General features: G+C 71.1%; 45 protein-coding genes (1 of these 45 running past the window's edge). 23 read left to right on the forward strand and 22 right to left on the reverse strand.

Features of this window, described 5'->3' with window-relative positions; all coding sequences use genetic code 11:
• Positions 1–37 precede the first annotated feature (37 nt).
• From ABT130_RS02455 to ABT130_RS02465, 3 genes are all read right to left on the reverse strand, one after another.
• The gene (locus ABT130_RS02455) at positions 38–433 is read right to left on the reverse strand and encodes a cupin domain-containing protein (protein WP_350912735.1); all 396 of its coding nucleotides are present in this window, start codon (positions 431–433) and stop codon (positions 38–40) included.
• A 9-nt stretch (positions 434–442) separates the two neighbouring features.
• The gene (locus ABT130_RS02460) at positions 443–2,068 is read right to left on the reverse strand and encodes a PucR family transcriptional regulator (RefSeq protein ID WP_350952182.1); all 1,626 of its coding nucleotides are present in this window, start codon (positions 2,066–2,068) and stop codon (positions 443–445) included.
• Between the two features lie 126 nt (positions 2,069–2,194).
• Complete coding sequence (locus ABT130_RS02465; RefSeq protein ID WP_350952184.1) at positions 2,195–2,974, reverse strand: TetR/AcrR family transcriptional regulator; 780 nt, start codon at positions 2,972–2,974, stop codon at positions 2,195–2,197.
• 54 nt (positions 2,975–3,028) lie between these two features.
• Between ABT130_RS02465 and ABT130_RS02470 the strand changes: the two genes are divergently transcribed.
• The 5 genes from ABT130_RS02470 to ABT130_RS02490 all read left to right on the forward strand — a co-directional run bounded on the left by ABT130_RS02470 (position 3,029) and on the right by ABT130_RS02490 (position 10,449).
• Positions 3,029–4,540 carry an MFS transporter gene (locus tag ABT130_RS02470; RefSeq protein WP_350952186.1) on the forward strand — a complete coding sequence of 504 codons (1,512 nt, stop codon included), beginning with the start codon at positions 3,029–3,031 and terminating at the stop codon, positions 4,538–4,540.
• Positions 4,541–4,706: 166 nt separating this feature from the next.
• Positions 4,707–6,005 carry an aspartate aminotransferase family protein gene (locus ABT130_RS02475; protein ID WP_350952188.1) on the forward strand — a complete coding sequence of 433 codons (1,299 nt, stop codon included), beginning with the start codon at positions 4,707–4,709 and terminating at the stop codon, positions 6,003–6,005.
• Complete coding sequence (locus tag ABT130_RS02480; RefSeq protein ID WP_350952190.1) at positions 6,002–7,507, forward strand: CoA-acylating methylmalonate-semialdehyde dehydrogenase; 1,506 nt, start codon at positions 6,002–6,004, stop codon at positions 7,505–7,507. The genes ABT130_RS02475 and ABT130_RS02480 overlap by 4 nt, the downstream gene beginning before the upstream one ends.
• Before the next feature lie 228 nt (positions 7,508–7,735).
• The gene (locus ABT130_RS02485; RefSeq protein WP_350952192.1) at positions 7,736–9,034 is read left to right on the forward strand and encodes a type 2 periplasmic-binding domain-containing protein; all 1,299 of its coding nucleotides are present in this window, start codon (positions 7,736–7,738) and stop codon (positions 9,032–9,034) included.
• Between the two features lie 188 nt (positions 9,035–9,222).
• Positions 9,223–10,449, forward strand: coding sequence for a saccharopine dehydrogenase family protein (locus tag ABT130_RS02490; protein ID WP_350952194.1), 1,227 nt, complete (start codon positions 9,223–9,225; stop codon positions 10,447–10,449).
• 24 nt (positions 10,450–10,473) lie between these two features.
• Here ABT130_RS02490 and ABT130_RS02495 read toward each other — a convergent pair whose 3' ends face one another.
• The 4 genes from ABT130_RS02495 to gabT all read right to left on the reverse strand — a co-directional run bounded on the left by ABT130_RS02495 (position 10,474) and on the right by gabT (position 14,152).
• Positions 10,474–11,727 (reverse strand): RNA polymerase sigma factor, encoded by a 1,254-nt coding sequence (locus ABT130_RS02495; protein ID WP_350952196.1) that lies wholly within the window; start codon positions 11,725–11,727, stop codon positions 10,474–10,476.
• Positions 11,724–12,077, reverse strand: a complete 354-nt coding sequence (locus ABT130_RS02500; RefSeq protein ID WP_350952366.1) for a YciI family protein — start codon at positions 12,075–12,077, stop codon at positions 11,724–11,726. Before ABT130_RS02500 ends, ABT130_RS02495 begins: the two co-directional genes overlap by 4 nt.
• A 234-nt stretch (positions 12,078–12,311) precedes the next feature.
• On the reverse strand, positions 12,312–12,554 hold the full coding sequence (locus tag ABT130_RS02505; RefSeq protein ID WP_350952198.1) for a hypothetical protein: 243 nt from the start codon (positions 12,552–12,554) through the stop codon (positions 12,312–12,314).
• 245 nt (positions 12,555–12,799) lie between these two features.
• Positions 12,800–14,152: a 4-aminobutyrate--2-oxoglutarate transaminase gene (gene gabT / locus ABT130_RS02510; RefSeq protein WP_350952200.1), complete on the reverse strand. Its 1,353-nt coding sequence runs from the start codon at positions 14,150–14,152 to the stop codon at positions 12,800–12,802.
• A gap of 90 nt (positions 14,153–14,242) precedes the next feature.
• Between gabT and ABT130_RS02515 the strand changes: the two genes are divergently transcribed.
• Positions 14,243–15,733: a PucR family transcriptional regulator gene (locus ABT130_RS02515; protein WP_350912758.1), complete on the forward strand. Its 1,491-nt coding sequence runs from the start codon at positions 14,243–14,245 to the stop codon at positions 15,731–15,733.
• 58 nt (positions 15,734–15,791) lie between these two features.
• On the opposite strand, the gene ABT130_RS02520 is transcribed toward ABT130_RS02515, so the two are convergent.
• On the reverse strand, positions 15,792–16,427 hold the full coding sequence (locus ABT130_RS02520; protein WP_350912759.1) for a TetR/AcrR family transcriptional regulator: 636 nt from the start codon (positions 16,425–16,427) through the stop codon (positions 15,792–15,794).
• A gap of 214 nt (positions 16,428–16,641) precedes the next feature.
• On the opposite strand from ABT130_RS02520, the gene ABT130_RS02525 reads away from it, so the two are divergent.
• A complete protein-coding gene (locus ABT130_RS02525) occupies positions 16,642–18,069 on the forward strand; it encodes an aldehyde dehydrogenase family protein (RefSeq protein ID WP_350912762.1) in 1,428 nt (475 codons plus the stop codon).
• Between the two features lie 146 nt (positions 18,070–18,215).
• Here ABT130_RS02525 and ABT130_RS02530 read toward each other — a convergent pair whose 3' ends face one another.
• Both ABT130_RS02530 and ABT130_RS02535 read right to left on the reverse strand, forming a co-directional pair.
• Positions 18,216–19,262, reverse strand: a complete 1,047-nt coding sequence (locus tag ABT130_RS02530; protein WP_350952202.1) for a trypsin-like serine peptidase — start codon at positions 19,260–19,262, stop codon at positions 18,216–18,218.
• Positions 19,263–19,340: 78 nt separating this feature from the next.
• Entirely contained in the window at positions 19,341–20,426 is a 1,086-nt protein-coding gene (locus ABT130_RS02535) for a trypsin-like serine peptidase (RefSeq protein ID WP_350952204.1), read from the reverse strand.
• Positions 20,427–20,619: 193 nt separating this feature from the next.
• Between ABT130_RS02535 and dxr the strand changes: the two genes are divergently transcribed.
• The 4 genes from dxr to ABT130_RS02555 all read left to right on the forward strand — a co-directional run bounded on the left by dxr (position 20,620) and on the right by ABT130_RS02555 (position 25,815).
• On the forward strand, positions 20,620–21,804 hold the full coding sequence (gene dxr, locus ABT130_RS02540) for a 1-deoxy-D-xylulose-5-phosphate reductoisomerase (protein ID WP_350912768.1): 1,185 nt from the start codon (positions 20,620–20,622) through the stop codon (positions 21,802–21,804).
• 35 nt (positions 21,805–21,839) lie between these two features.
• Entirely contained in the window at positions 21,840–23,006 is a 1,167-nt protein-coding gene (gene ispG, locus ABT130_RS02545; protein ID WP_350912770.1) for a flavodoxin-dependent (E)-4-hydroxy-3-methylbut-2-enyl-diphosphate synthase, read from the forward strand.
• 288 nt (positions 23,007–23,294) lie between these two features.
• Positions 23,295–24,905 (forward strand): alpha/beta hydrolase, encoded by a 1,611-nt coding sequence (locus tag ABT130_RS02550; protein ID WP_350952206.1) that lies wholly within the window; start codon positions 23,295–23,297, stop codon positions 24,903–24,905.
• Between the two features lie 67 nt (positions 24,906–24,972).
• The gene (locus ABT130_RS02555) at positions 24,973–25,815 is read left to right on the forward strand and encodes a GNAT family N-acetyltransferase (RefSeq protein WP_350952367.1); all 843 of its coding nucleotides are present in this window, start codon (positions 24,973–24,975) and stop codon (positions 25,813–25,815) included.
• Between the two features lie 136 nt (positions 25,816–25,951).
• Here the strand turns inward: ABT130_RS02555 and ABT130_RS02560 are convergent, their stop codons facing one another.
• The 5 genes from ABT130_RS02560 to ABT130_RS02580 all read right to left on the reverse strand — a co-directional run bounded on the left by ABT130_RS02560 (position 25,952) and on the right by ABT130_RS02580 (position 30,367).
• Positions 25,952–26,329 (reverse strand): DUF3037 domain-containing protein, encoded by a 378-nt coding sequence (locus ABT130_RS02560; protein WP_350912774.1) that lies wholly within the window; start codon positions 26,327–26,329, stop codon positions 25,952–25,954.
• Positions 26,326–27,150, reverse strand: coding sequence for a HipA family kinase (locus ABT130_RS02565; protein ID WP_350912776.1), 825 nt, complete (start codon positions 27,148–27,150; stop codon positions 26,326–26,328). Before ABT130_RS02565 ends, ABT130_RS02560 begins: the two co-directional genes overlap by 4 nt.
• A gap of 136 nt (positions 27,151–27,286) precedes the next feature.
• Complete coding sequence (locus ABT130_RS02570; RefSeq protein WP_350912778.1) at positions 27,287–28,168, reverse strand: TIGR03619 family F420-dependent LLM class oxidoreductase; 882 nt, start codon at positions 28,166–28,168, stop codon at positions 27,287–27,289.
• Positions 28,169–28,328: 160 nt separating this feature from the next.
• Positions 28,329–29,579, reverse strand: coding sequence for an LLM class flavin-dependent oxidoreductase (locus tag ABT130_RS02575; RefSeq protein WP_350952208.1), 1,251 nt, complete (start codon positions 29,577–29,579; stop codon positions 28,329–28,331).
• A complete protein-coding gene (locus tag ABT130_RS02580; protein WP_350912782.1) occupies positions 29,576–30,367 on the reverse strand; it encodes an alpha/beta fold hydrolase in 792 nt (263 codons plus the stop codon). The genes ABT130_RS02575 and ABT130_RS02580 overlap by 4 nt, the downstream gene beginning before the upstream one ends.
• 255 nt (positions 30,368–30,622) lie before the next feature.
• Between ABT130_RS02580 and ABT130_RS02585 the strand changes: the two genes are divergently transcribed.
• Positions 30,623–31,471, forward strand: a complete 849-nt coding sequence (locus tag ABT130_RS02585; protein WP_350952210.1) for an LLM class F420-dependent oxidoreductase — start codon at positions 30,623–30,625, stop codon at positions 31,469–31,471.
• 284 nt (positions 31,472–31,755) lie between these two features.
• Positions 31,756–33,804, forward strand: a complete 2,049-nt coding sequence (locus tag ABT130_RS02590; RefSeq protein ID WP_350952212.1) for a protein kinase domain-containing protein — start codon at positions 31,756–31,758, stop codon at positions 33,802–33,804.
• 93 nt (positions 33,805–33,897) lie between these two features.
• Here ABT130_RS02590 and ABT130_RS02595 read toward each other — a convergent pair whose 3' ends face one another.
• Positions 33,898–34,431: a TetR/AcrR family transcriptional regulator gene (locus ABT130_RS02595; RefSeq protein ID WP_350952214.1), complete on the reverse strand. Its 534-nt coding sequence runs from the start codon at positions 34,429–34,431 to the stop codon at positions 33,898–33,900.
• A gap of 126 nt (positions 34,432–34,557) precedes the next feature.
• On the opposite strand from ABT130_RS02595, the gene ABT130_RS02600 reads away from it, so the two are divergent.
• Positions 34,558–36,792: an MMPL family transporter gene (locus tag ABT130_RS02600; protein WP_350952216.1), complete on the forward strand. Its 2,235-nt coding sequence runs from the start codon at positions 34,558–34,560 to the stop codon at positions 36,790–36,792.
• Between the two features lie 41 nt (positions 36,793–36,833).
• On the opposite strand, the gene ABT130_RS02605 is transcribed toward ABT130_RS02600, so the two are convergent.
• A complete protein-coding gene (locus ABT130_RS02605; RefSeq protein ID WP_350912792.1) occupies positions 36,834–37,937 on the reverse strand; it encodes an alcohol dehydrogenase catalytic domain-containing protein in 1,104 nt (367 codons plus the stop codon).
• Positions 37,938–38,196: 259 nt separating this feature from the next.
• On the opposite strand from ABT130_RS02605, the gene ABT130_RS02610 reads away from it, so the two are divergent.
• The 7 genes from ABT130_RS02610 to ABT130_RS02640 all read left to right on the forward strand — a co-directional run bounded on the left by ABT130_RS02610 (position 38,197) and on the right by ABT130_RS02640 (position 48,463).
• On the forward strand, positions 38,197–39,453 hold the full coding sequence (locus ABT130_RS02610; protein WP_350952217.1) for an ABC transporter substrate-binding protein: 1,257 nt from the start codon (positions 38,197–38,199) through the stop codon (positions 39,451–39,453).
• A 230-nt stretch (positions 39,454–39,683) separates the two neighbouring features.
• Positions 39,684–42,410, forward strand: coding sequence for an ABC transporter permease subunit (locus ABT130_RS02615; RefSeq protein WP_350952219.1), 2,727 nt, complete (start codon positions 39,684–39,686; stop codon positions 42,408–42,410).
• A 1-nt stretch (position 42,411) separates the two neighbouring features.
• Complete coding sequence (locus ABT130_RS02620) at positions 42,412–43,179, forward strand: ABC transporter ATP-binding protein (protein ID WP_350912798.1); 768 nt, start codon at positions 42,412–42,414, stop codon at positions 43,177–43,179.
• 261 nt (positions 43,180–43,440) lie between these two features.
• Positions 43,441–45,174 (forward strand): trypsin-like peptidase domain-containing protein, encoded by a 1,734-nt coding sequence (locus ABT130_RS02625; protein ID WP_350952221.1) that lies wholly within the window; start codon positions 43,441–43,443, stop codon positions 45,172–45,174.
• A 238-nt stretch (positions 45,175–45,412) separates the two neighbouring features.
• Complete coding sequence (locus ABT130_RS02630; protein ID WP_350952223.1) at positions 45,413–46,567, forward strand: acyl-CoA dehydrogenase family protein; 1,155 nt, start codon at positions 45,413–45,415, stop codon at positions 46,565–46,567.
• Positions 46,564–47,562 carry an acyl-CoA dehydrogenase family protein gene (locus ABT130_RS02635; protein WP_350952225.1) on the forward strand — a complete coding sequence of 333 codons (999 nt, stop codon included), beginning with the start codon at positions 46,564–46,566 and terminating at the stop codon, positions 47,560–47,562. The genes ABT130_RS02630 and ABT130_RS02635 overlap by 4 nt, the downstream gene beginning before the upstream one ends.
• A gap of 79 nt (positions 47,563–47,641) precedes the next feature.
• The gene (locus ABT130_RS02640) at positions 47,642–48,463 is read left to right on the forward strand and encodes a TIGR03619 family F420-dependent LLM class oxidoreductase (protein WP_350912806.1); all 822 of its coding nucleotides are present in this window, start codon (positions 47,642–47,644) and stop codon (positions 48,461–48,463) included.
• A 13-nt stretch (positions 48,464–48,476) separates the two neighbouring features.
• Here ABT130_RS02640 and ABT130_RS02645 read toward each other — a convergent pair whose 3' ends face one another.
• A complete protein-coding gene (locus ABT130_RS02645) occupies positions 48,477–49,997 on the reverse strand; it encodes a CHAP domain-containing protein (RefSeq protein WP_350952227.1) in 1,521 nt (506 codons plus the stop codon).
• Positions 49,998–50,522: 525 nt separating this feature from the next.
• Between ABT130_RS02645 and ABT130_RS02650 the strand changes: the two genes are divergently transcribed.
• Positions 50,523–50,732, forward strand: coding sequence for a DUF5999 family protein (locus ABT130_RS02650; RefSeq protein ID WP_350912810.1), 210 nt, complete (start codon positions 50,523–50,525; stop codon positions 50,730–50,732).
• Positions 50,729–51,274, forward strand: coding sequence for an ATP-binding protein (locus ABT130_RS02655; protein WP_350952229.1), 546 nt, complete (start codon positions 50,729–50,731; stop codon positions 51,272–51,274). Before ABT130_RS02650 ends, ABT130_RS02655 begins: the two co-directional genes overlap by 4 nt.
• Before the next feature lie 163 nt (positions 51,275–51,437).
• On the opposite strand, the gene ABT130_RS02660 is transcribed toward ABT130_RS02655, so the two are convergent.
• The 4 genes from ABT130_RS02660 to ABT130_RS02675 form a co-directional block, all read right to left on the reverse strand.
• Positions 51,438–53,828 (reverse strand): ATP-binding protein, encoded by a 2,391-nt coding sequence (locus ABT130_RS02660; protein ID WP_350952231.1) that lies wholly within the window; start codon positions 53,826–53,828, stop codon positions 51,438–51,440.
• 138 nt (positions 53,829–53,966) lie between these two features.
• On the reverse strand, positions 53,967–54,716 hold the full coding sequence (locus ABT130_RS02665) for a glucose 1-dehydrogenase (RefSeq protein ID WP_343966456.1): 750 nt from the start codon (positions 54,714–54,716) through the stop codon (positions 53,967–53,969).
• 1 nt (position 54,717) lies between these two features.
• Complete coding sequence (locus ABT130_RS02670; protein ID WP_451935685.1) at positions 54,718–56,919, reverse strand: acetate--CoA ligase family protein; 2,202 nt, start codon at positions 56,917–56,919, stop codon at positions 54,718–54,720.
• A gap of 26 nt (positions 56,920–56,945) precedes the next feature.
• Positions 56,946–57,671, reverse strand: the final stretch of a protein-coding gene (locus ABT130_RS02675) for a class I adenylate-forming enzyme family protein (protein WP_350952235.1). Its footprint extends 864 nt past the window's final position; the window shows 726 of its 1,590 coding nt (coding positions 865–1,590); its start codon lies beyond the right edge, outside the window — the gene reads right to left on this strand; the stop codon is at positions 56,946–56,948.

Raw genomic sequence — 57,671 nt, forward strand, 5'->3', positions numbered from 1 at the left:
GAACCAAGGTTCCGTACGACCCACGACCGTGATCTGGTCAGCCCATGCAGTGATACACCTTGCGCAGGGTCTCGTGGACGATCCAGACGGTCTTGGCCCCCTCGGCGAGCAGGCAGACCGAGCCGGGGACGAGTTCGAGGGTGGTACCCCCGTCGACCTCCAGCGTGGCGCGGCCGGACAGGACCACGAACATCTCGTCACGTTCCACATCGGCCACGGTGCCCGGCGTGATCTCCCAGATGCCCCGGCTCTGCCCGCCATCCGGTGAGGACCACAGCTCGATGGACGAAACGCGCGGGGAACCCGCCAGGATCTGGTCGGGTTCCAGCTCGTCCGGTGAGAGCTGCACATCACCGGTGGGGACGGAGAACGCCCCGGCAGCGGCGGTCATCCGGGCCAGATCGGCGGGCTCTGGGATGAGAATGTCGGGCATGGGGACCTTTCAGGGGCGGGGATTGTCTCTCCGGAAGGACTCCAGCGCCAGCAGGGCGACATGGAGGGAGAGGCAGGACTCGACATCGTCCAGATCGGTGTCGAGGACGCGTTCCAACCTGTGGAGACGGTCGTAGAAGGCGGGGCGCGACAGATGCGCCCGCTGAGCGGCGAGGGCCTTGTTGCGGCCCGAGTTGAGATAGACCCGGAGGATCCTGGTGAGATCGCCGCCGCGTTGGGCGTCATGGGCGAGCAACGGGCCAAGCTCGCGTTCGGCGAAGGTCTGCAGCCGGGCGTCGTCACGCAGGAGGTGGAGCAGGCCCCGCAGACGGAGGTCGGGGAGCCGGTAGAAAGCGCGTCCGTCGGGCTGCCTGACGGCCACGTCGGCGACCTGCTCGGCCTCCAGGAAGCTTCGCCGCACGTCGCGGACCGACTCGACCACGGAACCCGCGGCGAGGACGAAGGGGGTCGTGAAGGCCGTGCGCAGGTGGTCGGCGAGTATGGTCAGCGCGGATTCGGGGAGGACGCGCGGTGGCAGGGGGAGCAGGACGCCGACCCGGTTCTGGTCCAGGGCGCCGATCAGGGCGGGAAGGCGGGCCTCTCGGCAGGCGGCGGCGGCCGCGTCGCCCAGTTCGGCGAGCTGGGCGAGTTGCTCCTGGCTGTCCATCGGCTTCTCCGCCGACTCGGCCAGGCGCAGCACCACGCTCATGAGCCTGCGACCGGTGAGCGGCACGCCGACCGCACGGGCGCGGGCCGCGGCCTCCTCGGGGTCGGCGTACGCGTGGGTCAGGATTCCGGTGATGATCGTGCCGTGTGCCTGACGCTCCAGTGACTCCTGGTGGCGTTCCAGCAGGCGGCCCAGGGCGAGGGTGGTCGCGGCGCGTTCGGCGAGCACGATGTCGTGCGGTCCTGGCTCGCCGTCACAGAGCAGGATCAGGCGGCCCCAGTCCTGGCCCCGGGCGCCGACCATGGTGACCAGCCAGCCTGAGGCCGCGTCGTAGGCGGTCCGCGGGTGGGGTGCCACCGAGCGGGAGCGCGTCTCCCAGCCGGCCAGTAGCGTGCCCGTGTCACGTCCGGCGGTGTCGCATGCCAGGACCTGGTGGGCGAGGTTCTCCAGCAGCGCGGGGCGTCCGGACAACCGGGTGACCTGGCCGAGCACCCTCGCGGGGGAGGCGCCCTCGACCGACAGCTCGGTGAAGACCTCGTGCAACTGCTTGGAGGCGCGGAGTTCCTCCAGCTGGATGTCGATGATCCGGGCGTGCACCGACTCGGTGATCTGCACGAACGGTGTCTCCATCGCCAGGGTCACCAGGGGCAGGCCGTGCACTTCGGCGGCGTTGATCACGGCACGGGGCAACTCTTTGATGAACTTGCGGCCCAGCTCCACGATCAGCCCCGACGCACCCACGGCGGCCAGCTCGGCGACATAGTCGGCGAGCTTGTCGGGGTCGTCGGGCAGGGCTATGCCGGTGGTGAGCACGAGCTCGCCTCCGCGTAGCAGGTGGGCGATATCGGTGACCTCGCCCACGTGCACCCAGCGCACCCGGCTGTCCAGTCGGTCAGCTCCCGCTACGACCTGTGGATTGCCCCGGCGAACGGTGTCCAGGGCGAGGACGTCGGCGACTGTAGGGAGCACACACAGAGAGTATCTGATCAGAATGTAAGTACGCGTGGTCCCCCTTTTACATGCTGTTTACCTGCCATCCGTGTACCTGCGGTATCGGGCCCGCGGTGTCGTCTTCACAGGGTTAGGAGGTGATCGCTAATGGATGCCCGGCCGCGGGGGCGGTGTCGCGCCGGGGTCCGCCGAGGCCGGTGCCGGTGCCGAGGCCGCGCGGTTCAGGCGGGCCTCCAGGCCGTCGAGGAGGCAGGTCAGGCCGAACTCGAAGTTGAGCGCCCTGGTGGTCTCGACGTCGATCTCCCTGAACTCGGCGTAGCGGGCGGCCAGTCCGGGGTGGCCTGCCGCGGCCTTCTCCACCGCCGGCTGGAGGGCCGCGTTCAGCTCGTTGGAGTCAAGGCCGGTCCGCTCCATCATGGTCCGCCAGGAGATTTCGGGCAGGGTGACCCCGGACACGTAGGCCATGAGCGTCGAGGCGGCGTAGTCCTGGTCGAGGCCACGGAACCCGGCGTGGTCGAAGGTGGTGACGAGCCGGGTCATCAGCAGTATCGCGTTGGGGCCGATACCGGGGATGGTCCCGATGAGGTTGGTCGCCCAGGGGTGCCTGAAGAGCACCTGGCGCATGCTGTACGCGAAGGAGGCGGCGGAGTTGCGCCAGGTGGTCTCCTGGACGTCCAGGACCGTCAGCTCGCCGTAGACCTCGTCGAGGACCAGCTCCAGCAGCTCGTCCTTGTTGGCCACGTGCCAGTAGATACTGGTGGCCCCCGAGCCGAGTCTGGCGCCCAGGCGGCGCATGCTCAGTGCGTCCAGCCCCTCGGCGTCGAGCAGTGCCATCGCCTCGCGCACGATCTGCGCGCGATCGAGCCCCGGACTCTTGGCGGTGCGCGGCTCGCGCGTCCAGACGGAGCTGAAGTGCTGTTTCACGCTCCAAGCATAAATCCGATAGTACACCGTGCGAGCTTGTCGTACAGTGTGCGAGTGGAATCGAACACTGTACGAGTCGAACGCGATCCGAGGCGCTGGTGGATCCTCGGAGTACTCTGTCTGAGCCTGCTGGTCCTGGTGGTGGACAACACGGTCCTGAATCTGGCCATCCCGGCGTTGATGGTCGACCTGGGAGCCACCCCCGCGGACATCCAATGGATCATCGATGCCTATGTCCTGGTCTTCGCCGGGTTGCTGCTCACCTCGGGCAGCCTGTCGGACCGTTATGGCCGTAAGCGTTTCCTGGTCATCGGCCTGCTGCTGTTCGGCGGTGCCTCGCTGATCGCCGTGCTGGTCACCGAGCCCTGGCAGCTGATCGGTGCCCGCGCGCTGATGGGCGTCGGCGGCTCCCTCCTGATGCCGAGCACCCTGTCGATCCTGATCACCGTCTTCGACGAGGAGGAGCGCCGCAAGGCGATCGCCGCGTGGAGCGCGGTGGCCATGGTCGGTGTGATCGCCGGTCCCACGCTGGGCGGTTTCCTGCTGGAACACTACTGGTGGGGATCGATCTTCCTGCTCAACGCGCCCGTCGCGATCGTCGCCGTCGTCGCGGCGGTGCTGCTGATGCCCGAGTCACGTGGTCCGGCGAGAAAACTCGACCCGCTCGGCGTGGTGCTGTCCACGGTCGGCATGAGCGCCCTGGTCTACGTGGTCATCTCCGCCCCGACGGCGGGCTGGACCTCGGTGGAGTCGCTGGTCGCCGCCGGTGTGGCGGTGGTCGCGCTGGGGGCGTTCGTGATCTGGGAGCTCAGGTTGGACCATCCGATGCTCCCGCTGGAGCTGTTTCGCAACCGGAACTTCAGCGGTGCCTCGTTCTCGATCGTGCTGATGTCGTTCGGCACGGGCGCGCTGCTGCTGATGCTGACCCAGTACCTGCAGTTCGTGCTGGGCTACGGTCCCATGCGAGCCGGTCTCGCGCTGCTGCCGTACGCCGTGGCCGCCGCGCTGTTCAACGGGGTCGGTGCCGGGCTGGGGCGGAAGGTCAGCAACCGGGTGCTGGTCGCCGTCGGCCTCGCCGTGATGGCGTCCGGCTTCGGGGTGCTCACCTTCATGACCGCCGACACCGGGTACGGCATGTTGATCTCCGGTCTCATGCTCATGGGGATCGGCGGCGGCCTGGCGGGTCCCGCGGCCTACGCGACGCTGATGGGCGCGGTGCCGCCCGCGCACGCCGGTGTCGGGTCGGCGCTCAACGACACGGTCCAGCAGGTCGGCATGGCGCTGAGCATCGCCGTGCTGGGCAGCGTGCTGGCCGGGGTTTACACCTCGTCGATGCCCGTGGACGCCCCGGCCGGCGCCAGGGAGTCGATCGGAGCGGCGCTGCGGCTGGGGGATCCGGGGGTGATCGAGACCGCGCGCGAGGCGTTCGTCTCCGCCATGTCGTTCGGCTCCTGGGTGGGAATCGCCTTCACGCTGGCCGCCGCCACGCTGGCGTTCCTGGTGCTGCGGCCCGCGCCCGTGGGCACGGCCGCCTCGGACGCCGACCTGGTGAAGACCGAGGGCTGAGGTTCTCCGGCGCGCCGGGCCGCCGGCCGATCCGCCCGGACGGATCGGCTGGGCGGATCGGCACGCCGGCATGGGCGTACCGACCTGACAGTGTGCTGGGTTTGGCGACTATATGCCGACATGTTGCCGGTATGAGGAGGGGGCCCCGAGCGGTGATACTCGATGTATGTCGGACCTCCTTGCGCGCCATCGCGCGGTAATGCCCAACTGGCTGGCTCTCTACTACGACGAGCCCATCGAGATCGTCTCAGGCAAGGGCAACCGGGTAGTCGACGCGTCGGGCAAGACCTACCTCGACTTCTTCGCGGGCATTCTGACCAACATGATCGGGTACGACGTGCCCGAGGTGCGGGAGGCCGTGGAGCGGCAGCTCGCCACCGGTGTCGTGCACACCTCCACGGTCTACCTGCTGCGCGGTCAGGTCGAGCTGGCCGAGAAGATCGCCAGGCTCTCCGGTATCCAGGACGCGAAGGTCTTCTTCACCAACTCCGGCACCGAGGCCAACGAGGCCGCGCTGCTGCTGGCGACCTACGCGCGCAAGTCCGACCAGGTGCTCGCCATGCGGCAGAGCTACCACGGCCGCTCCTTCGGCACGATCGGCGTCACGGGCAACCGTTCCTGGAAGAACAACTCGCTGTCGCCGCTGAACGTGCACTTCCTGCACGGAGCCGACCGGCACCTCGCCCAGTTCCGCGGCCTGTCCGACGCCGGCTACATCGAGGCCTGCGTCGACGACCTGCGCCACGTGCTCTCCACGGCCGTCTCCAACGACGTGGCGGCACTGATCGCCGAGCCGATCCAGGGCGTGGGCGGCTTCACCATGGCCCCCGACGGGCTGTTCGCCGCCTATCAGGAGGTCCTCGACTCCGAGGGGATCCTGTTCATCTCCGACGAGGTGCAGACCGGCTGGGGCCGTACCGGCTCGGCCTTCTTCGGCATCCAGAACCACGGTGTCACGCCCGACATGATGACCTTCGCCAAGGGGCTGGGCAACGGCTTCGCGGTGGGTGGCGTCGTCGCCCGGGGTGACCTGATGGACAACCTCCACGCCGTCGGGCTGGCCACCTTCGGCGGCAACCCGATCTCCATGGCCGCGGCCAACGCCACCCTGGACTACGTCCTCGACCACGACCTGCAGGCCGCCGCGGCCAGGACCGGCGCCCTGATCATCGACGGGCTCCGCGAGGCCGCGCCGCGCCTGCCGATCGTCGGCGACGTCCGCGGCAGGGGCCTGATGTTCGCCGTCGAGCTGGTCGACCCGGCGACGGGCGAACCCTCCCCGGCGCTCGCCAACCGGTTCATGGAGGAGAGCAGGAAGGCCGGCCTGCTGGCGGGCAAGGGCGGGTTGCGGGGCAACGTGCTCCGCATGGCCCCGCCGCTCACCCTGACCATGGAGGAGGCCGCCGAGGGCCTCGGAATCATCGTCGGTGTGCTCGAAACCGTCAACGCCGAGGTCGCCTCGTGAAGAACGTCACTCACTGGATCAACGGAGCCCTCGTCGAGGGCTCCGGCCGCACCTCCGAGATCTTCAACCCGGCGACCGGAGAGGTCACCGGGCAGGTCCAGCTGGCCTCGGTGGAGGAGGTGGACGCGGCCGTGGCCGCCGCCGTCGCGGCCTGGCCCGCCTGGCGGGACGCCTCGCTGGTCAAGCGCTCGCAGGTGCTGTTTCGTTTCCGCGAGCTGATGTACGCCCACCGCGACGAGCTGGCCCGGCTCATCTCGGCCGAGCACGGCAAGGTCCACTCCGACGCGCTCGGCGAGGTCGCCCGCGGCCTGGAGGTCGTGGAGTTCGCCTGCGGTATCCCGCACCTGCTCAAGGGCGGCTTCTCCGAGGGCGTCTCCACCCGGGTCGACTCCTACTCGATCCGGCAGCCGCTGGGCGTCGTCGCCGGGATCACCCCGTTCAACTTCCCGGCCATGGTGCCGATGTGGATGTTCCCGATCGCGATCGCCGCGGGCAACGCCTTCATCCTCAAACCGTCGGAGAAGGACCCCTCGGCCTCGCTGCTGATGGCCTCGCTGTGGAAGGAGGCCGGGCTGCCCGACGGCGTCTTCGGCGTCGTCCAGGGCGACAAGACGGCGGTGGACCGGCTGCTGGAGCACCCGCACGTGCGCGCGGTCTCGTTCGTCGGGTCCACGCCCATCGCCCGCTACGTCTATGAGAGCGCCACCCGTCACGGCAAGCGGGTCCAGGCGCTCGGCGGCGCCAAGAACCACATGCTGGTGCTGCCCGACGCCGACCTGGACCTGGTCGCCGACGCCGCGGTCTCGGCGGGTTTCGGCTCGGCCGGTGAGCGCTGCATGGCGATCTCCGTCGTGCTGGCCGTGGACCCGGTCGGCGACGAGCTGGTCGACAGGATCGTCTCCCGGGTCGCGGAGCTGACCGTCGGCCCCGGCGACGATCCCGCCGCGCAGATGGGGCCCCTGGTCACCGAGGCCCATCGCGACAAGGTCGCCTCCTATCTGGAGCTGGGCGTCGCCGAGGGGGCGAAGCTCGTCGTGGACGGCCGCCGGACCCCGGTCCTGGGCGGTGGGGCGGCCGAGGAGAGCCCTGGTTTCTGGCTGGGGCCCACGGTGCTCGACCATGTGCCCGCCGGCTCGCGGGTCCATACCGAGGAGATCTTCGGTCCGGTCCTGGCGATCGTGCGGGTCTCCTCCTATGAGGAGGGCCTGGAGCTGATCAACGGTGGTGAGTTCGGCAACGGTACCGCGGTCTTCACCAACGACGGCGGCGCGGCCCGGCGTTTCCAGAACGAGGTCGAGGTCGGCATGGTCGGTATCAACGTGCCGATCCCGGTGCCGATGGCCTTCTACAGCTTCGGTGGCTGGAAGTCCTCGCTCTTCGGTGACACCCATGTCCACGGGAGCGAGGGTGTGCACTTCTACACCCGGGGCAAGGTCGTCACCTCCCGCTGGCTCGACCCGAGCCACGGCGGCGTCAACCTCGGCTTCCCCACCAACGGCTAGTGGTCCCGCATCGGACATCGAGCGGGAGGTTCCCGGTAGGGAGCAGGCGCCCCGACCAGGGAGAAGGAGGCGCCCCACCCACTGGCCCCTGAACCGTGAGGCCCGCGTCCCTCCTGCCGGGACGCGGGCCTCACGTGTGCTCTGACACCTCTGCCACGGGGCGGGGCCCGCCCACGCCTGGCCGGTGGGAACCGGGCACACAACCCAACGGACCGCGGGAGGCCGAGGATGGCCGGTAGGCTCCCGGGCAGATCGGTGGCGACGTCGGGAGGAAACCTCGTGGGCCTCGTGGGCAGGGACAGGCTCCGTCGCGCGCGTCTCGGGGCAGTGCTGGGGGCGGGCGGCCTGGCGCTCGCCACCCTGGCCCAGGCGGGGGCCGCGAGCGCGGCCCAGCCGGTGCGGAGCTCCACGCCCGTCGCGGCGCCCGGCTCCGAGCCCGGAGCCACCTCCAGCCCGGCGCCGTCGGCGTCCATCGGCAAGGGCGAGGGCATGCTCCAGGTGCTCACGTTCCAGGGGTACGTCGAGTACGGCGCGGTCAGCTCGCGGGTCAACTGGCTGACACCCTTCGAGCGGGAGAGCGGCTGCGTCGTCAAGCTCGACCGGGTCAGGACGAGCGAGGAGATGGCCGCCAGGTTCGCCCGGGGCGGCTACGACGTGCTCTCGGCCGCCCCCGACCTGGCCGGTCTGCTGGTGGAGCAGGGGAAGGTCGCGCCGCTCGACACCGCGCTGGTCGCCGACTACCGGCGGATTCCCAAGCGCCTGCGCGAGCTGCCCGGTCTGCGTGAGGACGGCAAGGTCTACGGCATTCCCTACCTGTGGGGGGTGAACCGGGTGGTCCGCGAAGGGGACGGGCCGCGGGGGCCCCTCGCCCTCTACGGGGCGGCTCCGGCGGCGATCAGGAACAGCCCGCTGAGCATCGCCGACGCCGCGCTCGCCCTCAAGGGGACGCGCCCCCAGTTGAAGATCAAGAATCCGTTCCAGCTCACCCCCGCCCAGCTCGACGCCGCGATGAAGCTCCTCGCCGAGGGCGACGGCCACGACCGGGTTTACTGGGACGGCTCGCTCGACCTGGTCAGGGCACTGTCGGCGGAGCGGGTGCGGATCGCCCAGGTCCTGCCCTACCACCTCGACCTCTTCCAGCGCGCGGGCCGGTCGATGAAGGTGCTGAAGGGAGGCCCGGCGACAGGGTGGGTCGACTCGTGGATGCTCGCGGCCAAGCCGGCCAGCCCGAACTGCGCCTACCGGTGGCTGAACTGGATGAGCTCGGCGCGGGCGCAGCGCCCCGCCGCGGCCTGGACCGGCCTCGCCCCGGCCAATCCGGAGGCGTGCGGCGGGCGCGCCCGCCGGATGTGCGAGGCCTACCACGTGCGTGACGACCGCCGGCTGCGCGACGTCCTCTTCGCCGCCCGCCCGGCGAGGGACTGCGGCGGCCTGGGCGGGGAGTGCACCGACTACGCCGACTGGGCGGAGCGCTGGAAGAGCCTCCGAGCATCCTCGGAGCCTGGAAAGCCCCGGATCTCCGACTGAGGCCGCACCCGGTCGCCCCCTCGCCGGGAAAGGGAGGCTCCGCGATGTTCCCTCTACCCTGCTATGTCTGCGCTCTCGGCGAGAAGCTACGTTTTTCGTTGCTCTGATCGTTTTCGACGATGGATTCAGTGGGAAAATCATGCTCTTAATATCGACTGGTCGACCAGTCAGTGGGTAGGCTAGTCGCCATGAGAATCCTTCTTGTTGGAGCGGGCGGCGTTGGCTCCGCCGTCGTCCCGATCGCCGCACGCCGAGATTTCTTCGAACACATCGTGGTCGCCGACTCTCAACAGGACCGGGCCGCCGCCGTGGTGGCCAGGATCGGGGACCCGCGTTTCAGCGCCATCGGGCTGGACGCCTCCGACCGGGTGGCGGTCGAGGCCGCCCTCGCCGAGCACCGCTGCGACGTGCTCTTCAACGCGGTGGACCCCCGCTTCACCATGTCCCTGTTCGAGGCGGCGCTCAACGCCGGAGCCCACTACCTCGACATGGCGATGTCGCTGTCACGCCCCCATCCCCGCAGACCGTACGAGCTGACCGGGGTGAAGCTCGGCGACGAGCAGTTCGCCCTCGGCGAGGCGTGGCGGGAGCGGGGCGGGCTGGCGTTGGTCGGCATGGGCGTGGAACCTGGGCTGGCCGACGTCTTCGCGCGCTACGCCGCCGAGCACCTCTTCGAGAGCATCGAGGAGATCGGTATCCGCGACGGCTCCAACCTGGTGGTCGAGGGCTATGACTTCGCGCCGACCTTCTCCATCTGGACGACCATCGAGGAGTGCCTCAACCCGCCGGTGGTCTGGGAGGACGGTGACTGGCACACCACCGAGCCGTTCAGCGAGCCCGAGGTCTTCGACTTCCCCGAGGGGATCGGGCCCGTCGAGTGCGTCAATGTCGAGCACGAGGAGGTGCTCCTCGTACCGCGCTACATCGACGCCAGGCGGGTGACGTTCAAGTACGGTCTCGGCGAGGAGTTCATCGGAGTCCTGAAGACCCTGCACAAGCTGGGCCTGGACAAGGCGGGCAAGATCAAGGTGGGTGGTGTCGAGACCTCGCCGCGCGACGTGGTCGCGGCCAGCCTCCCCGACCCGGCCACGCTCGGTGACCGGATGCGGGGCAAGACCTGCGCCGGAACCTGGGTGAAGGGCGTGGGCAAGGACGGGCGGCCGCGCGAGGTCTACCTCTACCACGTGGTCGACAACGAGTGGTCGATGCGGGAGTACGGCTGCCAGGCCGTGGTCTGGCAGACGGCGGTGCACCCGGTGGTCGCCCTGGAGTTGCTGGCCACCGGCGCCTGGTCGGGCACCGGGGTGCTCGGCCCCGAGGCGTTCGACGCGGTGCCCTTCCTGGAACTGCTCAACGCCTACGGCTCGCCGTGGGGCATGCGCGACCAGACCACCCCGGCTCTCCTGTCGGCCTGACGCGCCGCGCCCTCCGGCGAGCCGTTACCGTTCCGCCTGCGCCAGCCGGGCGGCCCGGGTCTCCAGGTAGCGCTGTTCGGGAAGGCTGGTGGTACGGCGCGCGGCCTCGCGGTAGCCGGCGCGGGCGGCCTCACGGTCACCGGCCGTCTCCAGCAGGTGCGCGCGCACCGCGTGCAGGCGGTGGTGCCCGGCCACCCGCTCGTCGGCCTCCAGGCCCCCGAGCAGGTCGAGTCCGGCCCGCGGGCCCTTCACCATCGCGAGCGCGACGGCGTGGTTGAGCGTGACCATCGGGTTGGGGGCCAGGCGTTCGAGCAGCCTGTACAGCGCGAGGATCTGCGGCCAGTCCGTCTCCTCGGCGCAGGTCGCCTCGGCGTGCACCGCGGCGATCGCCGCCTGGAGCTGGTAAGGGCCGAGAGGTGCCCAGGCCAGCACGTCCGTGATGAGCGCGACCCCCTCGGCGGTGGCCTCCCCGTTCCAGCGGCTCCGGTCCTGCTCGGCGAGCGGTATCAGTGAGCCACCGGGCCCGGTGCGGGCCGGTCGCCGGGCATCGGTGAGCACCATGAGGGCGAGCAGTCCGGCCACCTCGCCGTCTCCGGGCAGCAGCCCGCGGACCATGCGGGCGAGCCGGATCGCCTCCCCGGCCAGCTCGGGGCGTTGCAGGTCGGGTCCCGAGGTGGCCGTGTAGCCCTCGTTGAAGATCAGGTACAGCACGTGCAGGACCACTCGCAGCCGCTCGGCCCGCTCCGGCTCGGGAGGCGGTGTGAAGGGAATGCCCGTGCTCCTGATCCGCTGCTTGGCCCGGCTGATGCGCTGGGCCATGGTCGCCTCGGGGACGAGGAACGCGTGGGCGATCTGCGCCGTGGTCAGACCGCCGACCGCGCGCAGGGTGAGCGCGACCTGCGAGGCAGGGGAGAGCGCGGGGTGGCAGCACAGGAACAGCAGGGTCAGGGTGTCGTCCTGCCCGCCTGCCCGCTCGGCGTCGGCGGCGGGCGAGCGGAACTCGTCCGCGGGCGTCCGCGTCGCGACCAGGGTCTCCCTGCGGGTGCGCGCGTACTCGCTGCGCAGCTCGTCGGTCAGCCGGCGGGAGGCGACCGTGATCAGCCAGCCGCGGGGATTGTCCGGTACGCCCTCGCCGGGCCACTGCAGGGTGGCGGCCAGCAACGCCTCCTGCACCGCGTCCTCGCACGCGTCGAAGTGACCGTGGCGCCGGACGAGCGCGCCGAGGACCTGCGGCGCGAGCTCGCGCAGCAGGTCCTCGGTTCCACCGGCAAGGGTCACGCCTCGGTACCGGCCGTGCTCATGATCGGCCGTACCTCCACCGCGCACAGCCGGGCGTCCGGCCAGCGTCTGGCGATCTCGGCCGCCCGCTCGGGGCTCTCGCAGTCGATCACGCAGTATCCGGCCAGGTGCTCCTTGGCCTCAAGGAACGGCCCGTCCGTGGTCGCCGGCACGCCGTCGCGCATCCGCGCGGTCCTGGTCTGCGAAGGGTCGGCCAGCGCCTCCCCGCCGACCCACTCGCCGGAGTCGGTGAGCTCCTTCATGAGGGCGCCGGCCTCGCCCATTATCCCGTCGACCTCCTGCGGGGACAGGGTCTCCCAGGTCGCGGGGTTGCTGTAGATCAGCAGCATGTACTTCACGCTCTCGCTCCTCGTGCTCGCGGCGCCCGGCGCGGGTGCCTCTCACGGTCAGGTCGGAGCGGGTGGTCCGGTCTCGACATCCATCCGCAAGGAAAAGTGGCGCCCGCACCTCCGTGGCCGCGAGCACCGGGCCGTACGGCGGCCTGACCTCGTGCACGGGCGCGCTCCGATGCTGGAGAAGCTACCCGAACGGCGCACGCCTCGGGACGGTGCGGGGTCGGAGGTCTAGGAGAAGGCCACGTGGCGAGGGAGGGAGTGGGCGTCGTCCTGTTGCGGCAGCAGTGCCTCCGCGCACTCGGGGCAGGCGAAGAGGGCGTTGCCGTCCGGAAGGCGGCCGATCCTGATGCGCGGGCGGGGCCACTTCTTGTGACAGGCCACGCAGGCGTCGCCCTCACGCTGGGTGCGGGTCAGCCCCTCGGGGTCGAAGGTCATCGTGCCGTGTGCCGTTCCGGCCGGCCGCCAACTCATCTTGAATTCCTCCAGCGTGGAGACCCCTGGTTCTCTCCCGCGGCTCGGCCGTGGGGAGGATGTCGACACGTTTCCTGTGGTGATCGAGCACTTTCATATCGGAACTGTTATAACGCGATCACAGTCCGTGACCGTTGTGGTAGGTGTCAAGTGGTGGTTAAATCACGGCCTACATGCAGGCCGTATAACGGCAAATAGGGCACTCAGCATCAAGCCGGGTGCCCTATTTAGTGGTATCTAAACCGTCAGACCTCGCTTATGGCTTTCTCCAGGATGGTGAGCCCCTCCTCCAGGAGGTGGTCGGGGATGACCAGCGGCGGCAGGAAGCGCAGCACGTTGCCGTAGGTGCCCGCGGTCAGCACGAGCAGGCCCTCGGCGTGGCACCTCCTGGCGATCTCGCCCGCCGCCGTGGGGTGCGGGTCCTTGGTGCCGGGAACCACCAGCTCGATGGCGATCATGGCCCCCCGGCCGCGTACGTCGCCGATCACCGGGTTCCGCTCCGCCATGGCGCGCAGCCGGGGGAGCATGGTCTCGCCGATGCGGCGGGCCTTTCCGGTCAGGTCGTCGGCCTCGATGGTCTCCAGCACGCCCAGTGCCGCCTCGCAGGCGAGCGGGTTACCGCCGTAGGTGCCGCCCAGACCGCCCACGTGAACCCTGTCGAGGAGATCGGCCCGGCCGGTGACCGCGGACAGCGGGAGGCCGCCCGCGATGCCCTTGGCGGTGACGATGATGTCGGGCACGATGCCCTCGTCCTCGCAGGCGAACAGGTCGCCGGTACGGGAGAAACCGGTCTGCACCTCGTCGGCGATGAAGACGATGCCGTTCTCCCGGCAGAACTCCGCGATCCTCGGCAGGAAGCCCTTGGCGGGCTCGATGAAGCCGCCCTCGCCCGCGATCGGCTCGATCACCACGGCGGCGACGTTCTCCGCGCCGATCTGCTTGGTGATCTGGTCGATCGCCTGGGCGGCGGCCTCCTCGGCGCAGTTCTCCGGGCCCGAGGGCCAGCGGAACGGGTAGGCCAGCGGCACCCGGTAGACCTCGGGTGCGAACGGGCCGAAGCCGTGCTTGTACGGCATGTTCTTGGCGGTCAGCGTCATCGTCAGCAGGGTCCGGCCGTGGTAGCCGTGGTCGAAGACGACGACCGCCTGGCGGCCGGTGGCCTGGCGGGCGACCTTGACCGCGTTCTCCACGGCCTCGGCGCCGCTGTTGAGCAGGAAGGTGCGCTTCTCGTGGTCGCCGGGGGTGATCTCGTTGAGCTTCTCGGCGACCTGCACGTACGACTCGTACGGCGTGATCATGAAGCAGGTGTGCGTGAAGTCGGCGACCTGCTTGCGCACCCGCTCGACGACGCGCGGAGCGGCGTTGCCGGCGTTGGTCACCGCGATGCCGGAACCGAAGTCGATCAGGGAGTTGCCGTCGGCGTCGACGACCACACCGCCTCCGGCGTGCGTCACGAAGACGGGCAGTGTGGTGCCGATGCCCGGTGGTACGGAGGCCTGTTTGCGCGCGAACAGCTCACGGGACTTCGGGCCGGGGATCTCGGTGACGATGCGGCGTTCCTGCGGAAGCGAGGGGCCGCCCTCGGTGACGGTGCTCATGATGTGAAGGTATGCGGTGGATGTCGGTGTGCCGATGAGGCACTATGTCAAAATTGACGGGGAACACTGGACGTAACGTACAAAACGGGGGTGGCTGTGGCGCCGACGCTGCGCACCGTCGTACGGCGGTCGCCGCTCGGGCTCGGCGTGCTCGCCGGTGGAGACGCGCTCGACCGGCCGGTGCGCTGGGTGGCGGTCAGCGAACTGGAGGATCCCACCCCGTTCCTTGAGGGCGGGGAACTGGTCCTCACCACGGGCATGCGCCTGGACGCCGGCAACGCCGCGTCCTACGTCGAGCGCCTGGTCGGCAGGGAGGTCGCCGGCCTCGGATTCGGCGTCGGGCTCGGGCACGAGACGATCCCCGGGGAACTGGTCGAGGCCGCCACCCGGGCGGGGCTGCCGCTGCTCGAGGTGCCGCGCGACACCCCGTTCGTCGCCATCGGCAAGGTGGTCAGCGAACTGCTCGCCGCGGAGCAGTATGACGAGCTCAGCCGTGCCTTCGCCGCCCAGGGCCGGCTCACCCGCGCCGCCCTGCGCCCGGAGGGGCCTCGCGCGGTGATCGACCGCCTGGCCCGCGAGCTGGGCGGCTGGGCGGTCCTGCTCGACGAGGCGGGGGCCGTGCGGCACGCGGCGGGCCGGGGTTCGGCCGGCGCCGCCGACGACCTCGGCCCCGAGCTGGAGCGGTTGAGAAAGATCACCAACCGTGGCGCGCCCGCGAGCGTGGCCCTCTCCTCGCCCAGGGAGCACGTCATCGTGCAGCCGTTCGGGGCCCGCCGGGTCAGGGGATTCCTCGCCGTCGGCCTCGGCCGGCCCTTCACCCCGGTCGCGCACACCGTGGTCAACGCCGCCGGTTCCCTGCTGACGCTCGCCGCCGAGCACGGCAGGGAGTACCTGGCCGCCGAGCGCCGGGTCCGCTCGGCGGTGCTGCGGCTGCTGCTGGCCGGGCAGGTGGACGCCGGGTGCGAGACGCTGGAGCGGCTGGGGGAGCGGCTTCCCGCCGGGCCGCTGGTGGCCATCGCCTGCGCCGGTGAGCGGGAGGCGGTGCTGGAGGCCGCGGGTGACGAGTTCGCGGCGGCAGACGGTGACACCGGCGGGGACACCGGCGGGGACAGGGTGGTCCTGCTCGTCCCGGCCTCGCGGGCCGATGCCGTGGCGGCGGCGCTCGGCGAGCACGGCCCCGTCGGGGTCGGCGATCCCGCCGGTCTCGACGATCTGCGTACCGGACTCGACCAGGCAGGCCAGGCGCTCGCCGCGGCCAGGCGCGGTGCCGTGCCGGTGATGCGCTTCGCCGATCTGGCGGGCCGGGGACTGCTCTGCCTGCTCGACTCCGACGCGGCGGCGGCGTTCTCCGCGGCGCTGCTCGCCCCGCTCAGGAAGTACGGCTCGCGCGCGGATCTGCTGGAGTCCCTCCGGGCCTACCTGGACTGCAACGGCCACTGGGACGCGGCGGCGCAGCGGCTCGGAGTGCACCGTCACACCCTGCGCTACCGCATGCGCCGGGTCGCCGAACTCGTCGGCCGTGACCTCGACGATCCGGCGGCCCGTGCCGAACTCTGGATCGCCCTGGCCGTCGCCGGGTGACGGGTCCGCTCGGTGAGCCGGAGCGGGGGCTCCGCCCACAAAGGGGCCGGGGAGCCGGTCACGCCCGGGAGACGTCGGCGACCAGGTAGCGGGAGATGACGGCCTGGGTGACCGTGTCGTAGGTGCTGCTGTCGCGCAGGTGCCCGGCACGTTCCAGGCTGATCGCGCCCTGGGCGGCGGCCCACACGGCGTCGGCGATCTTCCTGGGCTGGGTGGGGACGATGTACCCGGCCGAGATGCAGTCGGCGATCACCCGGTCGACGATGTTCAGCGCCGCGCGGGCCAGGGTCCTGGCCCGCTCGCTCGGTACGAAGCCGGGAATCGCGCGCTCGAACATCAGGGCGTAGTAGCCGGGCTCGTCCAGCGCGGCCTCCCGGTAGACGGGGCCGAGCGCTATGAGGTGCTCCAGGGAGTCCCTGCGCGGGGGCACGGCCTCCAGGCGCCGCCGGAAGCGCTCGAAGCCTTCCAGGTACAGAGCCTCGGCGAGGCCCTCCTTGCTGCCGAACATGGTGTAGATGACCGTTGTGGAGCACTCCGCCTCGGTGGCGATGCGGCGCATCGACAGGCTCTCGGGGCCGATGGTGACCAGCAACTGGCTGGCGACGTCGAGCAACCTGGTGCGCAGTTCGTCGTGTGAGGCCCGTTCACCGAGGAGATACGCGCCCTGAAGGCCGCGCGGCGCCGAGGAGGTCATGCGCCCACGCCCTTCCGCTCTGAGTGTTCATTCGGTGACTTAGCCATGATGAAGATCATTTAAACCGGCGCCATGTAAGGAATATCACCGAATGCCCCTCGTTTCGTTACAGGGTCGGGGTGAACGGACTATTGGCCGGAAAGGTGTACCGGTACCGGGATCTTGTGCGGAGTGGAGTAAGACCACATCGGCGCAGGTGACATAGCGTCGAGGTATGGACGTGCGCCCCTTCTGGCTCGCCGGCCGCCCCGCCACAGGCGATGCCGAGCTCACCGTGACCAATCCGCATGACGGCCGAGTCGTCGCCGTCTGCTCCGTGCCGACGGCCGACCAGGTCGAGGAGGCCGTAGCCGCCGCGGCGGCCGTGCGGAAGGAGGCGGCCGCGCTCCCGATCCACGTGCGCGCCGACGCCCTCGCGCACGTCTCGCGCCGCCTGGCCGAGCGCGCCGACGAGATCGCCCGCCTCATCAGCGAGGAGAACGGCAAGCCGATCTTCTGGGCCCGCGGCGAGGTCGGCCGTGCGATCTCCACCTTCAGGTTCGCGGCCGAGGAGACCCGTCGCCTCAGCGGCGAGACCATGCGCCTGGACACCGAGGCCGCCTCCGCGGGCCGCCTCGCCTACATCTCGCGCGTCCCGCACGGCCCGGTCCTGGGCATCACCCCGTTCAACTTCCCGCTCAACCTGGTGGCGCACAAGGTGGCCCCGGCGATCGCGGCCGGCGCCCCGATCATCGTCAAGCCCGCCCCGGCGACACCGGTCTCCTCGCTGGTCCTGGGCGAGATCCTGGCCGAGACCGACCTGCCGGAGGGGATGTTCTCGGTGCTCCCGGTGCCCAACGACCGCGCCGGAGGGCTGGTCGAGGACCCGCGCCTGCCCGTCGTCTCCTTCACCGGGTCGGCTCCCGTGGGGTACGCGATCCTGGAGACGGTCCCGCGCAAGCACGTGACCCTGGAACTCGGCGGCAACGCGGCCGCGGTGGTCCTCGCCGACGCCGACCTCGACTGGGCCGCCTCGCGGATCGCCCTGTTCTCCAACTACCAGGCCGGTCAGAGCTGCATCGCCGTGCAGAGGGTGATCGTCGAGGCGTCGGTGCACGACGACTTCGTGGCCAGGCTCGTCCCGGCCGTCGAGGCCCTGGTCGTCGGCGACCCCGCCGACGAGAAGACGCAGGTGGGCCCGCTCGTGTCCGTCGAGGCCGCGGAGCGCGTGGAACAGTGGGTCGGCGAGGCCGTCGCGGCCGGTGCCCGCCTGCTGACCGGCGGCACCCGCGACGGCGCGACCGTCGCGCCGACGGTCCTCGCCGACGTGCCGGCCGACGCCAAGGTCTCCTGCGAGGAGGTCTTCGGCCCGGTGATGATCGTCCAGACGGTGTCCGGAGTGGACGAGGCGTTCGCCACGGTCAACGATTCCAAGTACGGCCTGCAGGCCGGGGTGTTCACCCGCAGTCTCGACAATGCCTTCCGGGCCAACCGGGAGCTTGAGGTCGGCGGAGTGATCATCGGTGACGTGCCGTCGTACCGCGCCGACCAGATGCCCTACGGCGGGGTCAAGGACTCGGGCGTCGGCCGCGAGGGCATCCGCTCGGCCATCGCCGACCTCACCTACGAGAAGGTCATGGTCCTCACCGGCCTGACCCTCTGAGCCCGCCCGGTGCCCCGGTCGCGGTGTCCCGCGGCCGGTTCACCGGTGACGGCACCTCGAACCGGTCGCGGCTTCCGGTGTCAACGAGGCCCGCGCTCCTCCCCACCGGAGCCGCGGGCGCCCGGAGGCCACGGCCGCCTCGATTGTCATGACGTTGCGGCCATGGCGTAGAGCTCCCTGGCCGAGTCGCCGAAGTAGGGGCCGTACATGGTGCGGTGGTCGTCGCTGTATTTGAAACTGCTGACCGAGACGATCGTGCCGCGGCCGGTGGAGGGGTCGAAGCCGCTCAGCCACGGGCCCCCGCTGGATCCGGCGGTCATGTCGCAGCGCATCCCCTGGTCGCCGGTCTGCCCGTTCGGGTCGTCGCGGAGCGTGCCCGCGCAGTAGACCAGGTGCTCGCCGTCGTAGGGCGAGTCGGCGGGGAAGCCGAAACCACTGGCGGGGCGCCCTCTGGGGATGCCGAAAGCGATCTGCTGACCGCCGACGGCGTCGCCGAGGTGCTTGCCGTCACTGGTGTTGACCGCCACCATGCCGATGTCGTGGCTGTCGTCGCCGCCGCGCGACCAGGGACCCGCGACGAACATGCGGCGCGCGGTGTACTGCCCGTACGGGCGGCGGCCCTGGGAGTAGCCGGGGACGAAGGTCCAGTTGTCGGCCCAGGCGCCGGCGCCGTCCTTGACGCAGTGGCCGGCGGTCACGACCAGATCCCTGTTGGCACTCCTGACCGAACTCGCCGAGCACACGAAGTCACTGCCCTTGATGGTCAGGAACACCCGCCCCGTGGTGCGTTCGACCATCCCGCCGGAGGTCCAGCGGGTGCCGGAGGTGCGTGCGGCGGCGCCGTTCGGGCTCCGGTGGGGGGCGACCCCCCGGCCGGCTCGGGCGAAGAGCCGCCCGAGCAACCCGCCGGCCTTCGAGAGCCGGTCGACGGGGAGCGCCGAGGCCATCCGGCGGGGGGTCCAGTAGCCGAGCACGCGCTTTCGCTCCGACGCGGTTGGAGCGATCGTGTGCTCGACGACGTCCGGCATGCCGGACGTCGCGACTTTCGCGGTGAGAAGGGGGACGGGGGCGTTCGCGATCCGCTGCCCGGACTCGGCGGCCGTCTGCCGGATGGCCGTCACGCCGGTCGTCGGGACGCCCAGCAGCCCGGCGACGAGCGGGGCGGCCGCAAGCAGGGGGAGGCTTGAGGTCATGAGGCCCGAGTTTGCACTACGGAGAGTGTTTCTGCGATTACTTTAGGGTATTCGGGGGCGTCGAGGGCCCGGTGAGTCTCAGGGGGCGCCGGTTGTCTGGGCGGCCTCGTAGACGGCCTGCGCGTCGGTGCCGAAGTACGGGCCGAACATCCAGCCGGAGGCGAAGTCGTACTTGAAGCTGTTCACCGAGTTCAGGGTGCCCAGGCCGGTGCTCTCGTTGAAGCCGAGGAACCAGGGACCGCCGCTCGACCCGCCGGTCATGTTGCAGTTCAACCCGATGTCGCGGGACATCAGGAAGTCGTCGAAGGCCCGTCCGGCGCAGTAGACCAGCTTGGAACCGTCGTAGGGACCGGCCGCCGGGTAGCCGAAGGAGTGCATCTGCGCCCGGCGCGACTGGTTGAAGGAGACGCCCTGGCCGCCGACCACGTCGGTCAGCGACCTGCCGTTCAGCGGGGCCACCACGGCCGAGGCCACGTCGTAGTTGATGTCCTCGGTGTTGTTCCACTGCGGGGTGGTGTAGAGCGTGGTCGCCACCCATGTGCCGTAGGGCCGGTTGCCGTTCTCGTATCCCGGGACGAACACCCAGTTGCTGTGGAAGGCCCCGCCCATCCGCACGCAGTGCCCCGCGGTGATCACGGTGCTCCTGTTCTCACTCGTCACCGCGTTCGCCGAGCACGAGGCGTTGCGGCCCTGGTAGGTGAAGAAGACGCGGCCGGTGGTCTTGGCGATCGCCCCGCCGCGGGTCCACGGCGCGCCGGTGGAGGCGCGGACGGCCGCCGTGCCCTTGGCGGCCATGCCGGTGGCCGGGACGGCCTCGCCGTCCGGCGTGGTCGCGGGGATGGAGACGGGGTCGGCCGCGGCCTGCGCCGCGATCGCCGCCGAGGTGAGGCGGGCACCTTCCTTCTCCGGGATGAGGGTGGCGAGCGGCTGTGCCGCCTCCATCTTCGCCTCCGTCCAGTAGCGCTGGACGGTCCGCTGCTCCGCCTTGGTGTCGGCCGCCTCCTTCTCGACCGGCTGGGGGACGGCCCGCGTCGCGGTGACGCCCCCGCCCGTACCCGGGCCGCCCGCACCCGTGCCCGTGGCGCCGTGCGCGATCGTCGCGGTGAGCAGAGTGCTTCCCGCGACCGCGGTGAGAAGGGGGATGAGTCGTGCTGTGCGTCGCATATGTACCTCCCGAGGCCCGTTGCTGTTCCGGGAAGCTAGTGCGCCGTACGTGCGTATTTCTCAAGATTTACAGCTATTGATATGACGGAATTCGGACTTAAATATCGCCTTTTATCGCGTGTTTCACGTCTAACAGATTTCCGTGTGGATGAGGCCGATTCGACAGCGCGGCCCGAGCCGGGAGAATGGGACGGTGCAGCCAGACACCGTCCGCTCCGTCGTCCTGCTCGGCTCGACCGGGTCCATCGGGACCCAGTCCCTTGACGTCATCGCCCGCAACCCCGGCCGGTTCCGGGTGGTCGCGCTGGCCGCCTACGGTGGCCGGATCGACCTGCTGGCCCGGCAGGCGGCCGAGTTCAGGCCCGACGTGATCGCCGTCGCCGATCCCGCCGCGGTGCCGGAACTGCGCGAGGCCCTGGCCGCGCGCGGGGTGGACGCGCGGGTGCTGGCCGGTCAGGAAGGGGTGGCGGAGGCCGCCTCCTGGCCCGCCGACGTCGTGCTCAACGGCATCACCGGCGCGCTGGGGCTGACCTCCACGCTGGCCGCGCTGGAGGCCGGCCGGGCGCTCGCGCTCGCCAACAAGGAGTCGCTGATCGTCGGAGGGCCGCTGGTCAAGCGCCTGGCCAAGCCGGGCCAGCTGATCCCGGTCGACTCCGAGCACGCCGCGCTGGCCCAGTGCCTGTGGGCGGCGGGTCCCACCGGCCCCGACGCCTCCGCCGTGCGGCGCCTGGTCGTCACCGCGAGCGGCGGGCCCTTCCGCGGCAGGTCGCGCGCGGACCTCGCGGAGGTGACCCCCGAGCAGGCACTCGCCCACCCCACCTGGTCGATGGGACCGGTGATCACGGTGAACTCCGCCACGCTCGTCAACAAGGGGCTGGAGGTCATCGAGGCGCACCTGCTCTTCGACATCGGCTTCGAGCGCATCGACGTCGTGGTCCACCCGCAGTCGGTCATCCACTCGATGGTCGAGTTCGTCGACGGCTCGACCATCGCCCAGGCCAGCCCGCCCGACATGCGCCTGCCCATCGCGCTGGCCCTCGGCTGGCCCGAGCGGGTCGCCGACGCCGCGCCCGGCGTCGACTGGACCGCCGCCCACACCTGGACGTTCGAGCCGCTCGACGACGGAGCCTTCCCCGCCGTCGCGCTGGCCCGCCACGTCGGCGCGGCCGGCGGCACGGCACCGGCCGTCTACAACGCCGCCAACGAGGTCTGCGTCGAGGCGTTCCTGGCCGGTCGGCTGCCCTTCCTCGGCATCGTCGACACCGTGGCCTCGGTGGTCTCCGAGCACACCGTCACCGAGGCCGGATCGGTGGCCGAGGTGCTCGATGCCGACTCCTGGGCACGGATAAGGGCACGGGAGCTCACCGGGACTGCCTAGACTGGTGAGCGTCGTCGACTCTTCAAGGGCTGAAAATGACTTCTGTTGCTCTCGGAATCCCGTCCGTAAGGACCAGGCCGATCGCCGAGCGACGCATATCTCGTCAGATCATGGTCGGCTCCGTCCCCGTGGGCGGGGACGCGCCGGTCTCCGTCCAGTCGATGACCACCACGGTCACCGCCGACGTCAACGCGACGCTCCAGCAGATCGCCGAGCTGACCGCCTCGGGCTGCCAGATCGTCCGGGTCGCGGTCCCCTCGCAGGACGACGCCGACGCGCTGCCGACCATCGCCAGGAAGTCGCAGATCCCGGTGATCGCCGACATCCACTTCCAGCCGAAGTACGTCTTCGCCGCGATCGAGGCGGGCTGCGCGGCGGTCCGGGTCAACCCCGGCAACATCAAGAAGTTCGACGACAAGGTCGGTGAGATCGCGCGGGCCGCCGCCGACCGCGGCGTGCCGATCAGGATCGGCGTCAACGCCGGCTCGCTCGACCCCCGCCTGCTCCAGAAGTACGGCAAGGCCACCCCCGAGGCGCTGGTGGAGTCGGCGCTCTGGGAGTGCTCGCTCTTCGAGGAGCACGGCTTCCGCGACATCAAGATCTCCGTCAAGCACAACGACCCGGTCGTGATGGTCCAGGCATACCGCCTGCTCGCCGCCCGGTGCGACTATCCGCTCCACCTCGGTGTCACCGAGGCGGGCCCGGCCTTCCAGGGCACGGTCAAGTCCGCCGTCGCCTTCGGGGCCCTGCTCGCCGAGGGGATCGGCGACACCATCCGCGTGTCGCTGTCCGCCCCGCCGGTCGAGGAGGTCAAGGTCGGCAACCAGATCCTGGAGTCGCTCAACCTGCGCGAGCGCGGCCTGGAGATCGTCTCCTGCCCCTCCTGCGGGCGCGCCCAGGTCGACGTCTACACCCTGGCCGAGCAGGTCCAGGCGGGGTTGGAGGGGCTGAAGGTCCCGCTCCGCGTCGCGGTGATGGGGTGCGTCGTCAACGGCCCCGGTGAGGCCCGCGAGGCCGACCTCGGTGTCGCCTCCGGCAACGGCAAGGGCCAGATCTTCGTCAAGGGCGAGGTCATCAAGACCGTTCCCGAGTCGCAGATCGTGGAGACCCTGATCGAGGAGGCGCTGCGCCTCGCCGAGCAGATGGGCGTGGAGGTCGACCTCGACGACGACGTCACGGGCCCCCAGGTCGTCGTCGGCTAGGCACCGTCCCGCTTCCCGCACCTGTCCGCCCCCCGGTCGCTCTCTCGCCGCCGGGGGCGCACCTTTTGCGGGGTGCTCTCCGCCGGAGATTTCCGTTTTCCGGTCTCCGTAGCCTCCGTGGCCGTTTGCAGCGTTCTGCTGGCCCACCTGGTGGCGCCGTCCGACCTGGGATCATTACACTTAGCAATCATCTGACTACACTTTGCTAGATATCCGGTTGTGTCCCGGGTGAATCGCGCCACCTCCGGGAGACCATCGCCTCTGCCGTACGAGTAGGGGGACCGCATAGTGAAGAAGAGGGTCGTCGGGATTGCCGCGAGCATCGCGATGCTGGCAGCCGCGGTGGGAGTGCCGCAGGGGGCGGTGGCCCAGGGCAGGGAGGGGCTGGTCTGGGGGCCCTGCGAGGGCGGGACCTCGGTGCCCGGGGTGATGCCGTCCGTTCCCGGGCAGTGGGCGGACAGCCGGATGGAGTGCGCCACGCTGAGTGTGCCGCTCGACTACGACAACCCGTACCAGACCATCAACATCGCCCTGAACCGGATCAGGGGGAGGGCCACCCACGACCGTCTCGGTGCGCTGCTGGTCAATCCAGGCGGTCCCGGGGCGTCCGGTCGCGATCTGGTCAAGGGCGTCGTGGCAGGGCTTCCCGGCGGCCTGGCCGACCGGTTCGACGTGATCGGTTTCGACCCGCGCGGGGTGGGGGCCAGCGAGCCGGCGCTGAGCTGTGTCGATCCCGTGGAGTACTACAAGCCGCCCCGTCCCGACCAGGTGCCGGTCACCAGGCGGGACGAGAGCGTGCTCATCGACCGGGCCCGCGAGTACGCCCAGGCGTGCGGCGTCCGGTGGGGCTGGATGCTGCCCCACATGACCACGGAGAACTCCGCCAGGGACATGGACCTGATCAGGGAGGCGCTCGGCGAGTCGAAGATCAGCTTCCTGGGCTACTCGTACGGGACCTACCTGGGCGCGGTCTACGCGACGCTCTTTCCCGGTCGGCTCAGGCGGCTCGTCCTGGACAGCGTGGTGGATCCGCGCGGTATCTGGTACCGCTCGAACCTGAGCCAGAGCATCGCCTTCCAGAGCAGGCACCGGGAATTCCTCAGCTGGATCGCCCGTCACAATCCGGTCTACCGGCTGGGCACCACCGAGAGGGCCGTCTCCTTCGCCTGGGACGCCATGCGTACCCGGTTGGGCGGCCACCCCGCGGCGGAAGTGATCGGCCCGAGCGAGCTCGACGACCTCTACACCGTCGGCGGCTACTCCGACGCCGTCTGGCCGCAGCTGGCCAAGGCCTTCTCCGCCTACGTCAAGAAGGGGGAGACGGCACTCCTGCTCAACGCCTACCGCAAGCACGCGGAGAACGACGCCAAGGACGAGAACAACTACGCCGTCTACCTGGCGGTGCAGTGCAGCGACGCCGTCTGGCCGCGCGACTGGACACGCTGGCGGACGGACATGACCAGGGCCAACGCCAGAGCACCCTTCCTCACCTGGCCCAACGCCTGGTACAACGCGCCGTGCGCGTTCTGGCCCGTGCAGGGAGGCACCCCCGTGCGGGTGCACGACAGCACCATGCTGCCACCGGTCATGCTGATCCAGGGCGAGCGTGACGCCGCCACCCCGTACACGGGGGCGCTGCGGATGCGTACCCTGCTCCGCGGCTCCCGGCTGCTGGCCGTGCCCGGTGGCAACCACGGGATCTCGCTCAACGGGAACGCCTGCGTCGACCGTCGCCTGGCCGCCTACCTGCGGGACGGCACCCTCCCCGGTGGAGCACGGCGGGACTCCGGCGGCCCGGACGCCCGTTGCCCCGGCCTGCCGCTGCCGGTGCCCGTGCCGGTGATCGGACCCTCGCCCGTCCGGGTGCCCGCCGGGCACCCGGGGGGAAGGACGATCTAGCAGGTAGATGAGATGCTCTGTGTTGGTTCCTGCCAAAATCGAGGGGGTCGCGTAGGCTGAGCATGTGATGCTGCGTACAACGGCGTCGCGCGTGCTCGACGACAACGATCGAGACGAGGTCCTGGCGCTTCTCGACATCGACCCCGTCGGTAACGTTTTCGTCGCCTCCAGGGTCCGTTCTGTCGGGCTCAATCCGGCCAGACTCGGTGGCCAGATGTGGGGGTTCGGGCCGCGCGGTGGCCTGACCTCCCTCTGTTACGCCGGGGCGAACCTGGTTCCGGTCAACGCCGGTACCGACGCCGTCTACGCCTTCGCCGAACGCGCACGCAAGCAGGGCCGCCGCTGTTCCTCGATCGTCGGCCCGGCCGACGCGGTCGAGGTGCTCTGGGAGCGGCTGGAGCCGCACTGGGGAGCCGCCCGTGCGATCCGCTGGGCGCAGCCGCTCATGGTGACCACGGAGCCGTCGCCGCTCCCGGCCGACCCGCTGGTGCGGCGGGTCCGGCCCGACGAGTTCGACGTCCTGCTGCCGGCCTGCGTGGCGATGTTCACCGAGGAGGTGGGCGTCTCCCCTGAGCTGGGGGACGGCGGAGCCCTCTACCGGTCCCGGGTCGCCGAGCTGATCAGGATCGGCAGGTCGTACGCCCGCATCGAGGGGGGCAGGGTCGTCTTCAAGGCCGAGATCGGCGCGGTGACGCCGCACGCCTGCCAGATCCAGGGCGTCTGGGTCCACCCCGACCTGCGTGGCCGCGGCCACGCGGTGTCAGGGATGGCCGCGGTGGTCAAGCACGCGCTCGACTACTTCGCGCCGGTGGTCTCGCTGTACGTCAACGACTACAACGCCCCGGCCAGGGCCGCCTACCGCAGGGCCGGTTTCGTCGAGGTCGGCACCTTCATGTCCGTGCTCTTCTGACCGGCGTCCCGCCGCTCCGGGCGGATCGCCGGTCTTCGAGCGACTCGGCCACCGGCGGATCGAGGTCGAGACCGTGCGCCTGGACGACCGGACGCTCACTCGTGTCCGGATGCCCGAGCCGCTTTCCGGGCTCGGCTCAGGGGCTGCGGACCAGGCAGGTCACGAGGTGCTCCAGCTCCGCCTCCGGGTCGGCGGTGAGACCGGCGTGGACCGGGCCCGTCTGCACGATCGTGCTGCGCGGGGCGGTCAGCCAGCGGAACCGGCTGCCCAACGGCTCCTCGGTCAGTGGTCCCTCGTCGCCGCCGCAGGAGCGCCGGTAGACGTCGAGCGCGTGCCGTACGCCGTCGAGGTCCACCTGGGGGTCGAGGGCGCGCAGGCGTGCCTCGTCCAGTTCCACGCGGGCGCACAGGTAGCCGCGTGGCTGGCAGTAGAGCAGCACGCCGGCGTTGATCAGCTCGCCGCGCTCCACCCGGGGGATGACCCGGATGATCGCGTACTCGTAGACGTCCTTCACCGGGTGTCCTTCCAGAACGCGCCCACCGAGCCGGGCTTTCCCTGCTGAGCCGCCGAGTCCTGGCCGGAGGCGGCCGAGGGGGCCGGCAGCCAGGTGCGCGGGCCCTGGGCGCGGGTCAGCAGGTGCTCGACGTACGCCTGCCGCACGGCCTGCGCCCCGTCGAACCCCGGCTCGTTCTCCAGCCACTCGTCGGGAACCTCGTCCACCACCCCGTCGAGCAGGTCCCTGGTGATCCTCTCGCTGAACTCGGCGTCGGCCTCGGACATCCGGGTGGCGAAGGGGGCCATCACATGGTCGCGCGCGTCGAAGCCGCGCAGCGGGTCGGCCGAGGGCCAGTTGTGGTGGAACCAGAGCGCGGCGCCGTGGTCGATCAGCCAGGTGTCGCCGTGCCACAGGAGCAGGTTCGGGTTGCGCCAGCTCCGGTCGACGTTGTGGATCAGCGCGTCGAACCAGAGCAGGCGGGAGGCGAAACCGGGCTCTGGAGGCCAGGCCAGCGGCTCGAAGCCCAGCGCGCCCGGCAGGAAGTCGACGGCCAGGTTGTTGCCCTCGCTGGCCTTGAGCAGGTCCTGGATCTCCTCGTCCGGCTCGCGGGCGCCGAGCTGTGGATCGACGTCGATCACCTTCAGCTCGGGCGTGCGGAAGCCGAGACGCCGGGCCAGCCCGGCGGACACGATCTCCGCCACCAGGACCCGGCGGCCCTGGCCGGCGCCGCGGAACTTCACGACGTGCGTGCCGAGGTCGTCCGCCTCCATGACCCCGGGGAGCGAGCCGCCCTCCCGCAGGGGCGTCACGTAACGGGTGGCTTTGATCTTTTCGAGCACCCGGCCAGGCTATCGGCTCGGGCCGCCGGGCGACCGGCCACCCGGCACGCGGGCCCGGCCGGGGCACACTGTGCCGGTTCGGCGCGGTGATCACCACCGCGGCCCGATACGGGGCCGTGCCGTGTCGGGCGAGGCGTCACATCTTCGAGACGACCTCCTCGGCGAAGCGCTCCATGGTGGCTATCTTGAGCTCGATGCCCTCGCCGTACCCGGCCTTCTCCTCGGGGGTGGCGAGCCACCAGGGCGCGGCCATCGTTCCGGTCACCCCCTTGTCGGCGAAGCGGCGGTAGGTGGCGGCGTCGGGCATGACCGCGAGCGGCGCGATGATCTGCAGGGCGTCTTCCGCCCTGCCGTACTCCTTGAGGTAGCGCCGCAGGTCGGCGAGGACCGGGTCGAGCTGCTCCTCGGTGTAGATCCGGTTGCCCATCCAGCCGTCGCCCGTCCTGGCCGCGCGGCGCAGCGCCGCCTCGCTGTCGCCGCCGACGAAGAACGGCACGGGCACGGAGGGTACGGGGGAGATCGAGAGCGGGCCGTAGTCGTAGTGGGTGCCGTGGTGGGTGACGGTGCCGCCGGCCCAGAGTTCGCGCAGGGCCGGGATCATCTCGTCCAGCCTGCGTCCCCGGGTGTGGAAGTCCTGGCCTGTCTGGACGAACTCCTCCTTGCACCAGCCGACGCCGACGCCGAAGGTCACCCGGTTCCCGGACAGGACCGCGGCCGTGGAGACCTGCTTGGCGACGGTGAACAGATCACGGGCCGGGGCGATGTAGACGTTTGGCGCGAAACGCAGGGTGGTGGTGACGGCGGCCATCGCGCCGATCGTCACCCACACGTCCGGCCAGTGCGTCCCGGCGTTCCAGCGGGGGGCGCCGGTTCTGGAATAGGGATAGGGCGACTCGAAATCGGCATAGAAGATGTGGTCCGACAGGGTGAGCGTGTGAATGCCGCACCGCTCCGCGGCCCTGGCCAGTTCGACGAACTGGCCGGTCTCGACGAATGACGCTCCAAGCCAGAACTGCACGGATCCTCCCGGGCTCCGAAATGCTGAAATTTCGATAGATGTCCCCCGGGGGAGCCGGGGGACGTCTGCGGGTGCCGTCCCTGTCCTTACTTCCCACCGGGATTCCCGACGGGGATTTCCCGGAGGGTGGGGACCTCTGGAGGGCCGGATCAGCGAAAGGTCAGTCGGAGAACTCGGGGATGACCTTGGTGGCGAACAGCTCCAGGTTGCGCTTGACGGTGTCGAGGGGCAGGACGCCCTGCTGCCCCTGCATGAACAGGCCGAACCACTCCAGGTCCGGCATCCGGTCGAGCATGCGCTGGATGCCGCGCTTGACGTCGTCGGGACCGCCGAGCAGGGCCATCTCGACCTCGTTCATGCGCTTGAAGTCGCCCTTCTCGGGGCTGATCGGCTGGTGCCTGTCGTCCTCCTTCTTACGCAGGACCTCCAGGTAGCCGAACGGCCCGAAGAAGGCGGCGAAGTCCTTCTGCATGCTCTTGCCATAGGTGGCGATGGCCTCCTCCTTGGTGTCGGCCATTCCTACGATCTTGAGGATGCCGGTGTGCTCGCCCAGCTTGTAGTCACGGCCGCACTTGGCCGACTCCTCCTGGTAGAGCCTGGCCTTGGCGGCGTGGTCGTCAGGGTTCGGGGTGAACATCCACGGCAGGATGTCCTCCTGCGCCGCCCTGACCACCGAGCGGTCGGAGATGGTGAACGGCTGCCACAGTTCCGGGTGGGGGTTCTGGTACGGCCGGGGGCAGACCGAGATCGCCTGGATCTTCCCGTCGTCGTCGAGCTCGCCCGGGGCGCCGAAGGCCCTGGTCCACTCCTGCGCGGGCCAGCCCTCGATCCCGTCGAAGGGCGAGGGGACCTCGTAGTCGAGCACGTCGGACTTGTAGCGGAGCGTCTCCTGGGTCCACGCCATCTTCATGATGTTCAGCACCTCGCCGAACACGTCGAAGTTGCGGTTGTCGGAGTTCGACCCGTCGGACCTGGCGGCCGAGGCGTGCCAGCGCTGCCCCAGCACGTTCATCCAGCGGTTCTGGTAGCCGCGGGCCACGCCGAGCCGGAGCCGGCCCTTGCTGAACTGGTCGAGCAGGGCCACGTCCTCGGCCGCCCTGATCGGGTCCCAGGCGGGCAGCACCAGGCCGAGCGGGGCGAGCAGGATGCGCTCGGTCCTGGCCGCCAGGTCGGTGAGGAACATCAGCGGGTTGACCGAGAACTCGAAACCCTCGGAGTGGAAGTGGTGCTCGGTCATCATCAACGCGTCGAAACCGATCTGGTCGGCGTGGACGGCGATCTCGCGCACCTCGTCCAGCAGCCTCTGGTACGACTCGGTGTCGCGCCCGATCGGCCTCCTGGCCTTCGCGTTCTCCTCCTGGCTGTAGCCCGAGCCGGGGATCTGCGGGTTGAGCATCAACGAGAACTTCACGGCAGGCTCCTTAGCCAGTTGGTGACGACGATGAGGAACTCGCCCGGACGTTCCTCGTGCAGCCGGTGACCGCTGCCCTCCCAGGTGACCGCCTTGGAGTGCGGGTTCTTGAACAGTCCGGCCTCCCAGGTCGCCTGGGAGGGGTCGAACCAGAAGGTGAGCACCGGGCAGGTCCGGCGCGCGAGGTATTCGTCGGAGTTGGGGCGCAGGCCGAGCGCGTCCGGACCGCCGAACATCGCCTCGAACGCCTGGAGCAGTACGTGCGGAGGAGTGGCGAGGATCCGGCGCCGGTGCCACTCGCGCAGCCACTCGGGCGTGGCGGCGGTCTGGGTCCACTCGTCGTTGCGCAGTGAGACCCCCACGACGTCCTCGCGCATCTGCTCGATCAGGGTGGGGAGGTATTCGCTCAGCGCCCCCGCGAAGCCGTAGCCGGGATCGACCGTGACCAGCGCCCTGACCAGCGAGGGATACTCCACGGCGAGGTGGGAGACGATCTGGCCGCCCATCGAGTGGCCGATGGCGACACAGGACTCCACGCCCAGGGCCGCGCAGAGCCCGGCGAGGTCGTCCGCCATCCGCCGGGGGGTGTTGCCCTCCTCGGGCGCGGAGGAGTAGCCGTGCCCGCGCATGTCCACCGCGATCACCCGATGGTCCCTGGCGAGGGTGGGAATGTGGTGGACCCACTCGTGGGAGTCGGCGCCCAGACCGTGGACGAGCAGCAGCGTCGTGTCGCCGGAGCCGTCGTCGGTGTGGAACAGCCGGACGTCGCCCAGATCCGTGAACGCCATCAGCGTCCTCCCGTGAGGATTGCCGTGTCCGCCGGCCGCGGTGCTCAGCCGTGCCCGGTGAACGCCTCGTCTTTGGTGACGTGAGCAAGCTACCCTAGGGATGATAAACGAGCAATCGCTTGGTTAACCAAGCGGGTCCGCTTGGCCGGGGCGTTCCCCCCGGCAACCTGGGCGGACGGCTGGGATACGGGACAGAATGTCCGGCGAAGACGGGGTGTCCGGCCGAGAGGCGAGACGTCCGTCGAAGGTCCGGGCGTGAAGACGGAGGCGCTGATGCGGCTGGGTGTCACGATGTTCGCCACCGACCGGTCCATGCCGGTCTCCGAACTGGCCGGGGCGGCCGAGGAGCGCGGGTTCGCCTCCCTCTACCTGCCGGAGCACACGCACATCCCCATCTCCCGCCGTACGCCCCCGGCCGCGGGACAGGCGGTGCTCCCCGAGGAGTACCGGCGCACGCTCGACCCGCTCGTCGCGCTCTCCCACGCCGCCGCCGTGACGAGCGAGATCACCCTCGGCACCGGCATCATGCTCGTCGCCCAGCGCGAACCCCTGGTCACCGCCAAGGCCGTCGCCACCCTCGACCACCTCTCCGGCGGCCGGGTGGTGCTCGGCATCGGGTTCGGCTGGAACGTCGAGGAGGTCGAGGATCACCTCGGCCCGCAGGGTTTCCGCTCCCGCCGCGACGTGGCCCGCGAGCACATGCTGGCGATGAAGGCCCTGTGGAGCCGGGAGGAGGCCGGTTTCGACGGCCGCCACGTCGGCTTCGAGCCCTCCTGGTCCTGGCCCAAGCCGATCTCCGGTCCCCCCGTCTACGTGGGCGGGGCCGCGGGCCCCAAGCTCTTCGCCCACGTCGCCGAGTACGCCGACGGCTGGATGCCGATCGGCGGCCGGGGGATCAGGGCCGCCCTCCCCGCCCTGCGCGAAGCCTGCGACAAGGCGGAACGCGAGATGGCCAAGGTCATCCCCTTCGGCACGCTCCCCAACGCGGAGAAACTCGACTACTACTCCGAACTGGGCATCGAGGAGGTCGTACTCAGCCTTCCCAGCGCCGAGGCCGACCAGATCCTCCCCATCCTCGACGAGTACACGGCCTTCCTCCGCTGACCGGCCGCAGTCCGGGCATTCCCGGTGGGCACGAGGTCGTGGACCCGTTCAGGTCGCCGACTCCGGGGAATGACGCGCCGGGGCCTGGCCCCGCGGGCCGTACCGGATGGCCGGCCCGGCACCGGCTCTGTGCTGGGCGTTGGCGATTCGGGAGGTGTGTCGGGACTTGCCCTGACCTGAGCATCACATGAATATCACGGTGAGGGAGAGAAGACCTGTCTGCCCGTTGACTGTCGGCGATGCTTCTTCTTGAGTGAGAAGGGTGGCGGCGAGGGGAGGCTCGCGTGCCGTATGCGCAGCCGCTCAGAACGGGGGATCCGGCGGCGCTCGGTGAGTACGAGATCATCGGGCGGCTCGGAGAGGGAGGCCAGGGAGTGGTCTATGTCGGGGTGCGCCCCGACACCGGATCAGAGCCCTACGCGGTCAAGCTTCTGCACGGCTCGGTGGGGGAGAACCCTGAGATCTTCCTGCGCGAGGTCGAGCTGGCGAAGCAGGTGGCCCGGTTCTGCACGGCCCAGATGATCGACGCCGGGCTGGACGGCGACCGGCCCTACATCGTCAGCGAGTACGTCGACGGCCCGTCGCTCCACCGCGAGGTCGCGGTCAGCGGGCCCCGCGAGGGAGGCCGGCTGGAGCGTCTGGCCATCGGCACGGCCACCGCGCTCGCGGCCATCCACCGGGCCGGGATCGTGCACCGCGACTTCAAACCGCAGAACGTGCTGCTCGGTCCGGACGGGCCGAGGGTCATCGACTTCGGGCTGGCCAGGGCGCTGGACGCGGCGGCCACCCAGAGCGGGCGCGGTGCGGGTACTCCGGCCTACATGGCGCCCGAGCAGGTGGAGGGCGCCGAGATCAACCCGGCGGCCGACGTCTTCGCCTGGGGCGCCACGATATGTTTCGCGGCCAACGCCCAGGCGCCCTTCGGCCAGGACTCGATCGCGGCGGTCCTGAACCGGATCCTCACCGCGGCCCCGCAGCTGGGGCGCCTCGACGGGCTGCTCGGCGCGCTGGTGGTCGACTGCCTGGACAAGAATCCCGGTAACCGTCCCAGCAGCCGGGAGCTGCTGCTCGCGCTGCTCGGCAACGACGGGCACAGGTCGGTGCTCGACTCCCGGACCCCTCCGGTGCCCGGCGGTCTCGCCCTGCGGGCCGGCTCCGGCGAGCCTGACGTCTCAGACCCGTCCGGCGTGTCCGATCCCGCTGATTCCTCGGATACGCCCGGTTCCTTCGATGTGCCGGGCCTCGCGGGGAGGTCGCGCACCTCCGGGTCCGCCTGGCGGGCGATGTCCGGTGGGCGCGGGCACTTCACCGAAGGCGAGGACTTCGACGAGCCCCGCACTCACCCGGGGCGGGCGGCCACCAGGGCGTCGATGGCGGTCTCCGGGGCGCTGCTGGTGAGCGCCGCGGTGCTGGTGGGGGTGCTGGTCCCGGCACTGAGCGGTGTCACCCCGAAAGGCGCGGCGGTACCGCCGGCGGTGCCGGTGGTGGAGAGCAGTCCCCAGGTCGAGACGGCGCCGCAGCCGAGCAGGACGAGCCCGCCGGTCAGGCCACTCCCGACGAATCCGGCCAAGCCGCCGCGCGCGGAGGGTGTCAGATCCTCCCCGCTGCCACCGTCCGAGGTCACGACGGTCGTGCCGGCCCTCGTCGGGCTGGACCGTTCCGGGGCGGTGCGCCTGATCGAACAGGCCGGGCTGGTCGCCGGGACCGTCCAGGAGGTCAACTCCGACCGGCCGGTCGGGGAGGTGCTCGCGAGCAACCCGGTGGCGGGGACCACACTGCCGAGGAAGGGCAAGGTCAACCTGGAGGTCTCCGCGGGGATCCAGGTGCCCACGCTGGTCGGCCTCGCCAGGAGTGCCGCCCAGGCGGCGCTTACCCAGGCCGGGCTGGTCGCCGGAGGGGTGAGTACGCGCTGCTCGGACCAGCCGGCCGGGCGGGTGCTGGCGAGCACCCCCGGTGCGGGCAAGCGCGTCTCGCCGGGCAGCGTGGTGGCGCTCGTCATCTCCAGGTACGGCGTTCCGGTGCCGTCGATCACCGGCCAGAGCGCGGCCGATGCCTCGAACACGCTCGGCGGGGCGGGTTTCGCGGTACGGACCCGGGCGCGGCTGGTCACCGACGACGCTCAGGACGGTGTGGTGCTGGCGCAGAGCGTGGCGCCGGGCACCTGTGCCCGGCCGGGCGCGACGGTCGTGATCACGGTCGGTGTGGCGGGCCAGAGCGGGCCCGGCCCGGGGCCTGGTCCGGGGCCGAGCCACGGTCCGGGGGAGACCACCGCGCCTCCCGATCCTCCCGACTCGCCGGATCCGGTGCCCGGGGAGGCGGCCCCGTCGGGATGACGGCGTCCCGGTACGGCGGCGGGCCGGGGCGATGGGCGCCCGCGGGGGAGCGGGGAACTCGGGTGTGGTGTTCGCGGGGCGGCGGGGTAGCGGTCAGATGGCGGCCAGGACGGTGGCCAGCAGGGCCTTCCTGACGTCCTCCTGGGGGAGGTCGATCGTCTTGACCACCCCGTACTGGAGCGACCCCAGCAGGGCCCAGGCCCAGACCCGGCGGTCGGGATCGGGGTCGGGTCCGGCCAGCCGGTGGTAGATCTCGTCACGGAAGGCACGGATGATCTCGCCGGGGGAGCCGGGTGGCGCATCGTCGGCGCCGCCGATGTCCTCCATGATCAGCCGGATGATCGCCCGGTACCTGACCACGAAGGTCACCAGAGCCTCGACGAAGGCGCGGTCGTCGTCGAAGTCGCTCTCGATCAGGACCATGATGTCCTCGGCGGCGGGGGCGAGCAGCTCGGTGGCCAGCCGGTCCTTGGGATGGAAGTGGTAGGCGACGGCGGTCTTCGTCAGGCCGACGGCCGCGGCGATGTCGGCCAGCGAGGTCGCCGCATAGCCGCGCTCGGCGAACAACCGGCGAGCGGCGTCGAGGATCCGGCGGCGCGTGTCGTGTCCATGTTCAAGTGTGGTCATCGTCTCAATCCCACGCTATTGGGAGTATTTCCCAGTTTGCGCGCCTACTCTCGTATCGTAGGTTCTGTACGGCCGTACAGTACGGCGTTTCAGGCACATTTCAGACTTTAATAGGGCGGTCACCGAATGTCTGGTTTGCTGGGGCGGCTGGGGAGTTGGTGCGCGCGGCATGGCAAGGCGGTGCTGGCGCTGTGGGTCGTCGTCGCGGCACTGCTGATGGCGGGCTCGGTGCTGTTCCCCGGACCGGCCACCAACGACACCAGCCTCCCCGGCACCGACGCCCAGCGGGCGATGGACCTGCTGAAGGACGGCTTCGGCCCCGGTTACGAGATGGGTGGTTCGGTCCAGCTCGTCCTTTACTCTCCCGGTGGCTCCCTCATCGCCGAGCCGAGGAAGAGCGCGGTGGAACGTGCCGCGGAGCAGATCCGCAAGGTCCCGCACGTGGTGGAGGTGACCCCTCCCTCCCGGACGGGCGGGATCGCGCCCAGCCTGGAGATCGGTTTCATCGCGGTCAAGCTTGAGGGGCACGACACCACCAAGACGGCCGAGACCGCCAAGCTCCTCGTCGAGGCGGCCGAGCCCGCGCGGGCGGCGGGCCTGGAGGTCGTGCCCGCCGGCTCGTCGAGCCCGGCGAACAAGGAGATCAAGACCGGGACGAGCGAGATCATCGGAGTGATCTGCGCGCTGCTGGTCCTGCTGTTCGCGTTCGGCACCCTGGTCGCCGCGATGATCCCGATCTTCGTCGCGCTGGTCAGCATCGCGACCGGGCTCGGCACGATCGGCCTGCTCGGTCACCTGGTGGACGTGCCCAAGCAGGCGCCGATCCTGGCGACGATGATCGGCCTCGGCGTCGGCATCGACTACGCGCTCTTCCTGCTCAGCAGGCACCGCAAGCTGCTGGCCGACGGTGTGCCCGTCCACGAGGCGATCCGCCGGGTGGTCGCCAGCTCCGGCGGTGCGGTGGTGTTCGCCGGCGGCACGGTGATCATCGCGCTCAGCGCGCTCATGCTCGCCGACTTCCCCATGCTGCAGACGCTCGGCTGGATCACCGGCATCTCGGTGGTCTGCGCGGTGCTCACCGCCGTCACGCTGGTCCCCGCGCTGCTCGGGATGCTCGGCCACCGGGTCAACGCGTTCCGCCTGCCGTTCATGGGGCGCCGGGGCAGCCACGGCTCCTCCGGCTGGGCCTCGCTGGGCAACTGGGTGGCCAGGCGTCCCTGGAGCGTGCTCGCGCTCAGCGTCGTGCTCCTGGGAGCGCTCGCCGCCCCCGCCCTGGGACTCAAGCTGGGCACGCTCGACAACGGCTACGGCGATCGCGGCACCGACGCGCGGCGCTCCTACGAACTGCTGCAGGCCGGGTTCGGACCCGGCATGAACGGCCCGCTCGTCGTGGTGGCGGATCTGGAGACCCCGGTCGTCGACCGGAAGCCCGTCCCGGCCATATTGCAGAACCTGAAGGATCGCGTCGCGGACGTCGAAGGGGTGGCCCATGTCGGCGACCCGGTTCTCAACGAGCGCGGTACGGCGGCCCTGGTGCAGGCGATCCCCGACTACGCTCCCAGCGACCCCCGGGCGCTGGAGGTGGTCAAGGCGGTCCGCGCGATCGAGCTCAACGGAGCCAAGGTGCACGTGGGCGGTGAGGTCGCGGGCATGGCCGACGCCAACTCCAAGATCGCCGGGCGTACCCCGCTGGTCGTCGGCGTCGTGGTCCTGCTGAGCGCGTTGTTGCTGCTCCTGGCGTTCCGCTCGCCGGTCGTCGCGCTCAAGGCCGCGGTGATGAACCTGGTCTCGCTCGGCGCCGCGTTCGGCGCGCTCTCGCTGGTCTTCTCCCTGGGGTTGGGCAGTGGCCTGGTCGGCATGGACCCGCCGGTCAACGTGGACGCCTCCTATCTGAGCACGCTCTTCTTCACCGTGCCGATCGACAGCTACATCCCGCTGATGCTGTTCGCGATCCTGTTCGGCCTGTCGATGGACTACGAGGTCTTCCTGCTCACCGCCGTGCGGCAGGCGTACCTGAGGCACGGCGACAACCGCAGGGCGGTGGCCGAGGGGCTGGGGTCGACCGGCCGGGTGATCACTTCCGCCGCTCTGATCATGGTCTCGGTCTTCGTCGCGTTCGTCGCCTACCCCGACCCGATGGTAAAGATCTTCGGTGTCGGCCTGGCGGTGGCCATCGCGGTGGACGCCACGATCATCAGGGGGCTGCTGGTCCCGGCGACCATGGTCCTGCTCGGCAGGTTCAACTGGTGGTGCCCCGCCTGGCTGGACCGTCTCCTGCCCAACCTCTCCGTCGAGGGGCAGGAGGAGGACGAGGAGATCGAGGAGCCGAGCAGGGAACTCGTCGGCGCGGGTCGCGGCTGAGCCGAAGCGGCGACCGGGGAGGCCGTGCACGAGGGCGGCGGTCAGTCGAAGACGATGACGCTGCGGGCCACCGCCCCCTCGCGGACGTGCCGGATCGCCTCGTTGATCTCCTCCAGCGGGAGGCGCTCGCTGACCAGGCGATCGAGGTCGAGGCGGCCGCGCAGGTACTGCTCGGCGAGCATGGGCAGGTCCCTGATCGGGGCGGCGTCGCCGCCCTGGGTGCCCATCAGGCGTCTGGAGGCGAACAGCAGGCCCGGCTCGACACTGAGCGGCTCGCCCTGCGGCGGGCTGCCGACCATCACCGTCGTGCCGCCGGGCTGGGTGGAGGCGAGGGCGGCGCCGAGCACGCCGGCCACGCCGGTCACGTCGAAGGCGTAGTCCACGCCGCCCCTGACGATCTCGCCCACCTGCTTGGGCAGGTCGGTGACGAGGATCGTGTGGGTGGCGCCGAACTCCTCGGCCAGCTTCAGCTTCTGTTCGGCCACGTCCGCGGCGACGATGGTGGTGGCTCCGGCCAGCGCGGCGCCCTGGACGACGTTCAGCCCGACCCCGCCGCAGCCGACCACCAGCACGCTGGAGCCGGGGGTGACCTGCGCGACGTTCAGCACCGCGCCGACGCCGGTGATCACCCCGCAGGCCAGCAGGCACATGGTGTCGAACGGCGCGTCTTTTGCGATCTTCACGCACATCGCCTCGTTGACCACGGCGTACTCGGCGAACGAGCCGATGCCGATCATCGTCCTGGCGCCGTCGCCGTCCACGGTGATCCGGGTACCGCCGTCGCGCATCGTGCCCATGATGGCCGCCATCCTGGCGGGGCCGCCGCACAGGTGGAACCGGCCGGCGCCGCAGTTGCGGCAGCGCCCGCAGGCGCCGTTCATCGCGATGATCACATGGTCACCGGGTCTGACGCCGGTCACCCCGGCTCCGGTGCTCTCCACGATCCCGGCGCTCTCGTGGCCGAGTACGAAGGGGAGCCGTCGCACCACCGGGCTCTTGCCGTCCAGCGCCTTGATGTCGGACCCGCAGACGCCGGACGCCTTGATCCGCACCCGCACCTCGCCGGGTCCCGGGTCGGCGATCTCGACCTCGCGTACCTCCAGCGCCGTGCCGAACCCGGTGAGTACGGCCGCACGCATCAACATGTCCGCTCCCGTCGAGCCGAGGGCCCCGTGCGCTCCGCACGTCGGCCCGGAGCGGCATTATAAGCAAGCAATTGCTTGGTTATCCACCCTGTCGGGGCACCGCTCCGCCTTCCAGGTGGTCGAGTGGCCCGTGTGGGGGGTGTGGTGATCTTCCATTGACACCCCCGGATGCCAAATCTACGCTGACGAAACCAAGCGAGCGCTAGGCCAAATTGCGTCGAGCGCGCGCCGCACGGCACGGCACGGCAGGGAGCGACCTATGAGACGGCAGGCAGTGCGACTCATCGGCCTGGTGGCCGCGGCGGCGCTCGCCGCAGGCGGCTGCGCGGCCGAGCAGAAGGCCGCGGGGGGCGGTGGCTCCGAGGGGGCGGCGGGGGTGACCGCCACGACGGTCAAGGTGGGCGGCGTGCTCACCAAGACCAGCGCGAGCGGCTACTCCACCAAGGACGCGGAGATCGGGGCCAGAGCCAGGTTCCAGCGCGCGAACGAGGCCGGCGGCGTGCACGGACGCACCATCGAGTTCATCGGGGCCGAGGACGACAACCAGGACGCGGCCAAGGGGGATGCGGCGGCCAAGAAGCTGGTCCAGAAGGACAGGGTGTTCGCGCTGGTCCCCGTGCACGCGCCCAACTTCGGCGGCGCGACCTTCCTGGAGCAGCAGGGCGTGCCGTGGTTCGGCTGGGCCACCGGGCCGCAGTGGTGCGGCACGAAGACGGGCTTCGGCTACAACGGCTGCCTGGCGCCGCAGCCGGGCGCGGGCTCGCAGACCTGGTGGGGCAACCAGATGGCCGAGCTCATCGGCGGCTCGGCGGGCAAGAGCGTCTACATCCAGACGAGTGACTCCAGCGGCAGCAAGTACGGGGGCAAGACCATCTCGCAGTCCTTCGAGGCCGCGGGCTTCAAACTGGTCGGCCTCAACTCGGGTCTGCCCGCCGCGGCCCCGCCGCCCGACTGGCTCCCGTACATCAACAAGATCATGACCTCCGACGGCGGCGGGCCGCCGGACCTGGTGGTCTCGATCATCGCCGGCACCAAGTTCAACGTCGGCCTGTACGGCGCGCTGAAGAAGGCCGGCTACCAGGGCCTGATCTCCGACGCGACCAGCTACGACGCCGCGATCCTGGCGGACCCGGCGATCGCCCAGGCGCTCGAAGGCGTGATCGCGGCCCCCATGTTCGAGCCCTTCGAGTCGCAGGCCCCGGAGATCGCGCAGCTCAAGGCGGACGTGGAGAAGGCCGCGCCGGGGACTCAGCTCACCCAGCATCTGGCCATCGGCTACTGGGCGGCCGACATCTTCCTCAAGATCCTGGAGCAGACCGGCAAGGAACTGACCAGGGAGAGGTTCCTGGCCGCGGCCAACGGCTCCTTCGACTACGAGAATCCCGGCTTCGGCCGGATCCGCTATCCCCGGGACCATACCGAGCCCAACGGCTGCGGCGCCCTGGTCAAGCTGGAGGGGGGCGCCTTCAAGGTGGCCAAGAACATGAAGTGCTTCGACAACGTCCCGCTGAAATAGCGGGCGCGGGCTTGCCGCTCACGCGTCTGGCGGGCCACGTGAGCGGCGAGCCGGGGGCACCTCCGGCTGCCCCGCCGACCCTCACCCGTCAACCCCACCATCCGACCGTCGTCCTCTTCGGGGAGCGGCTCCGGCCCGCGCGAAGGCCGGTCGTACCGATCCCGCAGGCGAACGGGTCACACCCGTGAGCAGTCAGCAACCAGGCGCGAAATTCCGGGGTGAAGGCCCTTATGTCCGAGCTTGTTGGTTACATTCTCAGCGGCCTCGTCACCGGAGCCGTCTTCGCGGTCATGGCCTCGGGGCTGACCCTGTCCTACGCGGCGACGGGCGTGTTCAACTTCGCCCACGGGGCCATCGGGTTCCTGGCCGCGCTGCTGTACTTCGAACTCAACGTGGGCCTCGGGCTGCCCGCCTGGGCGGCCGGGGTGGTCGCGGTGGCGCTCTTCGCACCGCTGCTCGGATACCTGCTGCACAGGGTCATGTTCCGCGGCCTCGCCCAGGCGGGGGAGACGGCGCAGATCGTCGGGACCATCGGCCTGACGATCGCGCTCCCGGCACTCGGGCTGCTGGTGGTCGACCTGGTCGCCGAGCCGCTCGGGCTGCCACGTGCCGACGCGACCTCGCTGCCGCGCGGCCTGGGCCCCTACCCGGCGGTCACCTACGCCTTCGGCGGCGTCCACCTCGACTCCGACCAGCTCATCACCTTCGCCTTCGCGGTGCTGGCCGCCGCGGGGCTGTGGGCCTTCATGCGGCACACGCCGTACGGCCTGAGAATGCGCGCCTCGGTGGACTGCCGCGGGCTGGCCACCCTGCGCGGGATCGACGTCGACGCCTCCTCGGCCATGGCCTGGACGCTCAGCTCGACACTCGCCGGGCTCGCCGGGGTGCTGGCGGTCTCGACCCTGGGCCTGGATTCCACCGCGTTCACCGTGATGCTGTTCGTCTCGGCGACGGCCGCGGTGTTCGGCCGGCTCCGGTCGATCCCGTGGACGTTCGCGGCCGGGCTCGGGCTCGGCGTGGTGCAGAACCTGGTCGCGGGGTACGCGGACTTCGCCGAGGACGTCACCGGACTGCGCACGGCGGTACCGGTGATCCTGCTGTTCGTCGGGCTGATCCTGCTCAACCGGTCCAGGGGCCGCATCGCGGGGTCCGCCGCCGAGGACGCGCCGCCGCCCGACCACCTGGCCGACCTGCCGCCGTGGCGGCGGCGCCTGCCGTGGGCGCTCGGCCTGATCGCGCTGCTGGCCTGGACCCTCACCCGCCCGGCCGATGACTTCTACGTGAGCGTGGTGGCCCAGGGGCTCGTCCTCGCGCTGATCTTCTGCTCGTTCGTGGTCGTCACCGGCATCGGCGGCATGGTCAACCTCGCGCAGGCGTCCTTCGCCTCGATGGCCGCGCTCACCTGCGGCTGGGCGTTCTCCTCCGGCCTGCCCCTACCGGTGGCGATCCTGCTGGGGGTGCTCGGCGCGACAGCGGTCGGCGTGCTCGTCGCGCTGCCCGCCCTCCGGCTGGGCGGCCGGATTCTCACCCTGGCCACGCTCGCCCTCGCCCTCCTCGCCGACCAGGTGCTCTTCCAGATCGACGAGTTCAGCAACGGCACGATCGGCTGGCCGCTGCCCGCCCTCGGACTGGGGTTCGCCGACACCACCGACCCCCGGGTACGGGTCCTGCTGCTGCTGGCCCTGATCGGGCTGGTCGGGCTCCTGGTGCGGAACCTGGAACGGTCGGCCTCGGGCCGGGCGGTCCTGGCGGTCCGCTCCGCGCCCGCCGCCGCGACCACCTCCGGCATCTCGGCACCCCGTACCAAGATCATGCTCTTTGCCCTGGCCTCCGGGATCGCGGGGCTGGGCGGAGTGCTGTTCGCGATCTCCAAGGGCTCGGTGACGGCCACCGACCTGCCGGCCTTCTCGGGTTTCGTCTGGCTGGCCGTGGTCGTCCTGCAGGGCGTCCGCAGGATCGGCGGCGCGGTGCTCGGCGGGCTGATCGCCGCGATCTTCCCCGAGCTGCTGGCCGGGTGGCACGTCTCCGCGCACGTCGGGGCGATCCTCTTCGGGGCCGGCGGGATGATCCTGGCCAGGCATCCGGACGGGGTGCTCGCCCAGCTGGGCGAGGCCCGCCACCGCCGCCGCACGCGCGGTGACCGCGCCGCGGCCCTCCAACGCGAGACACCCCCGCGCGAGGGGGACGAGAGCGCGGGGCCCGCTCCGGAGCCGAAGGCGATGAACGGGACCGGCCACCGTCCGGTCACCGCGCCGCCGCGGGCACCCGCCGCCGAGGACGCGCTGTTCCGGCTGGAGGGCGTGGTCGCCGGGTACGGGGACGTCACGGTGCTGCGCGGGGTGGACCTCGCGGTACGGCCGGGAGAGGTGGTGGCGCTGCTCGGCGCGAACGGCGCGGGCAAGTCCACCACCTGCGCGGTCGCCGCGGGGGATCTCCGGGTGACGGCGGGGCGGGTGGTCCTGGACGGGGTCGACGTGACCTCCTGGCCCGCCCACCGCCGCGCGCGGGAAGGCGTGCTGCTCGCACCCGAGGGGCGCGGTGTCTTCCCCGGGCTGACCGTGGACGAGAATCTGCGGACCTGGCTCGCCGATCCCGGTCCCGTCTACGAGCGGCTGCCGCAACTCGCCAGGCGCCGGGGGCTTGCCGCCGGGGCACTCTCCGGCGGTGAGCAGCAGCTGCTCACCCTGGCTCCCGCTCTGGTCAGGCCGCCTCGGGTACTGATCGCCGACGAGCCCTCGCTCGGCCTGGCACCGCTCGTCGTCGAGCAGGTCTTCGAGGTCTTCGCCGAGCTGCGCGAGCGCGGCGTCGCGCTGCTCCTGGTGGAGGAGAAGGCCACCTCGGTGCTCGAACTCGCCGACACCGTCGCGTTCATGCGCCTGGGCAGGGTCACCTGGACCGGCCCTCGGGCCGAGGTGGACGGCGCCAGGCTCACCGCCGCCTATCTGGGGGTGTCGTGACATGAGAGACGGGGTGGCGATGAGCGCGGCGCTGCGGGTCGAGGCCGTGTCGGTCTCCTTCGGGGGCGTCCACGCGCTCACCGACGTCTCCTTCGAGGTGCCGGCGGGCCAGGTCTGCGGGGTGATCGGGCCCAACGGGGCGGGTAAGACCACGCTGTTCGACGTGATCTCCGGACTGCGCCGGCCGACCTCGGGTTCCGTCTCGGTGATGGGCCGCGAGAGCACGGGGATCCCGGCGGTGCGGCGGGCGCGTGCCGGACTGCGCCGTACCTTCCAGCGGACCCAGGTGTTCGGCCGGCTGACCGTGGCGGACAACGTGCTGGCCGCGATGGAGTGGAGGGGCGGGGGAGGTGGGCTCCCGGCCGACCTGGTCGGCTGGCGGGGACGCCGGAACCTGGAGCGGGCACGCGGGGAGCGGGTGGACGAGGTGCTGGAGCTCTGCGGGCTGAACGGGCTGCGCGACGCCTACGCGGCGGCACTTCCCGCCGGGTCGCGACGCCTGGTCGAGCTGGCCCGCGCCCTCGCGGACGCGCCGTCGCTCCTGCTGCTCGACGAGCCCACGTCCGGTCTGGACGCCGACCAGACCGCTCGCATCGAGGAGGTCATCGGGGCGTTGGAGACGACGATCCTGCTGGTCGAACATGACATGGGATTCGTGATGGACACCTGTGACCGTCTCGTCGTCCTCGACCTCGGCCGCGTCATCGCCTCGGGCGCTCCCGCCGAGATCCGCGAGGATCCCGTGGTCCGTGCCGCCTATCTCGGCTGACCTCGTTCTCCGCGCGCGTGAGATTCCGGGGCGATCGGGGGCCGCGCGGCGCGTACGGATTCGACGCTCGCCGTTGTGGGCATATACTCGCCCATACCTTGATCGCTTACCGGCGCGGGGCCGTCCTGCCCCTTGAGCGCCGGGAGGGTTCCAGCACGTCGTCGGGCGCTCTCGGCGGCCTACCAGTCGCTTACAAGTACTCCCCAAGTGGTTCCCGTCATGCTCTCGCCTCGGGAAGCAAGTTTTGGGGAGAGTACGAAGATGTGGGGAAGAATCAGCGCCGTCGCGGGCCTGGTGCTGGCGAGCACGCTGGCACTGCCGGGTACAGCGGTGGCCAAACCCAAAGAGGTCGACGTCCCCGTCGGGACGTGGCTGGCCGCCAGGACGCACCCGTCCGTCCAGCTGACCTCGGTGTCCTACACGGCGGACGTGGCCGTGCCGACGCCCGAGGCGAACCTGGAGGCGATCAGGACCCTGACGCAGCAGGGGATCAACGCCGTACAGAGCGGCAAGATCTCCTCCGACGAGAACAGCATCTACCGCTGGGTCGTGCAGCAGATGGCCAAGAACCCGAGCCGCTACTTCTCGCCCGGCGGGCAGGAGCGGGTCGTCGAGGCGACGGCGGGCGGGCTGTGCACCGGCTGGTGGATCACGCCGGACGGCTACATGGTGACCGCGGCGCACTGCGTCGGTCAGGAGGACACCGAGCTGGCCCAGACCTTCGCGGCACAGGCGCTCACGAAGATCAACGAGAAGGACGCCGCGGACCTGGTCGCCAGCCTCGGAGACATCGCCTCCGACGAGGAGATCCTCCGGAACGCGGCGAAGATCTTCCAGATCTGGAACGCGGAGAACATCAAGATCCGCAATGTCCAGAGCTCGCTCTCGCTGCTGCAGAGCCTGCCGGGCGGCGGCGTCGACAAGACCACCAAGACGGTGCCGATCGAGCTGGTCGCCAAGGGCACCGTTTACCCGGGCAAGGACGTCGCGATCCTCAAGGCCAACGGGCAGAACAACCTGCCGACCGTGCCGCTGGGCGAGGACTCGGACGTGCGCGTCGGCGACACCCTCTACATCAGCGGGTTCCCCGGCACCGTGACGCAGACCTCGATCTTCAACCTTGAGTCCAAGCTCGACCCGGCGTTCACCGAGGGCCCCTACAACGCCAGCCGCCAGACCCCCGAGGGGGTGCCGTACATCCAGACCCAGGCGCCCTCCTACCCGGGCAACTCCGGCGGTCCGGTGTTCAGCAAGGACGGCAAGGTCATCGGCATCCTGGTCGGCGGCCTGATCCAGCAGGACGGCGGTTCCACCGAGGGTGAGAGCTTCGTGCTGCCGGTCAGCATCGTCAAGGAGAAGCTGAACGAGAAGAACATCAAGCCGGCCGAGTCGGTGACGACGAAGGCCTACAACGAGGCGCTCGATTTGTTCTTCCAGAACAAGTACTCCGACGCGCTGCCCAAGTTCCGCGAGGTGCAGGCGCTGCAGCCGAACCACCCGTACGTCGCCAAGTACATCAGCGACTCCCAGCAGGCCATCACCGCGGGCAAGGACGAGAGCGGCACCCCGATCCTGCCGTGGCTGCTCTGGGGCGGCGGCGGCCTGGTCGCCGCGTTCGTGATAGGCACGCTCGTCGCGGTCGCCAGGGGCAAGAGCCGCTCCAAGGGGCCGGCCTCCTTCCCGCCCGCTCCGTACGGGGCGCAGCCCGGCTACCCGGCGCAGTTGCAGGGGGGGCAGCCACAGTACGGCCAGCCGCAGTACGGCCAGCAGGGGCAGCCGTACGGCGCGCCGCAGCAGCAGTACCAGCAGCGGCCGCCCTACCCGCTCCCGGCGGGGCCCGAGACCCGGGCGGTCCGCCCGCAGTCGCCGTACGGCCCGCCGCAGCCCCAGCAGGGGTCGGGCGGACCGGGAGCGAACACCCGGATCGCAGGTCTGGAGGCGGAGCTGGAGCAGCTGCGCCGGAACATGGGGCAGCGCCCGCCCGAGCAGCGCTGATCACGTCCGCTCGGGTGGGTGCCCACTCCTGGGGGGAGCGCCGGCGGCGCCCGTCCGAGCGGAATCGGCGTCACCCGTCCGAATGTGCCGGACGGGTGACGCTGGGAGAACACCCCGGTGGTGCCCTTCGGGCGAGGGGCACCACCAGGGTGTCGGGGCCCGGAGCGGAACCACCGCTCCGGGCCTTTCGCGATATGGCCCGCTGTACGCTTACCCAAGCGTGCGCTAGGTTGGTGTAGTGGATCTGGACTTCACCCCCGCGGAGCGGGAATTCCGGGCCGAGGTGCGGGACTGGCTGGCCCGGCATGTCCCGGCCGCCCCGCTGCCCTCGATGGACACGAGGGAGGGCTTCGAGGCGCATCGCGAGTGGGAGCGCCTGCTCGCGGCGGACAGGCTGTCGGTGGTCTCCTGGCCCGTCGAGTACGGCGGGCGGGGGGCGAGCCTCGTCGAGTGGCTGATCTTCGAGGAGGAGTACTGGGCGGCGGGCGCCCCCGGCCGGGTCGGCCAGAACGGCATCTTCCTGCTGGCCCCCACGATCTTCTCGTACGGCACGGCGGAGCAGCGGGAGCGCTTCCTGCCCGCGATGGCCAGGGCCGACGAGGTCTGGGCGCAGGCTTGGTCCGAGCCCGAGGCGGGCAGTGACCTGGCCGCCCTGCGGTCCCGCGCGGAGCGGGTGGAGGGCGGCTGGCGGCTGTACGGGCAGAAGACCTGGAGCTCCCGGGCCTGCTACGCGGGCTGGGGCTTCGGCCTGTTCCGGACCGACCCCGCCTCGGCCAGGCACCGGGGCCTGACCTACTTCATGTTCCCGCTGGCCGACGTCACCGTACGGCCCATCGCCCAGCTCGACGGCGAGCACGGGTTCGCCGAACTGTTCTTCGACGGCGTCGAGGTCCCCGACGACCTGGTGCTCGGCGCCCCCGGCGAGGGCTGGCGGATCGCGATGGCGACCACCTCCTCGGAGCGGGGACTCACTCTGCGCAGCCCCGGCCGGTTCACGGCCACGGCCGACCGGCTGGTCCGGCTGGCCCGCTCGGGTGGCACCGAGGGCACCGATCCCGCCCTGGCCGACCAGGTCGCCCGCGCCTGGCTGGACGCCGAGGCCTACCGCCTGCACACCTTCGGCACCGCCCGCCGTCTGGCGGCGGGGGAGGAGATCGGCTCCGCCTCCAGCATGGGCAAGGTCTTCTGGTCCGAGCTGGACGTGCGCATGCACACCCTCGCCCTGCGGCTCCTCGGCGAGCGCGGCCTCCTGGACGGGGGTGCCCCCGAGGCCGAGGACGGCGGGCGCTGGCTGGACGGCTTCCTGTTCTCCCTGGCCGGACCGATCTACGCGGGCACCAACGAGATCCAGCGCAACATCATCGCCGAACGCGTCCTGGGGCTTCCACGATGAACTTCGCCTTCACCGATGACCAGCTCGCACTGGCCGCCACGGTCAGGGAGGTACTCGCCGCGCACTGCCCGGCTCGGGCCGCGCGGACGGAGCGGACCCCCGCCTGGTCCCGGCTCGCCGAGATCGGACTGTTCGGGCTGCTGGTCCCCGAGGAACACGACGGCCTCGGGCTGGGGCTCCTCGACGCGGTGCTCGCCTTCGAGGAGACGGGCCGGGTCGCGCTCCCCGGTCCGGTGGCCGAGACCGCGGTGGCGGCCCCGGTGCTGCTCGCCGGCGACCCGGGGCTGGGCAAGCTCGCCGCGGGCTCGCTGCGGGTGAGCGTGCGCATCGGCGACCAGGTCTACTCTCCCGACGCGGACCTGGCGGACCTGCTGGTCGTCGAGCGCGACGGCGTCCCGTACGCGGTGCGGCCGGGGCGGGCGCGGCTCACGCCCCAGTCGGGGGTCGATCGGACCAGAAGGCTGTTCGCGGTGGACTTCGACGCGGGCTCCGACGGTGTGTCCGACGGTGTGACCCGGCTCACGGCCCCGGTGGCCCCCGCGGTCCGCGCGGTCACCGTGGCGGTCGCCGCCCAGTTGGTCGGGGCGGCCAGGCATCTGCTGGAGACGAGCGTCGGCCACGCGCTGACCCGCAGGCAGTTCGGTGTCCAGATCGGGTCCTTCCAGGCGGTCAAGCACCTGCTCGCCGACGTGGCGGTGGCCGTCGAGTTCGCCGCGCCGCTGGTCTACGCCGCGGCCTTCGCGGTGGACAGGGAGTTGCCGACCGCCGGCCGGGACGTCGCCGCGGCCAAGGCCGCCGCGGGAGAGGCCGCCGAGCTGGCCGCCAGGACCGCGCTTCAGGTGCACGGTGCGATCGGCTACACCGAGGAGCTCGATCTGCACCTGTGGCTCGCCCGGGTGTGGTCCCTCTCCGCCGCCTACGGCGGCACCGCCCTGCACCGGTCCCGGCTGAGAGCCGAGATCCTCGGTTCCGCCGGATCGGTGAGGTGGCCGTGAGCCGGGAGGTCCCGGCCGGCCGTGAGCGGGGCCGCCCGCGCGAGGGCGCGGTTCCCGCACGGCCACCGAGGGAGGCGTCGTGAGGTTCGGGGTCCCGCTGGGGCTGATCCATCCGGACGCGTGGCGGGACGTCGCGGTCGCCGCCGACGAGCTGGGGTTCGAGTCGGTCTGGCTGCCCGAGCACCTGGTGTTCACCACCGACCTGTCGCTGGCCGTCTATCCGGGAACCGACAGGCCGGGTATCTCCCCGGTCACCCCGCTCTTCGACGCCCCCGCCTACCTGTGCTGGCTGGCCGGGCTGACCTCGCGGATACGGCTCGGCACCGCCGTGCACCTCTACGCGCTGCGGCATCCCTTCGTCTCCGCCCGCGCCTTCGCCACCCTGGACAGGGTCTCGGGAGGGCGGGCGATCTGCGGGGTCGGCGCCGGTTGGTACGAGGGGGAGTGGCTGGCGGCCGGGGTGGACTTCGCGACCCGGGGTCCACGCCTGGACGAGGCGATCGAGGTGACCCGGCGGCTCTGGTCCGAGCCGGTCGTCGCGCACGCGGGACGCTTCTACGACTTCCCCGAGGTCGCGTTCGAGCCCAAACCGGTCCAGGACCGGCTGCCGATCCTCGCCGGGGGCGAGTCGGGCGCGGCCCTGCGGCGGGCCGCCCGGCTCTGTGACGGCTGGATCAGCATGCCGCACTCCCTGGAGACGATCCGCCCGCAGCTCGACAGGCTCGCCGCGCTCCGCGACGACCGCCCCTTCTCGGTCACCGCGCACGCCTACGAACTCGGCGGCCCCGCCGAGATCCCGCGCTGGGAGAGGCTCGGCGTGGACCGCATGATCGTCCGCCCCTGGCGACGCAGCCGCGACGCCGTGGCCGCGCTGGCCGCCTTCGCCGCCGATCATCTCTAGATTCATCGGGTCCCTAGGCAGGCACCCCTGTCCTGCGGCGGCGCCCCCGGTAGCCGCTGTGCACCAGGACGTCGCCCGGTTCGGCGGGTGAGGTGAGGGGGCCGGCCGGGATGGCGGGCCCACCCCGACCACCCCGACCGCTCCGGGCCACCGGGAGGGAGGCGGAGACGGTGGCCGTTCTCGGGCCGGTGGCCCGGTGAGCGGGCATGGTGGAACGGGCGGGGTGGGCGGAACGGGCCGGGGTGGCCGGGATGGTGGTGGTGATCACGGGGTCGGCCCGGCGGTGGCGGCGGCCGCGCAACGGGGCGTCCTGCACGAAGGTGGACGACTCCACCACGGGACGCTCGGGCAAACGACGCCTGCCCCGGTAGGGCGCGTTGGAACGGCCGGGGGTGCCGGTCCGGCCGGGGGCGCGGCGGCGGCCCGGAGCCCTGCGGGACGGGGGAACCGGCGCGGTGCGCTCGGCGGCGAGCGCGAGCCGTACCCTCGACTGCTTGGCCCTGGCGTGCGCGATGATCGCGGCCGCGGCGAGCAGCACCGGCGCGAGCACGGCGGGGGTGCCGAGCTCCGGGGGATGCACGGTGAGATCACGGACGGTGGCGGTCGGCGAGACGGCGAGCGCGCTGGTGTCGGCGGTGGCGGCCTTGGCGTGCTTGCCCGGCGAGGTACGGCCGGTGGGGGCCGGCACCTGGGCCTGACCGGGCGTTCCGGCGGCCGCCCGGTCACCCTCCGAGGTGTTCGCGGTGCCGCTCTGCCGCGATGCGGCGGCCCCTTCGCCGTTCCCCGGGACGGTCCTGCCGTCATCTCCCGAGGCGGTCTTGCCGCGGTTCCCCGCGGTGGACTCCCGGCCGTTTCCGGCGGCTGTCCCGGTGGCGTGCCCGGGGGGCTGTCCGGCCTTGCCGGGGCCCGCGGACGCCGGGGTCTTTCTCGCGGGGACGGGGGCGGGGACCAGGGCGAGCAGGTCGGGTCCTGGATCGATCGCCACCAGGTTGCCCCCGCCCCCGCCCCCGCCACCGCCCCCGCTCGCGGTGGTGGCGGCGGGGTCGAGAACCGTCTGCTTCTCGGTGGCCTCCCGGTCCAGCCGGGCCTTGATCTTCTCCGGATACCCGTAGCCGACGACCTTGCCGGTGTCGCGCTCCTTGCGCTTGGCGATCCCCCCGTCGATGTTGCCCTCGATCGTGTGGATCCTGTTCCCCTCGACCCGGGTGACGATCCCCACGTGGTCGATGCCGTCGATCCTCTTCGAACCGCTCCAGTCGAAGAAGACGATGGCCCCGGGCTTGGGAGTGGTGCCCCAGGCGTCCTGCTGGCGGAACCACCGGGCGTGGTAGACGGTGTAGGCGAACTGGCCGATCCACTCCTCGTAGCCCAGCTTGGCGGCCGCCCAGGAGAGGTACATGTCGCACCAGGGGGCGGCGGTGTAGTCGGCGTCGAACTCGACGGTCCTGCCGTACCAGTCGCCGAACTTGGTGTAGCCGCCGCTCTTCTCGGAGTATCCGAGCTGGCTCTCCAGCAGCTTGATGAACTTCTGCATCTCAGGGGTCATATGAGGTTTCAGGGGACCCCCGGTGGCCGTGCGGGCATGGTCGCTCCGCCTCGCGACCTGGCCACCGGGAGACGGGGTCGAGCGACGGCGCGTTCACGCGAGCCTCCCGGGGACGGGTGAGACGCGTGCGGCGGCACCACTGGCCGGTTGTCTTCCGTGACGAGGGAGGCTACCCGGCCTCAAGGACAGGTCACGACAGTCTAAAGTGCATGCAAAGTCACTCGGCGTCATATACCTAGACAAAAGGCGACGTCAGGGGGCTTTCGCGCGATCTTCCGTGAGTAGAGCATTTGGCGAAAAGATCTACGGGGCGTCCGCAACCGGAGCCAGGAGCGCTGTCTCCGCGCGGATCGGTCCTGTTGACCACCCCTCCTGCCGAGGGCCGACCTCTTTACCATCGGCGAAATAGGTATGGATATGGGTATTTATCCCGATATGCCGGGATCGGTGCTGGGAGATGCTCGTCACAACGAAGGCTCAACTGCAACCAATGAAGGACCAAAGGTAGGAGCCATGTGTCAGCACCAGCCGCGATGCCCTCTCGCAAGCGCCCCCGATCACGAAGCCGCGTCCCTCGTGGCCTTCCACCCCGAGCAGGGGTGGGGTCTGCTCTGCAACGGCGTCGTGGTCTTCGATGACACCGGAGCGCTCCTGCCGGACGGGCGGAGCACTCCCGTCCACGACATGCCCACTCACCGCGTTCCAATGAGGCAGGCGGCATGAGTCCGGTTCGTGTTCCCGCCGGCCAGGGGGCGAGCACGCCGCTCCAGCGGGTCACCCAGCCGTGGCCGGTCGCCGACGGCGGCCGGGTGCGCGAGCCGCACCCGGCCGAGGTGGCGCCCATGACCCTCTTCCCTGAGAAGCCGGACGTGAAGGAGACGTCGTTCTCCCTCACTCCCGAGTCGTCGTCCGTGCCCCGGGCCCGCCGGATGACCCGCGCCTGCCTGGCGGACTGGGGGCTGCGGGAGGAGCACAGCACGGTCGCCGAACTGCTCGTCAGCGAGCTGGTCACCAACGCGCTGCACCACTCGCGGGGGACCATCAGGCTCGCCCTCTCCTTCGAGGACGGCCTGCTGCGCTGCGAGGTCGAGGACGCGGACACGGACCCCTCCCCGATCCGCGTGTACCAGGCCTGCGAGGACGACGAGCGGGGACGCGGGCTGCACCTGCTCGACCTGCTCTCCTGCTGCTGGGGTAGCGACCGTACCTGCGACGGCAAGGCCGTCTGGTTCGAGCTTCCCGCGCACGCCGCCGCCGAGTGCTGACCGCGGGTCCGCCATACGCGCCGGTCACCCCCGCCCCCGCCGGGAGCCGAACCCACGTACCACCTCGGAAAAGCGGAGGCAGAGTTCCCCGACTCGCCGTCCGCCGGCCGCCGGAGCCGACGAGATCGCCGCACTCGTCGGCTCCGGCGTCCCCCTCCTCACATCAGATGCCGGATGGGTGACTCCCGTCCGTGTCCCGGTTGCGCTCGCCGATCCAGACGGCGATCTGGGCCCGGGAGTGGAAGCCCAGTTTGGTCATGATGTGCTCGATGTGACCCTCCGCGGTGCGCTGGGCGATCGTCAGCGAGGCCGCGATCTCCTTGTTGCTCAGCCCCTGGGCGACGAGCTGGGCGATCTCGGTCTCCCTGCGGGTCAGCGGGGACGGCGACGGCTCGGCCCTGTCGGGATGCCTGCCGGGGCGGGCGCCCTCGTCGAGGGCGAAGGCCAGCGCCTCGTCGCAGGGCAGTTTCGCGCCCCGCCTGACGGTGGCGTCGAAGGCCGCTTTCCCGAGGGCCTCACGCGTACGGGCCTCGCACTCGTCGTGGTAGTGCATGAGGTGTCCGAACCCGGACATCGGCGCTCCGATCGCCTGCCAGATCGTCTCCAGGATCCCCAGTAGTACGGCCGCCCGCCGGTGGTCTCCCGCCGCGGCGGCGATCCAGGCCAGCACCTCCAGGTTGACGCCGATGCCCAGCAGGTCGTCGAGCGAACGGTTGAACCTCAGGCTCTCCCTCTCCAGCTCGGTCGCGCGCCGGGCGTCGCCCCGGGACCAGACCCCGATGCCGAGCGCCATCATCGCGTAAGCCCGGTGCCAGCCCTCCCCGTGGGCTTCGCAGAGCGTGAGGCACTCCTCGCCCGCGGAGACGGAACTCGTCCAGTCGCCCAGGAAGGAGTGGGCGAGGCAGAGCCGGATGAGCGTCAGGGCCAGGCCCGCCGGGTCGTCGTCGACGCGGTGACGCGCCGCCGCCTCCTCATAGAGCTCGATCGCGGCTCCGAGGTCTCCCCGGGACATGGCGATCATTCCCGAGTAGAGCGCGACGTAGCCCAGGGTCGGCTCGTGCCCCGGCCGGTCCCCCAGCACCCGGGCCTCCTCCAGCATCGCCGCGGCGGCGGTGACGTCGGCCTGGATGATGGCCAGCCAGCTGTTGGACCACAGCGCGCGGCCCCGGATCTCGTCGGGCCCGGTGACGGCCGGCAGGCTCCGGTCCAGCCAGTGGCGTCCCTCGCTGAGATAGTGGCTCGTGATCCAGTGGTAGAGCAGGTCGGCGGCCATGCCCAGGGCGGCGGGGGTCTCCTCGGGGTCGGTGAAGCAGTACTCCAGCGCGGTGCGCAGGTTGGCGTGTTCGAGATTCAACCTGCCGAACCAGGCCACCTGGAACGGGCCGAACCGCTGCGCGTACGCCTCCGCGGACAGCCGCCGGTAGTGGTCGCGGTGCAGCCGCCGGAGCGCGGTCTCCTGCCCCAGGTCCACGAGCCGTTCCCGGCCGTACTGCCGGATCGTCTCCAGCAGCCGGTAGCGGGTCACCGAGGAGGTGGCGGGGGAATCCTCCTTGATCAGGACGGACTTGCCCACCAGCCCGATCACCAGGTCGATCACCTCCTCGCGATCGATGCCGTCCCCCGAGCAGACCGCCTCGGCCGCCTCGAGGTCCAGGCCGTCGGCGAACACCGAGACGCGCGCCCACAGCAGCTGCTCCTTCTCCGTGCAGAGGGCGTAGCTCCAGTCGATCAGCGCGCGCAGCGTCTGCTGGCGGGGCAGCGTCGTGGGCGAACCTCCGGTGAGCAGCCGGAACCGGTCGTCCAGCCTGGCCAGCAGGTCCTCGGGAGAGAGCGCGCGCAACCGTGCGGCCGCCAGCTCGATCGCGAGCGGGATGCCGTCCAGCCTGCGGCAGATCTGCTCCACGGCGGCCCGGTTGGCCTCGGTGACCGTGAAGTCCGGCAGGACGGCGCAGGCCCGCTCGGCGAACAGCCGTACCGCCTCGGACTGCGTGGCGGGCTCGGCGGGCAGTCTCGGACGGTCGGAGTCGGGTGCCGGCGGCGGCAGCGGCAGCGTCGGCACGGCCAGCGTCTGCTCGGCGGCGATGCCCAGCGCCTGCCGGCTGGTGGTGAGGATCCGCAGGCCGGGGGCCGAGCGCACCAGGATCTCCACCAGCACGGCGCAGTCCCGCAGGAGGTGCTCGCAGTTGTCGAGGATCAGCAGCGCATGCTTCTCCCTGAGGTGCTCGACGACCACCTCCACCGGGGGGCGGTGCGAGGTGTCCCTGATCGCCAGGGCCTCGCTCACCGACGCGTCGAGCAGTTCGGGGTCCTTCAGCCCGGCGAGCTCGACCAGCCACACCCCGTCGGGAAAGGCCCGTTGGACGTCGGCCGCGACGCGCAGGGCCAGCCGGGTCTTGCCGACGCCGCCGGGGCCGGTGAGGGTCACCACGCGGGCTCTGGACAGCAGGCGCCTGACCTCGGCCACCTCATGCCGACGTCCTACGAAACTGGTCACCTCGGGTGGCAGCCCCGCTGTCTGCCACCGTTTCGGGGTGGCCGGTGCCACCTCATCCATCAGCGTTCATCAGCGCCTCACGCCGGCCTCGGCAGGCGAACCGTCACATGTTCGGGTCCGACCGGCACCATCCACACTATGCGCAGGGGGGTTCGCCCCCGTACGCGCCGTGACCGTGACCGGATGGGCGCCGGTGGATCAGTAGCCCGCGCCGGTCAGCAGGCCGCCGTCCACCGTGAACTCGCTACCGGTGCAGTAGCTCGCCCGGTCGGAGGAGAGGAAGGCCACCACATGAGATACCTCGACGGGCTTGGCGAAACGCTTGATGACCATGGACTTCATGAACGCCTCCGCGTCCACCTTGGCGATGATCTCCGGGTCCAGCACCATGGAGGTGTTGATCGCGCCGGGGTGCACGGAGTTCACCCGGATCTTGAACTGGGCGAGCTCACGGGCCGCGGCCTTGGTCACCCCGCGTACGCCGAACTTGGAGGCGGAGTAGGCGGACATGCCCTCGGCGCCGATGAAACCCTCGACCGAGGAGATGTTCACGATCGAGCCCCGGCCGGCGGCCCTCATGGGCTCGATGACGGACTTGACGCCGAGCCAGGTGCCCTTGAGGTTGACGTCGAGGACACGCTCGAACTCCTCCAGCGCCATGTCCTCGATCCGACGAAATTTCAGGATTCCGGCGTTGTTGACCAGGACGTCGAGCTTGCCGTAGGTATCGACGGCGGCGCCGACCGCGCGCTCCCAGTCCTCGGGCCTGGTCACGTCCTGGTGGACGAAGAGCGCGCCGGTCTCCTCCGCGAGCGCCTTGCCCTCCTCGTCGAGCACGTCGCCGAAGACGACCCGCGCCCCCTCCTGCAGGAACAGCCGTACATGGGACTCGCCCATGCCCCTGGCACCACCGGTGACCAGCGCGACCTTGCCGTCCAGAAGACCCATGTCAAGCTCCTCGGATGAAACGTGCGGCGGCGGCGACGGCCACGGCGGCCGCCTCCATCGAGCGGTAGACGGGGATTCCCGCACCGGCGGCGATCGCGCGGACCTCGTCCTCGACTCCGGGCGGCGCGCACTCGCCGTTCCTGGTGACCAGGGTGATCCTGGTTCCCGGCAGGTCCCGCTGTGCCCGGGCGAGGTTGTGCGCGTACGCGTAGAGGGGGTCGGCGGAGGTTCCGAAGGTGAAGAAGCTCTGCACGTTCACGTGCGCCACGACGTCGGGGTACGGCCGGCGCGCCACGATCGCCCCGATGACCTCCCTGACCAGCTCAGGGCGGCCTCGCGGACCCACCGGGACCTCCAGCGGATTGGCCGGAGAGGTGCCGGCGGCCCCCGCGCCCAGGGCCTTCAGCACGTCCCGCGTCTCGTCGGGCAGCGCCGCCAGCACCAGCTCCGCCGCGTCGAGGACGTCCGCCGCCAGCACGCTCGCCCCGCCGCTCGGGCCGATCACCAGCACGGAGGGAAGGCCGTCCTCGCCGCGGCCCGTCCACGGCTCCCGTGCGGTGTCCGCGACGGCCCCGGCGGGGGGAGCGATCCTGGAGGCGTGGGACTGGAAGAAGGACAGGGCGCCGATCAGGTCGTCCTGGCTGCCGACCAGGACGGCGCCGGTCTGGTCGGCCAGGGCCCGCCAGACGCGGCCGTCGCCGACCATGCCGCCGGTGTGCGAGGCGGCCGCCCTGCGCCCCTGGCCGCTCCGGCCGCCGACCAGCAGGACGACCGGGAGCCGTCCGCGCACGGACATCAGGGCCTCGAAGAGGGCACGGCCGTCCCGGGGGTCCTCCAGGTACATGCCGACGACCGAGGTGTGCTCGTCACCGCCGAGCCAGCCGAGCAACTCGGCGGGGGTCACGTCGGCGGAGTTGCCGACCGTGGCCACGCGGCTGAACGCCAGCCCGCGCCGCTCGCCCACCCTGACCACCTCTCCGGCCAGGCCGCCGCTCTGCGAGATCAACGCCACGTGGCCCGGAGGACCCGGCTCGCCGCCGATGAAGGTCTGCCCGCCGCGCGGGCTGTAGACGCCCATGCAGTTCGGCCCGAGCAGCCGGGCCCCCGCCTCCCGTGCCGCCCTGACCAGCTCGGCCTCCAGCCCGGCGGCCCCGGCCTCGCCGAACCCGCCGCTCATCACCTGGACGAACGAGAGGCCCTTCGCGTGGCGCACGACCTTCGCGCAGCGGTCGGCCGGTACGGCGACCAGCGCGTAGTCGGCGTCCGCCTCCGCGAGGGTCGGCACCGTGGGCACACCGTTGATCTCGTCCGCCTCCGGGTGCACCGCGACCAGCGGCACGCCGGTGGCCTTGTAGAACTCCAGGAACATGTTCCCGAAGTTCGGTCTGCTCGCGGACGCGCCCACCACGGCCACCGCCCTGGGCTCGAACAGCGCGGTGAAGTCCTGCCCGGACCCGTGCTGTCCCGGGGTTTCCGGCCCCGGCCCGGTGGGCTCCGCCGTGCCGGGAAGGTAGCGCGCGTCCACCGCGACCACGCCCTCCTCGGTGGCGATCACCGGGTTGAGTTCGAACTCGCCGAGATCCAGCCGTTCCCACACTCCTCCGGCCCCGCCGATCGCGAGCAGCAGCCCGACCAGGGCCTCCGAGTCCACGGCGGGCCGGCCGCGGTGGCCGTGCAGCAGTGGCGCGCCGCGCAGTGAGGCGAGCATCCGCCGGGCGTCGGCCTCGGAGGCGGGACAGAGACAGAGCGCGGTGTCGCGCATGACCTCGGTCCACACGCCACCGAGCCCGGCGAGCAGGACGGGTCCGAAACCCGGGTCGCGCACCACGCCGACGATCAGCTCGACCCCCGGTGCGGCCTGCTCCTCCACCAGGAACCCGTCGGGCGTGATGCCCCGCGAGACGAGTCCGGCCAGCATCTCGGCGGCGGCGGACGCCGCCTCGGCCGGCCCGGACAGCCCCAGCCGTACCGCCCCCGCGTCCGACTTGTGCACCAGGCCGGGACCATGGGCCTTGAGCACCAGGGGAGGCGTCAGTCCCCGGGCCGCCGCGGCGACCTCGGCGGGGGAGGCGGCCGTGGTGCCTCGGGGCACCGCCACCCCCCACTCCCGCAGCAGGGCCTTGACCTCGTGCTCCGCGAACCGTGCGGGGGCGGGCCGCTGAGATGCTCCGGACGCCGTGGATACCGCGGATACGCCGGACATCTCGGGTGGCCCGCCGGTGGATGCGGTCACGCCTCGTCCATCCGGTTCTGGTACCTCTCCCGGATCTCCCGCCTCAGCAGCTTGCCGGGTCCGCCGGAGGCGTCCTGGAAATGCGGGAGTTCGGCGGCGACGACGACGTGGTCGGGTCGCTGGTGCGCGGGCAGCGTCTCGGCCAGGGCGAGGGCGATCTTGGCAGGGTCGGCCGGGTGTCCCGTCCTGGCCACCACCGCGAGCAGGATCCGCTGCTCGACCGCCTCCTGCCCCTCGGTCTGGGCGGGCACGCCGACCGCGCCGGCCTCCGCCACGCCGTCCAGCGCCACCGCGGCCTCCTCGATCACCGAGGGCTGGGACCAGATGCCGCCCTTGAACACGGACTCCTCGCGGCGGCCGAGCACCGTGAGGTTTCCGTCCTCCGACAGGACGCCCAGGTCGCCGCCGACGTACCACTCGTCGCGCAGCACCTCGGCGGTCTTCTCCGGCAGGCCGTCGTACCCGGTCATCCGGTGCGGCCCGGCGAGGTTGATCTCACCGACCTCGCCGGCCGGCCGGGCGCCCGAGGGGCCGGTGATCCGCACGGCGTTGCCGGTCCGCGCCCTGCCCGAGGAGCCGAGCGGCGTGCTGCCGTCGTCGACCCGGCCGAGGCAGGTGTAGGGGGCCTCCGTCTGGCCGTAGTAGCAGTAGACGCCGGCGTCGGGCAGCCGCTCCTTCATCCTGGCCAGCAGCGCCGCGGGGAGCGGCTCGCCGCCCAGCAT

This window comes from Streptosporangium sp. NPDC001681 (genome assembly GCF_040298085.1).
Lineage (GTDB): Bacteria > Actinomycetota > Actinomycetes > Streptosporangiales > Streptosporangiaceae > Streptosporangium.

Coding starts and splice junctions, on each gene's coding strand:
- ABT130_RS02455 (WP_350912735.1), bottom strand. CDS start 433: ATGCCCGACATTCTCATCCCAGAGCCCGCCGATCTGGCCCGGATGACC.
- ABT130_RS02475 (WP_350952188.1), top strand. CDS start 4,707: ATGTCGGACCTCCTTGCGCGCCATCGCGCGGTAATGCCCAACTGGCTG.
- ABT130_RS02485 (WP_350952192.1), top strand. CDS start 7,736: ATGGCCGGTAGGCTCCCGGGCAGATCGGTGGCGACGTCGGGAGGAAAC.
- ABT130_RS02490 (WP_350952194.1), top strand. CDS start 9,223: ATGAGAATCCTTCTTGTTGGAGCGGGCGGCGTTGGCTCCGCCGTCGTC.
- ABT130_RS02500 (WP_350952366.1), bottom strand. CDS start 12,077: ATGCTGCTGATCTACAGCAACCCCGCGACCTGGGAGACCCTGTCCCCG.
- ABT130_RS02505 (WP_350952198.1), bottom strand. CDS start 12,554: ATGAGTTGGCGGCCGGCCGGAACGGCACACGGCACGATGACCTTCGAC.
- gabT (WP_350952200.1), bottom strand. CDS start 14,152: ATGAGCACCGTCACCGAGGGCGGCCCCTCGCTTCCGCAGGAACGCCGC.
- ABT130_RS02520 (WP_350912759.1), bottom strand. CDS start 16,427: ATGACCTCCTCGGCGCCGCGCGGCCTTCAGGGCGCGTATCTCCTCGGT.
- ABT130_RS02525 (WP_350912762.1), top strand. CDS start 16,642: ATGGACGTGCGCCCCTTCTGGCTCGCCGGCCGCCCCGCCACAGGCGAT.
- ABT130_RS02530 (WP_350952202.1), bottom strand. CDS start 19,262: ATGACCTCAAGCCTCCCCCTGCTTGCGGCCGCCCCGCTCGTCGCCGGG.
- ABT130_RS02535 (WP_350952204.1), bottom strand. CDS start 20,426: ATGCGACGCACAGCACGACTCATCCCCCTTCTCACCGCGGTCGCGGGA.
- ispG (WP_350912770.1), top strand. CDS start 21,840: ATGACTTCTGTTGCTCTCGGAATCCCGTCCGTAAGGACCAGGCCGATC.
- ABT130_RS02555 (WP_350952367.1), top strand. CDS start 24,973: ATGCTGCGTACAACGGCGTCGCGCGTGCTCGACGACAACGATCGAGAC.
- ABT130_RS02580 (WP_350912782.1), bottom strand. CDS start 30,367: ATGGCGTTCACGGATCTGGGCGACGTCCGGCTGTTCCACACCGACGAC.
- ABT130_RS02595 (WP_350952214.1), bottom strand. CDS start 34,431: ATGACCACACTTGAACATGGACACGACACGCGCCGCCGGATCCTCGAC.
- ABT130_RS02600 (WP_350952216.1), top strand. CDS start 34,558: ATGTCTGGTTTGCTGGGGCGGCTGGGGAGTTGGTGCGCGCGGCATGGC.
- ABT130_RS02605 (WP_350912792.1), bottom strand. CDS start 37,937: ATGTTGATGCGTGCGGCCGTACTCACCGGGTTCGGCACGGCGCTGGAG.
- ABT130_RS02610 (WP_350952217.1), top strand. CDS start 38,197: ATGAGACGGCAGGCAGTGCGACTCATCGGCCTGGTGGCCGCGGCGGCG.
- ABT130_RS02615 (WP_350952219.1), top strand. CDS start 39,684: ATGTCCGAGCTTGTTGGTTACATTCTCAGCGGCCTCGTCACCGGAGCC.
- ABT130_RS02620 (WP_350912798.1), top strand. CDS start 42,412: ATGAGAGACGGGGTGGCGATGAGCGCGGCGCTGCGGGTCGAGGCCGTG.
- ABT130_RS02625 (WP_350952221.1), top strand. CDS start 43,441: ATGTGGGGAAGAATCAGCGCCGTCGCGGGCCTGGTGCTGGCGAGCACG.
- ABT130_RS02635 (WP_350952225.1), top strand. CDS start 46,564: ATGAACTTCGCCTTCACCGATGACCAGCTCGCACTGGCCGCCACGGTC.
- ABT130_RS02645 (WP_350952227.1), bottom strand. CDS start 49,997: ATGCAGAAGTTCATCAAGCTGCTGGAGAGCCAGCTCGGATACTCCGAG.
- ABT130_RS02650 (WP_350912810.1), top strand. CDS start 50,523: ATGTGTCAGCACCAGCCGCGATGCCCTCTCGCAAGCGCCCCCGATCAC.
- ABT130_RS02655 (WP_350952229.1), top strand. CDS start 50,729: ATGAGTCCGGTTCGTGTTCCCGCCGGCCAGGGGGCGAGCACGCCGCTC.
- ABT130_RS02660 (WP_350952231.1), bottom strand. CDS start 53,828: ATGGATGAGGTGGCACCGGCCACCCCGAAACGGTGGCAGACAGCGGGG.
- ABT130_RS02665 (WP_343966456.1), bottom strand. CDS start 54,716: ATGGGTCTTCTGGACGGCAAGGTCGCGCTGGTCACCGGTGGTGCCAGG.
- ABT130_RS02670 (WP_451935685.1), bottom strand. CDS start 56,919: ATGTCCGGCGTATCCGCGGTATCCACGGCGTCCGGAGCATCTCAGCGG.